The 57,311-nt window shown below is 68.1% G+C and carries 50 protein-coding genes (1 of these 50 running past the window's edge); 30 read left to right on the top strand and 20 right to left on the bottom strand.

What is annotated here, in order from left to right; all coding sequences use genetic code 11:
* The 3 genes from QLH51_RS11340 to infC all read left to right on the top strand — a co-directional run.
* Positions 1–39, top strand: partial view of a hypothetical protein gene (locus tag QLH51_RS11340; protein ID WP_206429086.1) — the end only. It extends 762 nt beyond the left edge of the window; the window shows 39 of its 801 coding nt (coding positions 763–801); its start codon lies beyond the left edge, outside the window; the stop codon is at positions 37–39.
* Between the two features lie 81 nt (positions 40–120).
* The gene (thrS, locus tag QLH51_RS11335; protein WP_125658910.1) at positions 121–2,133 is read left to right on the top strand and encodes a threonine--tRNA ligase; all 2,013 of its coding nucleotides are present in this window, start codon (positions 121–123) and stop codon (positions 2,131–2,133) included.
* 63 nt (positions 2,134–2,196) lie between these two features.
* Positions 2,197–2,730: a translation initiation factor IF-3 gene (gene infC / locus QLH51_RS11330; RefSeq protein WP_056455131.1), complete on the top strand. Its 534-nt coding sequence runs from the start codon at positions 2,197–2,199 to the stop codon at positions 2,728–2,730.
* Positions 2,731–3,000: 270 nt separating this feature from the next.
* On the opposite strand, the gene QLH51_RS11325 is transcribed toward infC, so the two are convergent.
* Together QLH51_RS11325 and QLH51_RS11320 are read right to left on the bottom strand one after the other, a co-directional pair.
* The gene (locus QLH51_RS11325; protein ID WP_125658913.1) at positions 3,001–3,477 is read right to left on the bottom strand and encodes a nuclear transport factor 2 family protein; all 477 of its coding nucleotides are present in this window, start codon (positions 3,475–3,477) and stop codon (positions 3,001–3,003) included.
* 13 nt (positions 3,478–3,490) lie between these two features.
* On the bottom strand, positions 3,491–4,468 hold the full coding sequence (locus QLH51_RS11320; protein ID WP_206429087.1) for a serine hydrolase domain-containing protein: 978 nt from the start codon (positions 4,466–4,468) through the stop codon (positions 3,491–3,493).
* Between QLH51_RS11320 and QLH51_RS11315 the strand changes: the two genes are divergently transcribed.
* Positions 4,467–4,589, top strand: a complete 123-nt coding sequence (locus QLH51_RS11315) for a hypothetical protein (protein WP_283514548.1) — start codon at positions 4,467–4,469, stop codon at positions 4,587–4,589. The genes QLH51_RS11320 and QLH51_RS11315 overlap by 2 nt on opposite strands.
* A 144-nt stretch (positions 4,590–4,733) precedes the next feature.
* Here QLH51_RS11315 and QLH51_RS11310 read toward each other — a convergent pair whose 3' ends face one another.
* The 4 genes from QLH51_RS11310 to QLH51_RS11295 form a co-directional block, all read right to left on the bottom strand.
* On the bottom strand, positions 4,734–7,466 hold the full coding sequence (locus QLH51_RS11310) for a [protein-PII] uridylyltransferase (protein WP_443018829.1): 2,733 nt from the start codon (positions 7,464–7,466) through the stop codon (positions 4,734–4,736).
* A gap of 47 nt (positions 7,467–7,513) precedes the next feature.
* Positions 7,514–8,071 (bottom strand): nucleotide exchange factor GrpE, encoded by a 558-nt coding sequence (locus QLH51_RS11305; RefSeq protein WP_125658919.1) that lies wholly within the window; start codon positions 8,069–8,071, stop codon positions 7,514–7,516.
* Between the two features lie 16 nt (positions 8,072–8,087).
* Positions 8,088–9,125, bottom strand: coding sequence for a heat-inducible transcriptional repressor HrcA (hrcA, locus tag QLH51_RS11300; RefSeq protein ID WP_125658922.1), 1,038 nt, complete (start codon positions 9,123–9,125; stop codon positions 8,088–8,090).
* A gap of 340 nt (positions 9,126–9,465) precedes the next feature.
* Positions 9,466–9,978, bottom strand: a complete 513-nt coding sequence (locus tag QLH51_RS11295; protein ID WP_125658925.1) for a DUF6438 domain-containing protein — start codon at positions 9,976–9,978, stop codon at positions 9,466–9,468.
* 115 nt (positions 9,979–10,093) lie between these two features.
* Here QLH51_RS11295 and rph point away from each other — a divergent pair, with 115 nt between their 5' ends.
* From rph to QLH51_RS11280, 3 genes are read left to right on the top strand one after another with little or no spacing between them, the layout of a single operon-like run.
* Positions 10,094–10,810, top strand: a complete 717-nt coding sequence (rph, locus tag QLH51_RS11290; protein WP_125658928.1) for a ribonuclease PH — start codon at positions 10,094–10,096, stop codon at positions 10,808–10,810.
* Complete coding sequence (gene rdgB / locus QLH51_RS11285; protein WP_125658931.1) at positions 10,807–11,436, top strand: RdgB/HAM1 family non-canonical purine NTP pyrophosphatase; 630 nt, start codon at positions 10,807–10,809, stop codon at positions 11,434–11,436. Before rph ends, rdgB begins: the two co-directional genes overlap by 4 nt.
* Before the next feature lie 53 nt (positions 11,437–11,489).
* Positions 11,490–11,705 carry a hypothetical protein gene (locus QLH51_RS11280; protein WP_206429088.1) on the top strand — a complete coding sequence of 72 codons (216 nt, stop codon included), beginning with the start codon at positions 11,490–11,492 and terminating at the stop codon, positions 11,703–11,705.
* A gap of 90 nt (positions 11,706–11,795) precedes the next feature.
* Here the strand turns inward: QLH51_RS11280 and QLH51_RS11275 are convergent, their stop codons facing one another.
* A complete protein-coding gene (locus tag QLH51_RS11275; protein ID WP_206429089.1) occupies positions 11,796–12,341 on the bottom strand; it encodes a CAP domain-containing protein in 546 nt (181 codons plus the stop codon).
* A 38-nt stretch (positions 12,342–12,379) separates the two neighbouring features.
* Here QLH51_RS11275 and hemW point away from each other — a divergent pair, with 38 nt between their 5' ends.
* Together hemW and QLH51_RS11265 are read left to right on the top strand one after the other, a co-directional pair.
* Entirely contained in the window at positions 12,380–13,540 is a 1,161-nt protein-coding gene (gene hemW, locus QLH51_RS11270; protein ID WP_125658937.1) for a radical SAM family heme chaperone HemW, read from the top strand.
* Between the two features lie 59 nt (positions 13,541–13,599).
* Positions 13,600–14,595 (top strand): N(4)-(beta-N-acetylglucosaminyl)-L-asparaginase, encoded by a 996-nt coding sequence (locus tag QLH51_RS11265; RefSeq protein ID WP_125658940.1) that lies wholly within the window; start codon positions 13,600–13,602, stop codon positions 14,593–14,595.
* Between the two features lie 381 nt (positions 14,596–14,976).
* On the opposite strand, the gene QLH51_RS11260 is transcribed toward QLH51_RS11265, so the two are convergent.
* Positions 14,977–17,136, bottom strand: a complete 2,160-nt coding sequence (locus tag QLH51_RS11260; protein ID WP_125658943.1) for a TonB-dependent receptor — start codon at positions 17,134–17,136, stop codon at positions 14,977–14,979.
* A gap of 154 nt (positions 17,137–17,290) precedes the next feature.
* Here QLH51_RS11260 and QLH51_RS11255 point away from each other — a divergent pair, with 154 nt between their 5' ends.
* Positions 17,291–17,446 (top strand): hypothetical protein, encoded by a 156-nt coding sequence (locus QLH51_RS11255; RefSeq protein ID WP_206429090.1) that lies wholly within the window; start codon positions 17,291–17,293, stop codon positions 17,444–17,446.
* A gap of 531 nt (positions 17,447–17,977) precedes the next feature.
* Here QLH51_RS11255 and nagE read toward each other — a convergent pair.
* The 5 genes from nagE to QLH51_RS11230 are packed head-to-tail and all read right to left on the bottom strand — an operon-like array spanning position 17,978 to position 25,240.
* Positions 17,978–19,672 (bottom strand): N-acetylglucosamine-specific PTS transporter subunit IIBC, encoded by a 1,695-nt coding sequence (gene nagE / locus QLH51_RS11250; protein ID WP_125658946.1) that lies wholly within the window; start codon positions 19,670–19,672, stop codon positions 17,978–17,980.
* Positions 19,669–22,176: a phosphoenolpyruvate--protein phosphotransferase gene (ptsP, locus tag QLH51_RS11245; RefSeq protein WP_125658948.1), complete on the bottom strand. Its 2,508-nt coding sequence runs from the start codon at positions 22,174–22,176 to the stop codon at positions 19,669–19,671. The genes nagE and ptsP overlap by 4 nt, the downstream gene beginning before the upstream one ends.
* A gap of 59 nt (positions 22,177–22,235) precedes the next feature.
* A complete protein-coding gene (nagA, locus tag QLH51_RS11240) occupies positions 22,236–23,363 on the bottom strand; it encodes an N-acetylglucosamine-6-phosphate deacetylase (RefSeq protein WP_125658951.1) in 1,128 nt (375 codons plus the stop codon).
* The gene (locus QLH51_RS11235; protein ID WP_206429091.1) at positions 23,360–24,418 is read right to left on the bottom strand and encodes an SIS domain-containing protein; all 1,059 of its coding nucleotides are present in this window, start codon (positions 24,416–24,418) and stop codon (positions 23,360–23,362) included. The genes nagA and QLH51_RS11235 overlap by 4 nt, the downstream gene beginning before the upstream one ends.
* A 33-nt stretch (positions 24,419–24,451) precedes the next feature.
* Positions 24,452–25,240, bottom strand: coding sequence for a GntR family transcriptional regulator (locus tag QLH51_RS11230; RefSeq protein WP_125658953.1), 789 nt, complete (start codon positions 25,238–25,240; stop codon positions 24,452–24,454).
* Between the two features lie 425 nt (positions 25,241–25,665).
* On the opposite strand from QLH51_RS11230, the gene QLH51_RS11225 reads away from it, so the two are divergent.
* The 7 genes from QLH51_RS11225 (at position 25,666) to QLH51_RS11195 (ending at position 42,917) form a co-directional block, all read left to right on the top strand.
* On the top strand, positions 25,666–28,455 hold the full coding sequence (locus tag QLH51_RS11225) for a TonB-dependent receptor (protein WP_125658956.1): 2,790 nt from the start codon (positions 25,666–25,668) through the stop codon (positions 28,453–28,455).
* 196 nt (positions 28,456–28,651) lie between these two features.
* Positions 28,652–30,940 carry a family 20 glycosylhydrolase gene (locus tag QLH51_RS11220; RefSeq protein WP_125658960.1) on the top strand — a complete coding sequence of 763 codons (2,289 nt, stop codon included), beginning with the start codon at positions 28,652–28,654 and terminating at the stop codon, positions 30,938–30,940.
* A complete protein-coding gene (locus QLH51_RS11215; RefSeq protein ID WP_125658963.1) occupies positions 30,937–33,549 on the top strand; it encodes a beta-mannosidase in 2,613 nt (870 codons plus the stop codon). Before QLH51_RS11220 ends, QLH51_RS11215 begins: the two co-directional genes overlap by 4 nt.
* The gene (locus tag QLH51_RS11210) at positions 33,546–36,131 is read left to right on the top strand and encodes a glycoside hydrolase family 3 C-terminal domain-containing protein (protein WP_125658966.1); all 2,586 of its coding nucleotides are present in this window, start codon (positions 33,546–33,548) and stop codon (positions 36,129–36,131) included. Before QLH51_RS11215 ends, QLH51_RS11210 begins: the two co-directional genes overlap by 4 nt.
* Positions 36,128–38,422, top strand: coding sequence for a GH92 family glycosyl hydrolase (locus QLH51_RS11205; RefSeq protein ID WP_125658969.1), 2,295 nt, complete (start codon positions 36,128–36,130; stop codon positions 38,420–38,422). The genes QLH51_RS11210 and QLH51_RS11205 overlap by 4 nt, the downstream gene beginning before the upstream one ends.
* Before the next feature lie 410 nt (positions 38,423–38,832).
* The gene (locus QLH51_RS11200; RefSeq protein WP_125658972.1) at positions 38,833–41,019 is read left to right on the top strand and encodes a hypothetical protein; all 2,187 of its coding nucleotides are present in this window, start codon (positions 38,833–38,835) and stop codon (positions 41,017–41,019) included.
* Positions 41,016–42,917, top strand: coding sequence for an alpha-L-fucosidase (locus QLH51_RS11195; protein ID WP_125658975.1), 1,902 nt, complete (start codon positions 41,016–41,018; stop codon positions 42,915–42,917). The genes QLH51_RS11200 and QLH51_RS11195 overlap by 4 nt, the downstream gene beginning before the upstream one ends.
* A gap of 105 nt (positions 42,918–43,022) precedes the next feature.
* Here the strand turns inward: QLH51_RS11195 and gmk are convergent, their stop codons facing one another.
* The 6 genes from gmk to QLH51_RS11165 all read right to left on the bottom strand — a co-directional run bounded on the left by gmk (position 43,023) and on the right by QLH51_RS11165 (position 46,748).
* Positions 43,023–43,685: a guanylate kinase gene (gmk, locus tag QLH51_RS11190; RefSeq protein ID WP_125658979.1), complete on the bottom strand. Its 663-nt coding sequence runs from the start codon at positions 43,683–43,685 to the stop codon at positions 43,023–43,025.
* A 156-nt stretch (positions 43,686–43,841) separates the two neighbouring features.
* Positions 43,842–44,048 (bottom strand): hypothetical protein, encoded by a 207-nt coding sequence (locus QLH51_RS11185; protein WP_125658981.1) that lies wholly within the window; start codon positions 44,046–44,048, stop codon positions 43,842–43,844.
* Positions 44,045–44,263, bottom strand: coding sequence for a hypothetical protein (locus QLH51_RS11180; RefSeq protein WP_125658983.1), 219 nt, complete (start codon positions 44,261–44,263; stop codon positions 44,045–44,047). The genes QLH51_RS11185 and QLH51_RS11180 overlap by 4 nt, the downstream gene beginning before the upstream one ends.
* A 180-nt stretch (positions 44,264–44,443) precedes the next feature.
* The gene (gene fumC, locus QLH51_RS11175; RefSeq protein WP_125658986.1) at positions 44,444–45,829 is read right to left on the bottom strand and encodes a class II fumarate hydratase; all 1,386 of its coding nucleotides are present in this window, start codon (positions 45,827–45,829) and stop codon (positions 44,444–44,446) included.
* A 23-nt stretch (positions 45,830–45,852) separates the two neighbouring features.
* Positions 45,853–46,269, bottom strand: a complete 417-nt coding sequence (locus QLH51_RS11170) for a GNAT family N-acetyltransferase (RefSeq protein ID WP_125658990.1) — start codon at positions 46,267–46,269, stop codon at positions 45,853–45,855.
* Entirely contained in the window at positions 46,266–46,748 is a 483-nt protein-coding gene (locus tag QLH51_RS11165; protein WP_125658993.1) for an SspB family protein, read from the bottom strand. Before QLH51_RS11165 ends, QLH51_RS11170 begins: the two co-directional genes overlap by 4 nt.
* 81 nt (positions 46,749–46,829) lie before the next feature.
* Here QLH51_RS11165 and hisB point away from each other — a divergent pair, with 81 nt between their 5' ends.
* The 9 genes from hisB (at position 46,830) to QLH51_RS11120 (ending at position 52,754) form a co-directional block, all read left to right on the top strand.
* Positions 46,830–47,417 carry an imidazoleglycerol-phosphate dehydratase HisB gene (hisB, locus tag QLH51_RS11160; protein WP_125658996.1) on the top strand — a complete coding sequence of 196 codons (588 nt, stop codon included), beginning with the start codon at positions 46,830–46,832 and terminating at the stop codon, positions 47,415–47,417.
* 1 nt (position 47,418) lies between these two features.
* Entirely contained in the window at positions 47,419–47,724 is a 306-nt protein-coding gene (locus QLH51_RS11155) for a YciI family protein (RefSeq protein WP_164516172.1), read from the top strand.
* Positions 47,721–48,320 carry an imidazole glycerol phosphate synthase subunit HisH gene (gene hisH, locus QLH51_RS11150; RefSeq protein ID WP_125659002.1) on the top strand — a complete coding sequence of 200 codons (600 nt, stop codon included), beginning with the start codon at positions 47,721–47,723 and terminating at the stop codon, positions 48,318–48,320. The genes QLH51_RS11155 and hisH overlap by 4 nt, the downstream gene beginning before the upstream one ends.
* A complete protein-coding gene (hisA, locus tag QLH51_RS11145) occupies positions 48,308–49,051 on the top strand; it encodes a 1-(5-phosphoribosyl)-5-[(5-phosphoribosylamino)methylideneamino]imidazole-4-carboxamide isomerase (protein WP_125659005.1) in 744 nt (247 codons plus the stop codon). Before hisH ends, hisA begins: the two co-directional genes overlap by 13 nt.
* Positions 49,048–49,809, top strand: a complete 762-nt coding sequence (hisF, locus tag QLH51_RS11140) for an imidazole glycerol phosphate synthase subunit HisF (RefSeq protein ID WP_125659009.1) — start codon at positions 49,048–49,050, stop codon at positions 49,807–49,809. Before hisA ends, hisF begins: the two co-directional genes overlap by 4 nt.
* Positions 49,810–50,252: 443 nt before the next feature.
* Entirely contained in the window at positions 50,253–50,399 is a 147-nt protein-coding gene (locus tag QLH51_RS11135) for a hypothetical protein (protein WP_164516173.1), read from the top strand.
* A gap of 1 nt (position 50,400) precedes the next feature.
* Positions 50,401–50,718, top strand: coding sequence for a phosphoribosyl-ATP diphosphatase (locus QLH51_RS11130; RefSeq protein WP_125659011.1), 318 nt, complete (start codon positions 50,401–50,403; stop codon positions 50,716–50,718).
* A gap of 5 nt (positions 50,719–50,723) precedes the next feature.
* On the top strand, positions 50,724–51,101 hold the full coding sequence (locus tag QLH51_RS11125; protein ID WP_125659014.1) for a histidine triad nucleotide-binding protein: 378 nt from the start codon (positions 50,724–50,726) through the stop codon (positions 51,099–51,101).
* A 108-nt stretch (positions 51,102–51,209) separates the two neighbouring features.
* Positions 51,210–52,754 (top strand): amino acid permease, encoded by a 1,545-nt coding sequence (locus QLH51_RS11120; RefSeq protein ID WP_125659017.1) that lies wholly within the window; start codon positions 51,210–51,212, stop codon positions 52,752–52,754.
* 77 nt (positions 52,755–52,831) lie between these two features.
* Here the strand turns inward: QLH51_RS11120 and QLH51_RS11115 are convergent, their stop codons facing one another.
* Positions 52,832–53,830: an adenosine kinase gene (locus QLH51_RS11115; protein WP_125659020.1), complete on the bottom strand. Its 999-nt coding sequence runs from the start codon at positions 53,828–53,830 to the stop codon at positions 52,832–52,834.
* A gap of 132 nt (positions 53,831–53,962) precedes the next feature.
* Between QLH51_RS11115 and QLH51_RS11110 the strand changes: the two genes are divergently transcribed.
* The 4 genes from QLH51_RS11110 (at position 53,963) to QLH51_RS11095 (ending at position 56,994) form a co-directional block, all read left to right on the top strand.
* Positions 53,963–54,661, top strand: coding sequence for an EI24 domain-containing protein (locus QLH51_RS11110; RefSeq protein WP_125659023.1), 699 nt, complete (start codon positions 53,963–53,965; stop codon positions 54,659–54,661).
* Positions 54,654–55,031 carry a hypothetical protein gene (locus QLH51_RS11105; RefSeq protein ID WP_125659026.1) on the top strand — a complete coding sequence of 126 codons (378 nt, stop codon included), beginning with the start codon at positions 54,654–54,656 and terminating at the stop codon, positions 55,029–55,031. The genes QLH51_RS11110 and QLH51_RS11105 overlap by 8 nt, the downstream gene beginning before the upstream one ends.
* 129 nt (positions 55,032–55,160) lie before the next feature.
* Positions 55,161–56,201, top strand: coding sequence for a mannose-1-phosphate guanylyltransferase/mannose-6-phosphate isomerase (locus QLH51_RS11100; RefSeq protein ID WP_125659029.1), 1,041 nt, complete (start codon positions 55,161–55,163; stop codon positions 56,199–56,201).
* A 46-nt stretch (positions 56,202–56,247) separates the two neighbouring features.
* A complete protein-coding gene (locus tag QLH51_RS11095; protein WP_125659032.1) occupies positions 56,248–56,994 on the top strand; it encodes an HAD-IIB family hydrolase in 747 nt (248 codons plus the stop codon).
* Positions 56,995–57,311: the final 317 nt, after the last annotated feature.

Below are 57,311 nucleotides of genomic sequence, written 5' to 3'. Positions count from 1 at the left end.
CGGATAACCTATACCGATGCCGGGGCGGCGGTGGACTAAAGCCCCCCGCGATCCTTGCCCTCCCCGCGCCCAGCCGCTAACCGGCAAGCGTTTATCCTCCGACATTCCAGGTGTTTCTTCATGTCCGCAATGTTCCGCATCACCCTTCCCGACGGTGCCGTCCGTGAGGTGATGCCGGGCACTACCCCGGCGGATATCGCCGCGGCGATCTCGCCGGGTCTGCGCAAGGCGGCGATCGCCGCGCGGGTCGACGGGCAGGTGCGCGACCTGAACCGCCCGTTCGAGGGCGACGCCAGCCTCGCGCTGGTGACGGCGAAGGACGAGGCCGACGCGCTCGAACTCCACCGCCATGACTTCGCGCACGTCATGGCCGAAGCGGTGCAGACGCTGTATCCGGGCACGCAGATCACCTTCGGTCCGGCGACCGAGGACGGCTTCTATTACGACTTCGCGCCTGCGCCGGGTCGCGGCATGTTCACCGACGAGGACCTACCGCTAATCGAAGCGGAAATGCGCAGGATCATCGCGAAGGGCGAGAAGTTCGAGCGCGAGGTGGTGACTCGCCAGCAACTGATCGACCGCTGGACCGAGCAGGGCGAGACGTTCAAGGCGGAGTGGGCCGCCGAACTGCCCGAGGGTGAGGAACTGACGATCTATCGTCAGGGCGCATGGGCGGACATGTGCCGCGGACCGCACCTCGAATCGACTGCCAAGCTCGATCCGGCGGCGTTCAGGCTGACGCGCGTATCGGGCGCCTATTGGCGCGGCGACCAGAAGAACGCGATGCTCAGCCGCATCTACGGCACCGGCTGGCTGTCGAAGAAGCAGCTCGACGCGCACCTCACCCGGCTGGAAGAGGCCGCCAAGCGCGACCACCGCAAGCTGGGCGCGGAGATGGACCTGTTCCACCTCCAGTCCGAGGCGCAAGGGTCGGTGTTCTGGCACCCCAAGGGCTATATGATGTGGCGGCAGCTCGAGGCGTATATGCGCCGCCGCCTCGACGCGCACGACTATCAGGAAGTGAAGACGCCGCAGCTGATGGACGCGCGGCAATGGGAACAGTCGGGCCATTGGGGCAAGTATCGCGAGAACATGTTCGTGGTGCCCGACGAAATTCCGAATACCGCGGACGAGGGTGCGATCGTCAGCGCCGATGCCGACATGATGGCATTGAAGCCGATGAACTGCCCGGCGCACGTCCTGATCTTTCGCCAGGGGATCAAGTCGTATCGCGACCTGCCGATCCGCATGGCCGAATTCGGCTGCTGCCACCGCAACGAACCGCACGGCGCGCTGCACGGCATCATGCGCGTGCGCCAGTTCACGCAGGACGATGCGCATATCTTCTGCCGCGAGGATCAACTGGTGCAGGAGGTCCGCGACTTCTGCGAGCTGCTCGACTCGGTCTATCGCGACCTCGGCTTCACCGACTATGCGGTGAAGCTGGCGCTGCGCCCGGAGAAGCGCTTCGGATCCGACGCGATGTGGGATACGGCGGAGGCGGAACTGCGCGAGGCGGTGCTGTCGTCGAACCTGTCCGACGCGATCAAGGCGAAGTTCGAGGAACTGCCGGGCGAAGGCGCCTTCTATGCCCCGAAGCTCGAATTCCACCTGACCGACGCGATCGGCCGGACGTGGCAGGTCGGGACGATCCAGTCGGACCGCGTGCTGCCCGAACGACTCGACGCGACCTATGTCGCCGAGGACGGCAACCGCCACCGCCCGGTGATGCTCCACCGCGCGATCCTCGGCACGTTCGAACGCTTCCTCGGCATCCTGATCGAACATCATGCCGGGCGGATGCCGATGTGGCTGTCGCCGGTACAGGCGGTGGTGGCGACGATCGTGTCCGACGCCGACGACTATGCGAACGAGGTCGCCGTCGCGCTGAAATCGGCGGGAATCCGCGTCGAAACCGACCTGCGCAACGAAAAGATCAACTACAAGGTGCGCGAACATTCGCTGGCGAAGGTTCCGGCACTGGTCGTCGTCGGCAAGCGCGAGGCGGAGGAACGCACCGTCGCGCTGCGTCGCCTCGGCAGCCAGGGGCAGGAGGTGATCGGCCTCGACGATCTCGTCGCGATGCTTCGGGCAGAGGCGCTGGCACCTGATCTTGCGCGGAACCTTTCGTAACCGGCCCGAATTGACTATATAGGCCTTTGGTCAACTACAGGAGCACCACCTATCCGTCCGCCCATGATGCGTCGCCCGAATGCGCCGCCGCCGATGAACGGCCCCCGATTCAACGAATTCATCCAGAGCCCCAAGGTCCGCGTGATCGACCATGAGGGGGAGAATCTGGGTGTGATGTTCACGCGCGAAGCGATCGCGCAGGCGGCCGAGGTCGGGCTCGATCTGGTCGAGGTGTCGCCGAACGCCGATCCGCCCGTCGCCAAGTTCCTCGACGTGGGCAAGTTCAAGTACGAGGCGCAGAAGAAGGCGAACCTCGCCCGCAAGACCCAAAAGACGCAGGAGATCAAGGAGATCAAGATGCGTCCGAACATCGACGATCATGACTATGATACGAAGATGAAGAAGGTCGAGCAGTTCATCACCGAGGGCGACAAGGTGAAGGTCACGATGCGCTTCCGCGGTCGCGAGCTGAGCCACGGCCAGCTCGGTATGGCGGTGTTGCAGCGGGTCGCCGAAGCGACGCAGGAAATCGCCAAGGTCGAAGCCTATCCGCGCATGGAAGGCCGCCAGATGCTGATGGTGCTGTCGCCGAAGTAAGCATCCGCCCGTTCGTCGGGAAAAACGACCGCCATGGCCCGGCCGGCTATGGCGGTCTTTTCACGTCACTGCCTGGCAGAGGATACTGCCCGTGATCCGGTCGGGGAACGCTGTCGCCCCGATCGCGGTTTCAGCTTCGCCGCAGCCCATGACGACGGCACTTTCCCGTTTCCCCATGTCCGGTGGGACGTTCCGGGCCGAAGCAATCGGGAAAGCGGGAGCCGCTGCATCTTCCCGCAACCGGTTCCCAATCGGCAAGCAGCCCACCAGCTATCTGTCAGTGGCGCTTCGCTGCTCCGTAGGCGTCGCGGCGCGGTGTCCGTAACTGAGGACGCTGGTGATCCGCCAGGCACCATCCTGCTTCGCCCAGACCATCACGAATTTGGCGATCCCCTCGCATCGTCCCGTCGCCCGTTCGCAAAAGCGGTGTTCGCCCTCCTCGATCGCACCATAATCCTTGATCGGATAGACGCGGAACGTCGCGGGGATCAGTTCGCGCTTCGCCTTTCCGCAAATGTATTTGCGCACGCCATCGACCATCGCGTCACGCTCGAACGTCGCACCGCCGGTGTCGTGGTAGAAGGCGACCTTCGGATCGAAATAGCCCGAGAAGGTCGGCAGGTCGCAGCGGTTGTAGGCGTCGAACACCTTGGCATCGAGCGCGCCGATCTCGGTCGTCAAAGGATCGGCCGGGGGCGGCACGGACGCCGCCAGCAAGGCTGCGGCAACTGCGATCGCGGTCATCATGGCTTTGGTCCCGTCAGTTCATCTGGCCGCGGAGGAAGGCGATCAGTTTCGGATCACTGCCGGTGCGTTCGAGGATGGGCAGGATGACCCGCCACCCGTTGTCGCTGTTGGTCAGGATGACGATGCCGTCGCCGCTCGCGCGATCGATCGCGGCGAAGGTGAACGCCCCGGCATCCTTGCCGGTGTGGAGCATCGTCGTGCGATCGGGAAAGCCGAGCAGCTGCCAGCCGAGGCCGAAGCCGGTCCAGGGCGGACAGCTGGCCGCCTTCGTTCCGATACATAATTCGGGCGTCAGGTTGGCCTGCGATCTGCTGCGCTCCGCCGCGACAGACGCGACCAGGCCCCGGTCGTTGCGGGCATCGATGAGGAAGCGCGCATAATCACGCGCGGTTGCGTGCGCCAGATCGGCGGCGTTGTATCTTGTCACCCGCTCGACCGGCAGCGGCTTGCCTGCGTCGTCGTAGGGCACGGCGATCGGCACCGTCTCGCCTTGCGCCGACACATAGCCCGAGGCGGGCATGTGGGCGGGGGCGAACAGCCAGCGGTGGCCAAGCGTCTCGAACGATTGCCCGGTGCGGCGCTCGGCGTAGCGGGCCGCATATTGATACCCCTCGCCCGAATAGCCGGTGGTCGTGCCGGGATCATGATCGAACGCCAGCCCCTTCGCATCGCGCCAGTTCGGCAATCCGGTGCGATGGCTCAGCGCCATGCGGACCGTCAGCTTCATCCGCCGGGGATCGCGCGACAGGTCGGGGTCGCTCCAGTAGCGATCCATCGGCTCATCAAGCGACAGCTGGCCGGCCGAAACCAGTCGCAGGATGACCTCCGCCGTCAGCGGCTTCGTCAGCGAAGCGAGATTGTAGGGTGTGGCAACGGTCGCCGCGCGGTCCGGCCCCGCCATGCCCCAGGCCCCGGTCAAGACGACCCGTCCGTTGCGGATCACGGCGATCGACGCGCTCTCCACGCGCTGTTCGCGCAGGGTTGCAGTCATGTCCGGCAGCGCGGAGTTCGTGCTGGCGTCCGCCATCGAGGCGCAAGCCGTCAACGCGACCATGCCGAAGCGAATTCCTCGTTTCAACGTGGTGGCTGTATTACTCATGTGCAACAGTTAGCGGCACAGAAGTCTGGCCGCAACCTCGCTCGCATTTGCCGTCGACACGGCGGACGTGAGAACCGCACTGAGATTCCCGAACCACGATCCTTTCCGGGTAGCAACCACTCTCCCCCTCCCGTTCGACGCCCGCGACCGGACCGGATCACACGAACCCGGCAAAGTCCTTGCCCGCCGCGGCATCGAGCATCCGCCGTTCGAGCGATTTCAGCCGCAGCTGCCCGGTGATGCGGTCGCCGGTCAGGTCGGTGACGTAGAAGGTGTCGACCGCGCGCTCGCCATAGGTGGCGATGTGCGCAGAATGCAGCGTCACCTTCGACTGGAACAGCGCCTGCGCCAGATGGTGGAGCAACGCAGGGCGGTCGCGGGCGTTGACCTCGATCACGGTGAAGCGGTTCGACGCGGCATTGTCGATCAGCACGTTGGGCTCGATCGGAAACGCTTCGGCACGCGGCCGCGACAGCGGTTTCGCGGCAAGGCGGTCGTTCAGCTTCATCCGGTTGGCGAGCGCGTCGCCGATCGCGGTCTTCAGCCGCTGCAACTGCCCCGCTTCGTCGAACGGCCCGCCCAGCGGGTTCTGGACGAGGAAATTGTCGAGCGCCATGCCGGTGCGCGTCGTGTGGATGCGCGCGTCGATGATGTTGCCGCCCGCGGCGTGGATCGCGCCGGCGATGCGGTAGAACAGCCCGGGATGGTCGGCGGCATGGACCGTGACCAGCGTGGCCCCGCGGTCCTCGTCGACGCTGGTCTCGATCGTCAGGCGGGTGTCGCCCGACTGGTCGACGACGCGGGCGTTGGCGGCGATCACGTCGTCGGGTTCGGCGATCCAGTAGGCCGGCGGCAAGTGGCGGACATAGGCGGCCAGCGTCTCCTTGTCCCAGCCCAGCGTCGCGCGCAACGTCGCCTGCTTCTCGGCGATGCGTTCGTCGCGGCCGCGCTGCTTGTGGCCCAGACGCAGCACCTCCTCGGCGGTCTCGAACAGCGTGGTGAGCAGCTGGCGCTTCCACCCGTTCCACGTTCCCGGCCCCACCGCGCGGATATCGACGACGGTCAGCACCAGCAGCATGCGCAGCCGCTGCGGCGACTGCACCACGCCGGTGAAGTCGAGGATCGTCTTGAAGTCCGACAGGTCGCGCTTGAACGCGGTCGCCGACATCAAAAGGTGATAGCGCACCAGCCACGCCACCGTCTCGGTCTCGGCCGGGGTGAGGCCGAGGCGCGGGCACAGCCGCTCGGCGACCTCCGCCCCCAGGATCGAATGGTCGCCGCCGCGCCCCTTGGCGATGTCATGGCACAGCACCGCGACGAACAGCGCGCGCCGCTGGACGATGCCACCGAACAGCGCGGTGGCCAGCGGATGCTCCTCGCGACAGATGCCGCGCTCGACCTGCGACAACAGCCCGATCATGCGGATCGTATGCTCATCCACCGTATAATGGTGGTACATGTCGAACTGCATCTGCGCGACGATGCGGCCGAAATCGGGAATGAAGCGGCCGAACACCCCGGCCTCGTTCATCCAGCGCAGCACCAGCTCGGGATCGCGCGGGGACGTCAGCACGTCGAGGAACAGCTGGTTGGCGCGCGGGTGCGATCGGACCTGCCCGGCCAGCCGCGCATCGCGCGACGCCGCGCGCATCGCCAGCGGATGGATTTCGAGGCCGTGCAGGTCGGCGAGCGCAAAGATCTCGATCAGCCGCACCGGGTCTTCGGCGAAGAAATTGTCCTTGGGCAGCGCCAGCCGCCCGCGATCGAGCACGAAGCCGTGCAGCCGCCGCGGCCGCCGGCGCAGGCGCGGAAAGCCGAAGCGGCTGCCGCGCGCGGCATAGGTTTCGTCGAGGTGGCTGAGGAACATGCCGGTCAGGTCGCCGACCCGCTTGGCCTGCAGGAAATAGAATTGCATGAAGCGTTCGACGCGCGACTTGCCGACCCGGTCGCTGTAGCGCATCCGCGTCGCGATCTCGGTCTGCACGTCGAAGGTCAGCCGCTCCTCGGCCCGCCCGGTGATGAGGTGTAGATGACAGCGCACCGCCCACAGGAAATCCTCGGCCCGGTTGAACTTGCGCAGTTCGGGCGCGCTGAGCAGCCCGACCGGCACCAGATCGGCGGCGCGGCGGACGTTATAGGCGTATTTCCCGATCCAGAAGAGCGCGTGCAGGTCGCGCAGGCCGCCCTTCCCCTCCTTCACATTCGGTTCGACGACATAGCGGGTGTCGCCCATCCGCTTGTGCCGCGCATCGCGTTCGGCCAGCTTTTCGGCGATGAAGGTCCGGGCGGTCCCCTCCTGCACCTCGCTCTTGAAGCGCTGCGCCGCCTCCGCATAGAGCGTGGTATCGCCCCAGACATAGCGCGCCTCGACCAGCGCGGTGCGCACCGTCACGTCGGCCTTCGCCTGCCGCACCATCTCGTCGAGCGAGCGCGACGAATGGCCGACCTTCAGCCCCAGGTCCCACAGCGCATAGAGCGTCGATTCGATGACCTGTTCGGACCATGGCGTCTGCTTCCACGGGGTCAGCACGCCGATATCGACGTCCGAATGCGGCGCCATCTCGCCCCGGCCATAACCGCCGACCGCGATCAGCGTCATGCGTTCGGCCGCGGTCGGATTGTGGTTGGGGTGGACGCGCTCGACAATGAATCCGGCCAGCGCGACGAGGATCGCGTCGGTCAGATAGGCATAGGCCGCCGCCGTCTCCAGCCCGTGGCCGGGCCGCACCGACAGCCGGCGTTCGATCTCGGCCCGCCCGCGTGCTAGCGCGTCGCGCAGCACGGCGGTCGCGGCGCGGCGCAGCGCCACGCCGTCGCGGGTTTCCGCCGAAAGGCCGCGAAGCGCCTGCGCCAGCGCCGCCGGATCGACGATCGCCTGCGGATCGACGATGCGCTCGAACCGCGGCGGCGTGGCGAGGTCGGGCTGGACCGCGTCGTTCAGGCGCCGCCCTCCGGCGCCTTCGCCACGCCGACCAGCGCGGGCCGCAGCAGCCGATCACGGATCATGTAGCCGGTCTGGATTTCCTGCACGACCGTTCCCGGCGCGGCATCGGCCGACGGCACCTCGAACATCGCCTGATGCTTGTTGGGGTCCAGCGCCTCTCCGACCGACACCATCTTCGTGATGCCGTGTCGGCTGAACACGCTGTCCAGCTCACGACCGGTCGCCTCCAGCCCGGTGATGAGGCCCTTCAGCCGGTCGTCGCCGCGCAGGTCGTCGGGGATCGCCGACAGCGCGCGCGACAGGTTGTCGGCGACCGACAGGACGTCGCGCGAAAACGCGGTCGCGGCATAGGCGCGGGCGTCGGCCACTTCCTTCTCGGCGCGGCGGCGGACGTTCTGCAGGTCGGCGCGGGCATACAGCACCTCGGCCTGTGCATCGGCCAGCTTCGCCTCCAGTTCGGCGCTGCGATCCGCTTCGGCGACTTCGGGGGCGGCCTCTGCGGTGGCTTCGCGCAGGTCGTTCGTATCGTCGTTGGCGGGGATGTCGTTCATTCCAGTCTCTTCTTCATCAGCCCAGCAATCGGGCCAGCGTTGCGGCGGTGAAATCCACCATGGGCACGACGCGCGCATAGTTCAACCGGACAGGCCCGATCACGCCGACGACGCCGACGACGCGCCCGTCCAGCGCGCGGACCGGCTTGGCGATGACCGACGATCCGGTCAATGCGAACAATTTGTTTTCCGACCCGATGAAGATGCGCGCGGCATCGCCGTCCTGCGCAGATTCGAGCAACCGTGCGATCTCTTCCTTGCCCTCCAGCTCGTCGAGCAGCTGGCGCACGCGGTCGAGGTCGTGGCTGGCGGCCTCGTCGATCAGCCGCGCCTGTCCCCGCACGATCAGCACCGGGCGGTGGCCGCCATCCTCGCTCCACATCGCAAGGCCGCGTTCGACCAGCGCGCGCGCGGCGACGTCCAGTTCGGCACGCTCCTGCCCGATCTCGCGCAGGATGCAGGCGCGCGCCTCGCTCAGGGTCATGCCCGACAGGCGCGCGGTCAGGTAATTGCCCGCCTCGACCAGCGCGGCGGCACTGGCGCCGGGGGTGTCGAGCACGCGGTTCTCGACCGATCCGTCGGCCCCGACCAGCACGGCCAGCGCGCGGGTGCCCGACAGCGGCACGAACGACACCTGCCGCAGCACCGGTTCGTGCTTGGGGACCAGCACCACCCCGGCACTGGCCGACAGGCCCGACAGCGCGGCGGCGGTGCGGGCGAGCGCTTCCTCGACCGGTCCGGCGCTGTCGGCCTGCGCGGCGATGGTCGCGCGTTCCTGTGCCGACGGTTCCATCGCGTGCATCATGCCGTCGACGAACAGGCGCAGGCCGGTTTCGGTCGGCATCCGCCCGGCACTGACATGCGGCGCGGCGAGCAGCCCGGCTTCCTCCAGATCCTGCATCACCCCCCGGATCGAGGCGGGCGAAAGGTTCAGGCCCGACAGCTGCGCGATGGTGCGCGACCCGACCGGCGTGCCGGTGGCGAGGTAGGAATCGACCACGATCCGGAACACGTCGCGCGCGCGGTCGGTCAGTTCGTGGATCGGTGCGGTCATGGGTGGAATGTAGGACGACCAGGCGCCAAGCGGAACCCGGATCCTCCCCGCTCGCGGGGAGGGGGACCGTCCGCGTCAGCGGATGGTGGAGGGGGATCGCCACGCAACGCAACGGTTCCGCAAGCGGACACCCCCCTCCACCATGCTGCGCATGCCCCCCCGTGCCGGAGAGGATTAGGGCCGATCGACATTCAGGCCGTACCCCCGCGCAGGCGGGGGTCCAGAGTAACGGCAGGACGACATTCGTGGCTCTGGACCCCCGCCTGCGCGGGGGTACGTGAACCAGAAAGGCTCCTGATCCTGCTGGATGGCCCTCCAATTCGCTGAATGTCGATCGGCCCTAGTTCGGCGCGATGAACTGCTCGATCGGCAGTTCGTTCGGTGCGGACCGCAGCGCTTCGTTCATCGCCTGGTTCGCCATCGCGCAGCCATAATAGAAGGACAGGTGCTGCGACGCACCCGATGCCTCGTTCCAGCGGATATCGACCGAGGGCATGTCCGTCGGCGCATTCTGGCACCCCGGATGGCCGGGCTGGATCAGCTGCTCTCCCTGCCGCGGCCGATACCGCTCCAGCTTCGCGGCGAAGGCGCGATACTGGTCCGGCGATGCCCGGAACGCGCGGATGCCGCTGACCTTCGTGAAGCGCTTGCCCTCGAACACCCCCGACCCGTCGGGCTGCACCGTCACGCGATACACCGGGCATGTCCCGAAACATGGCGACGTCTCGTAGCTGATGGTCTCGCGCTCGATCGCGACCGGCCGGGTGTCGGTGCTCGTGTTGCCGACCGCCATCACGCAGCCGCCGGTCATGGCACCCGATATCGTCAACATGCCCAAGGCGATGAATTTCATAGGTAGCTCCCTGTTCGGGTCCGTCGTTACGGCCCCGTTCCCCCGACGTATCCCGCGGCGGCTGGCGCGCCGATGAACGGATCGCTAGGGCTAGGCGAAATTTCAGGAGATTCCCATGCGCCCATCCGGCCGCGCCCCCGACGACATGCGTGCCATCACGATCGAGACGAACTTCACCCGCCATGCGGAAGGATCGTGCCTGATCGGCTTCGGCGATACGAAGGTGCTGGTCACCGCCTCGCTCGAGGAGCGCCTGCCGCCATGGCTGCGCGGCAAGGGCGAAGGCTGGGTCACCGCCGAATACGGCATGCTGCCGCGCGCCACCCATACCCGCAGCAGCCGTGAAGCCGCCAAGGGCAAGCAGTCGGGCCGCACGCAGGAAATCCAGCGGCTGATCGGCCGTTCCCTTCGCGCGGTCGTCGACCTCAAGGCGCTGGGCGAACGCCAGATCACGCTCGATTGCGACGTGATCCAGGCCGATGGCGGCACCCGCACCGCATCGATCTCCGGCGCGTGGGTCGCGCTCCGCCTCGCCGTCGACGGGCTGATGCGCGAAGGCAAGCTGGAGGTCGATCCGATCAGCCGCCAGGTCGCGGCGGTCAGCTGCGGCATCCATCAGGGCACACCGGTGCTCGACCTCGACTATATCGAGGATTCGGCCGCCGATGCCGACGCCAATTTCGTGCTGACCAGCGACAACAACATCGCCGAGGTACAGGCCACCGCCGAGGGCGCGTGCTATGACGAGGAGGCGCTGCTGCGCCTGCTGCGCCTCGCCCGCATCGGCTGCGGCCGCATCTTCGCAGAACAGCTGCGGGCGACCGGGCGATGAGCGGCGAGGGCAAGGAGCCGCAGGCGATCCGCAAGCTGACGCCCGGCAAGCTGGTCATCGCCAGCCACAATCCCGGCAAGATCCGCGAGATCGCGGCGCTGCTCGGGCCGTACGGCGTCACGCCGATCTCGGCGGGCGAACTCGACCTGCCCGAGCCCGAGGAAACCGGCACGACCTTCGTCGCCAATGCCGAGCTGAAGGCGTTGCAGGCCGCCGACCTGTCGGGCCTGCCCGCGCTCGCCGACGACAGCGGGCTGTGCGTCGAGGCGCTGAACGGCGATCCGGGCATCTTTTCGGCACGCTGGGCCGGACCGTCGAAGGATTTTGCGCAAGCGATGCGACTGGTCGAGGAGCGGATGCAGGCGACCGGGCCGGACCACAGCCGCGCCGCACACTTCGTCTGCGCGCTGGCGCTCGCGTGGCCCGACGGCCATGTCGAATGGTTCGAGGGCCGCGTCGACGGGCAACTGGTCTGGCCGCCGCGGGGGGGAAATGGCTTCGGCTACGACCCCATGTTCGTGGCGGAAGGCATGGACCAGAGCTATGGCGAGATCGATCCCGACCACAAGCACGCGATCAGCCACCGCGCCGATGCGTTCGCGCAACTGGTGAAGGCGGTGTTCTGACACGGAACGCCGGTCTGCGTCCGGGCATTGGGCGTTCCGAAAGGAATTTGCCCATGTCCGATACGCTTGTCACCACCCGCCACCGCGAGATCGCCGTCGAGCATCTGCTGTTCTGGACGATGCGCTATGTCGAGGAACAGCATCCGGGGCTGCTCGATTCGCTCGAAGCCAGCCTCGACAAGCTGGGCGACCCCGGCCACGGCGCGGACAAGGACGACGACGCCGTCCGCCACATCGCCGCGAAGATGATCGCGGGCGCGCGGGAATAGGCGGTCGGCGGGGCAGGACCTCGTCCCGGCGACCCCTTCGGGACGGACCGTCGCCCATTTAAACCGGGTCGCAGCGCGTGCCCGTCCCGCTCAGAACGCCCGTTGCCCCGGATAATTGCCGGCGGGGACATAGCGGCAGACGACGTAGTCGTCCTTCGCGCTGCTCGCCTCGGCACAGCCGAAGCGCTGCGTCGTGCGCCACATGATCTGCGTATAGTGACCGACATCCTCGAACCGGCCGGTGCGCGACACGGCGGGCAGGATGCCGGGCGCATAGTCGCGCTTCTCCGCCACCCAGTGCCCGACCATCTCGGCATAGCGGTACGCGCCGCGCGTGCCGGTCCACAGATTCTCGCCCTGCTCCGGAAGCCCACGCGGCTGCGGCGAATGTTCGAAGCGGCCGGTGGTGGCGAGCGTGTCGGCATAGCGTTTGGCGTCGCGCGCCAGCGCCGGGTCCCAGCCGAGCGGCGGCAATCCCGCCTCCGCCCGCGCGGCGCGGTGGCCCGCCTCCATCGCCTGCCGCAACAGCGCAGGCCCCCGCGGCGCCGGCCCTTCGAACGCCCGCGGTTCGACGACGCGCTCGGGTCCCGGATCGATCCCGGACGAACAGGCCCCCAGCAGCAACAGGGGCGCCACTATTTGTATCGCTCGCATCGCGCCCATATGGGACGGCGATGCAGCCCGACCAAGCACCCGCCCACGCTCCCCTGGCACTCTATGTCCACTGGCCGTTCTGCGTGTCGAAATGCCCCTATTGTGACTTCAACAGCCATGTCCGCGAAGCGGTGGACCAGGCGGCGTGGCGGGACGCGCTGCTCGCCGACCTCGCGCACGAAGCCGCCGCGCTGCCCGACCGGCGGCTAGCGTCGATCTTCTTCGGCGGCGGCACCCCGTCGCTGATGCCGCCGGCCACCGTCGCCTCGATCATCGACGCGGCGTGCGCCCACTGGCCGCCGACCGGGAATATCGAGATCACGCTGGAGGCGAACCCCTCCTCGGTCGAGGCGGCGCGCTTCGCCGACATCGCCGCCGCCGGGGTCAACCGCGTATCGCTGGGCGTACAGGCGCTCGACGACGGCGCCCTCGCCTTCCTCGAACGCGCGCATGGCGTCGACGAGGCGCTGGCCGCACTCGACGTGGCGCAGCGCCATTTCGCGCGGGTCAGCTTCGACCTGATCTACGCCCGCCCCGGCCAGCCCTTGTCCGCCTGGGACGCCGAACTCGCCCGCGCGCTGTCGTTCGGCACCGAGCATCTCTCGCTCTACCAGCTCACGATCGAGCCCGGCACGCGCTTCGCCACGCTGGCGGCGAAGGGCGCGCTGACCCTGCCCGACAGCGATCTCGCCGCCGACCTGTTCGAACTCACGCAGGACCGCACCCGCGCCGCCGGCCTGCCACTGTACGAGGTGTCGAACCATGCCCGGCCCGGCGCGGAGAGCCGCCACAACCTGACCTACTGGCGCTACCGCGACTATGCCGGCATCGGGCCCGGCGCGCACGGCCGGCGCTCGGGGCTGGCGACGGTGCGCCGCAAGAAGCCCGAGAACTGGATCGCGGCGGTGACACGCAACGGCCACGGCATCGAGCGCGAGGACGCGCTGACCCCCGACGAACGCGTGACCGAGGCGCTGGTGATGGGCCTGCGCATGCGCGAGGGCGTCGACCTCGCGCGGATCGCGACGCTGGGCGAGCGGACCGTCGGACAGGTCGTGCGGCTCGACACGGTGGCGCTGCTCGCCCGGCAGGGGCTGGTGACGCACGAGGGCGACCGCCTCGCGCTGACCCCCGCCGGCTTGCCCGTGCTCGACGCGGTGCTGCGCGAAGTGGCGGTATAACTTGCCCTGTCGCGGGTGACTGCGCACAACCGCGCATCACCAGTTACGAAGGGGCCTCCATGCCGACCATCACCCGCCGCACCGCCATCGCCGGCCTCGCCGCCGCGACCGGCGCGGCCCGCCTGCCCGCACAGCCCCGCGCCGCCACCACGCTGCGCGTCGCCTCGACCTGGGATTTCGGCGCCGCCGCCAACGACGCCGCCGTCGCCCGCTTCCGCGCCGGCGGCAGCCTGATCGACGCGCTGGAGGCCGGCGCGAAGGTGCCCGAAGCCGACCTGTCGAACCATTCGGTCGGCAAGGGCGGCTATCCCGATCGCGACGGGCGGGTGACGCTCGACGCGGTCATCATGGACGACAAGGGGCATGTCGGCGCGGTCGCGGCGCTGGAGGACATCGCCCACCCGATCTCGGTCGCGCGCGCGGTAATGGAACGCACGCCGCACACCATGCTGGTCGGTGCCGGCGCGCGGCAGTTCGCGCTCGAATCCGGCTTCAAACCCGAAAAGCTGCTGACGCCGGAGGCCGAGGCCGAATGGCGCAAATGGCTCAGGACGTCGAAATACGCGCCGGTCGCCAATAGCGAGAACCGCCGCACGCCACTCGGCGGGCCGCTCGACCACGACACGATCGGCATGATCGCCCGCGCGCCCGACGGCGCACTGGCCGGCGCGTGCACCACGTCGGGCATGGCGTTCAAGCTGCACGGCCGGGTCGGCGATTCGCCGCAGGTCGGCAGCGGCCTGTTCGTCGAGGGCGGCGTCGGCGCCGCCACCGCCACCGGCCTCGGCGAGGAAGTCACTCGCATCGCCGGCACCGCCCGCGTCGTATCCTCGCTGCGCGCCGGCATGGCACCGCTGGCCGCCTGCCGCGAGGCGGTGGAGCATATCGCCCGGCTGCGCGGCTCCGCGCTCGACGGGGTGCAGGTCGGCTTCCTCGCGATGGACCGCAACGGCCAAGTCGGCGCCTTCGCGATCCTGCCGGGCTTCACCTATGCCGTGACCGGCGACGACGGGCGCAGCACCGTGCTGAAATCGGCGAGCCTGCGCAGCGCCTGACGCGAACAGGCCCGCCCCCTTTCGGGAGCGGGCCTGTCGTTAGAGCCTGATGACATCAGGTAGAACCGTTTGTGCTGAGTAGGGACTGAGCTTGTCGAAGGCCCGTATCGAAGCATCACCACAGTCCTTCGATACGCCGCTTCGACAAGCTCAGCGACTACTCAGGACGAACGGTTCCGTTCGAGGTCATCAGGCTCCTAGGGCCGATCGGCATTCAGCGAATTGGAGCGCCATCCAGCAGGATCAGGAGCCTTTCTGGTTCACGTACCCCCGCGCAGGCGGGGGTCCAGAGCCACCAATGTCGTCCTGCCGTTACTCTGGACCCCCGCCTGCGCGGGGGTACGGCCTGAATGTCGATCGGTCCTGGCGTACGGGACCGGATCAGAAGTTGACCGTCGCCCCGATCGCGATCTGCCGGCCCAGCGAATCGTACCGCGCCGGAATGGTGTTGTTGTAGGTCAGCGAGATGTCGCGCGATCCCGGCAGGATCGGCGGCGTCTTGTCGAACAGGTTGTTCGCGGAGAAGCGCAGCGTGAACTGCCGCCCGACCGCAAAGGTCGCCGCCAGATCGAAATAGCTGACCGGGTCGATGCGGTAGAAGGTCCGGCGTGCCCGCTCCGGGGTGCCGCCGACCGCCGGATCGCCCGAATTGTTGGCGTTGGTCAGCGACCCGACATAGCGCCAGTTGAACGACAGCGACGCGACCTTGTCGGGCGTGACATAGGTGGTGCGCAGCCCATGCGTCCATTCCGGGATCAGCTGGCCGCAGCCATTGGCATACAGCCCGGTGCAGTCGCGCTCGTCGCGGATCGGCGATTCCTGGTTGCCGGCCAGCGTCGTCCACGACCCGTTGAAGATCCAGTCGAGCGTCCCGTACCGGTCGAGCGGCAGGACATACTGCCCCTGGAAGTCCCAGCCATGCGCCTTGGTCTTGTAGGTGTTGGTCGTGCCCTGCTGGATATAGCCCGAGGTCGGGTTGCCACCCGGCGCGCTGTAGAGGATGCCGGTGGTCGGCGCGCGCACGATCTTGTCGCAGAAATACGCGTCGCCACCCGAATCCAGACAGCCATTCTGCCAATAGTCATAGGGCTGATACCCGATCGAATCGTCGATATCGATCAGGAACCGGTCGACCGAGAAGGTGAAGCCCGGCAGGAACCGCGGCTTCAGCACCACGCCGAACGTCTTGGTATAGGCGGTTTCCGGGTCGACGGTGAAACCGCCGGTGAACACCGTGCACTCGTCGTTCGGACAGTTCAGCGTCGGGCTGCCGTACAGCGAATCGGCGAGGCCGGTGGCACGGCACACCTCGATCGGCGCGCGCGGCGCGACGGTCCGGGTGATCGTCCGCGTCGGATCGGCGGGATCGGGCACCTGCACGGTGGTGGTGGCGCAGAAATCCTGCGACTGCGTCGCCCGGCCGTATTGGCGCTGCGTCGCCTGCCGGATCTCGATCACGGTCGGCGCGCGCTGCGCCTTGTTGAACGCACCGCGGAAGGTGATGTCGGCGATCGGCGCCCACAGCGCCTCGACCTTGTAGGTGCTGAACGTGTCGGGATTGGTGTCGTACTTCGACAGGCGATAGCCGGCGTTGACCTGCAACAGGTGGGTCCACGACTGCTTCTCGACGATCGGAACCTGGACCTCGACGTTCGCTTCCTTGACGCTCTGGCGCAGCTGGAAATTCTCGCCGCCATTCTGTTCGCGGAAGATCGCATCGGCGGTGCTGAGGAACCGGTCCTTGCGATATTCGGCACCGATGGCCAGCGCGATGCCCTGTTCGGCCCATGGCGCGGTGATGCCATATTCGCCCAGATCGCCCGACAGGCTGGCGACCACGTCGAACAGCTGGGTGATGTTGCCCTGCGTGCCGTCGCGGCCGCTGAACAGATAGTTGTAGAGCGCGGTATTGTTGTTGTTGGCGGTGAAGGCGTCGAAGGGCACGCACGACGGGTCGGTGCCGTTGACCACCGACTGGCAGGTCGGGGTGCCATTGACGTTCACCACGTTCAGCGCGCGGTTGACCTTCGCATATTCCGGGAACGGCCCGAACGTCACGTCCTGCTGGCTGCGCGAATAGACGCCGGCGACGTCATAGCTCCACGCCTGCGCGAACGTGCCGCGCACCCCGCCCACCGCACGGAAACCGCGATTGTCATAGGTGTCGGGCGAATAGGGCAGCGCGTTGAAGCGATAGCGCACCTCGACCGGCAGCAGCGTCGCCGTACCCGCCGCGGTGCCGCAGACCTGCGCCTGCTGGGCGGCCGACATCAGCGGGTTGTTGCAGTTCACGCTGAACGGCGGCTGGCCGTACGCGGTGTAGCTGAGCACGCGCGAGGGATAGCGGTTGTACGACTTGTCCTTGAACCACAGGCCGTTGGCATACAGCTCGACCGCGTCCGACAGCTTCAGCGTGACGAAGCCGCCCGCGTTGATCCGGTTGCTTTCGCGCTGGTACGAATATCCGTCATACGGATTGGCCTGGATGCCGACGCCGAACGGCACGAAGGTCCGGCTGCCATCGGCGTTGTTGGCATACACGTTGCCGTTGTTGGTGCCGCCGCGCGGGCTGATATAGCCGAACTGCGTATAGGTCGACGTCGCGCAGCTCAGCGGGCCGTCCTGCGACGCTTCCTGCAGATAGCAGGCCGAGGTCGAGCGCGAGTCATAGGGGACGAGGTCCGACTGGCGATAGTTGACGAAGCCGGTGACGTTCAGCCGGTCGTCGAAGAACGACTTGCCCGCGGTCAGCGTCAGGTCGACGCGGCCGCCATCGTTCGTCAGCCCGCGCGGCGACTGGAACCCGGCGCGGGTCGCGATCGGGGTCAGCAGGTTGTCGGTGTTCTGGTGACTTGAAGGCTCGCTTGACTACCCACAAACCGTATGCGAAATTAATTTCGTGTTGTTTCATAGATTCAGCACATCAGTTCGTTTTCGTAATAAATGAATTTTTACTTCACTATGGAGAGAAACGAGATGATGAGCTTCACTAAATTATTCATTTCGAGCGCCCTACTTAGCCTAACTCTAGCGCAGTCCTTTGCGCAGACGCCGGTTCAAAGTTGCAGAAATGAATGTCTTAACAGACACTATCGTGTAAGACAGGCATGCAACGGATCGTCAAATCCCGGTCGCTGTTATGAACTTGCTCAAGTTGAACTTCAGAATTGCAATCTGGAATGCCTGGATTTTCCTGCTCCGCAGCAGGCCACAAAGAAGGAATAACACTTTCAATTCTAGCAGGCATTCAATTCTTACCAAGTTCTAATCTGCACATTGCCTTCCGCGATAAGCATATAAAATCTGTAAGTGCTGGCGAATTTGGCAGGCATGGCACGGTCTGCAGGGCGCGCGCAAAGGAAAAGCGCGCGTCCAACCACTATTAAATTAGCAAATGCAGCACGTTGGGACCAACCTGCGCAAAGGCGCGGACACCGGGCAGCGTGACGCCTTCCAGCATCCGCGGCTCGCGCAGCTCGACGCGGATGCGGCCGGCGAGCGGCCGGACGCCGACGATGCCCCCGGCCCCGCCCAGCGCCGCGACCAGATCGGGCGATAGCTCGACCGAAGCCGGAGCCTGCGGCCCGGGCGCGGGCGCGGGCGCGGCGACGACACCGGCGGCGGTGGCGGGTGCGCCGATGCCGGCTTCGCGGATTTCCTCGGCGACCTGATCGGCGATCGGGCCGACGATGACCTGCACCGCACGGTCCGACGGCCGCAGCACGCCCATCGCGCCCAGTGCCTTCAGAGCCGCTTCGTCGACCAGCGCCTGGTCGGCGACGACCAGCCGCAGCCGGGTGGTGCACGCGCCGATGCTGGTCAGGTTGGCGCTGCCGCCCAGCGCCGCCAGATAGGCGCGACCGCGCTCGCCCGCCACCACCGGACCGCCGGCGGCCATCGGTGCGACACTGGCGTCGCGACCCGGGGTCTTCAGGTCGAACCGGACGATGAAGAAGCGGAACACGCCGTAATAGACCGTGAAATACACCGCGCCGACCGGCAGCAGCATCAGCGGCCTGGTGGCCTTGCCATAGTTCAGGACATAGTCGAACAGCCCGGCCGAAAAGCCGAAGCCCAGCCGCACGCCCAGCGCGTCCATCACCGCCATCGACAGGCCGGTCAGCACCGCGTGGATCGCGTAGAGGATGGGGGCGAGGAACATGAACGAGAATTCGATCGGCTCGGTCACGCCGGTCAGGAAGCTGGTGAGCGCGAGGCTCAGCAACATGCCGCCCACCGCCTTCTTCCGGTCGGGCAGGGCCGACCGGTACATGGCGAGGCACGCGGCGGGCAGGCCGAACATCATGACCGGGAAATACCCGGCCATGAACGCGCCCGCGCCCGGATCACCGGCGAAGAAGCGCCGCAGGTCGCCGGTGGTGCCGTTGAAATCGCCCAGCACGAACCACGCGACGTTGTTCAGGATATGGTGCAGCCCGGTCACCAGCAGCAACCGGTTGAACAACCCGAATCCAAACAACCCAAAACTCCCCGACGCCACCAGACCGCGGCTGGTCAGGTCCAGCGCGGTGCTGATGCCGGAGAAGCTCAGCCCCACAACCACCGCGATGGCGATCCCCGCCAGCCCGCTGACGATCGGCACGAACCGCCGCCCGCCGAAGAAGGCGAGATATTCAGGCACCTTGATCGTCGCGAACCGGTTGTAGAAGCTGCCGCCGATCAGGCCGGAGACGATGCCGATCGGCACGTCGAGCTTGGCGAACGCCTTGGCCTTCCACGCTGCCGACAGCGTCGCCGCGGTCGCTTCGTTGAACCCTCCCGTGACGTCGGCCGGCACCGTCAGGAACACCGGCCCGCCATTCTTGACGACCAGATAGCACACGACCCCGGCAAGGCAGGCCGCGCCATTGCCGTCACGCGCGATGCCGCAGGCGACGCCGATCGCGAACAGCAGGCCCAGATTGTTGAACAGCGCGTCGCCCGCCGCCGCGAGAAGCGCGATGTCGAGCAGGTCGGGCTGGCCGAGGCGCAGCAACAGCCCCGCCACCGGCAGGACCGCGATCGGCAGCATCAACGCCCGCCCGATCGGCTGTAGCATTTCGACGATCGACCTCATGCGGCAACCTCCAGCAGAAATTCGCGGACAATCGTCCGCACCTCGCGCGGCGACGCCGCCGCCAGCGCGCGGGTCGCCAGCGCGTGGCAGGCGCGGGTGTCGAGCGTGCGCACCAGCGCCTTTAGTTCGGGTACGAACCGCGGCGACGCCGACAATTCGGTCACGCCCAGCCCGATCAGCAGCGGCACCGCCAGCCGGTCGGACGCCAGCCCGCCGCACACCCCGACCCAGCGCCCGCGTCGCTTCGCCCCTTCGGTGGTATGCGCTATCAGTTGCAGGACGGCCGGATGCAGCCCGTCGATGCCGCTGGCCACCGCCGGATTGCCGCGATCCATCGCCAGCGCATATTGGGTCAGGTCGTTGGTCCCGATCGACAGGAAATCGGCATGCGCCGCCAGCGTCGCGGACGTGACCGCCGCCGCCGGGGTCTCGACCATGATGCCGACCTCGATCCGCTCCGCGATACCCAGTTCGCCGCGCAGCCGGTCGACCACCGCCCGGACGGCGGTGATCTCGTCGACGCTGGCGACCATCGGGATCATGATGCGGCATTGCCCGACCGGACGGACCGACAGGATCGCGCGCAGCTGGGTTTCGAGGATCTCGGGCATGGCCAGCGCCACGCGGATGCCGCGCAGGCCCAGCGCCGGATTCTCCTCCGCCGCGATCGGCAGATAGGATGCCGGCTTGTCGCCGCCGATATCGAGCAGGCGGACGATCAGCGGCCGCCCCTGCAACGTCGCGGCGATCGTGCCGTACAGCGCCGACTGTTCGTCCGCATCGGGCGCGTGCTCGCGGCCTAGGAACAGGAATTCGGTGCGCAACAGCCCCGACCCCTCCGCTCCGTTCGCCATCGCGACCACCGCATCCTCGGCCGAGCCGAGGTTCGCGAACGCCTCGATCCGGACGCCGTCGGCGGTGACGCAGGTCGCTTCGGCCTGTTCGAGCGCGGCAGCACGCGCGGCGGCGCGCGCCCCGGTCTGCACGCGCGCCTGCGTCAGCGTGGCGTCGTCAGGGTCTACATGCACGACGCCGCCATCGGCATCGAGGATCAGCGTTGCGCCATCCGCGATCGCACCGGCCGCGGCCCCGACCGCGACCAGCGCGGGCAGCCCCATCGTCGCCGCAAGGATCGCGACATGTGAGGTCGGCCCGCCGCGTTCGACGACAAGGCCGACGACGCACGCCGGGTCGAGCGCCATCACCTGCGACGGCAACAGGTCGTCGGCGATCAGGATCGTGCCCGGCGGAAAGCTGCTCTCCTCCTCCGCCGCTCCGGTAAGTTCGCGCAGCACCTGCCGTTCGAGGTCGAGCAGGTCGTCGGCACGCTCGGCCAGCCGGGCATCGCCCAGCCCGCGCAGCGTCGCCGCCTGCGCCCGCGTCGCGCCGCGCCACGCATGGCCGGCATCGCGCCCGGCCGCGACGTCACGCCCGGCAGCCTCGCGCAGATCGGGATCGTCGAGGAACGCGATATGCGCCGCGCGGATCGCCGCACCCGCACCCGCGCCGTCCTGCGCCCCCAGCCGCTCGCGCACCGCCGACAGCGCGCTGTCGAGCCGTGCCGCCTCGACCACCGCCCCCTGCCCATCGACCGGCACCGCGATATCGGCGACGCGCAGCCAGCGCGCGGACCCGATCGCATAGCCGGGGGCCGCCAGCGTACCCGCCAGTTGCCCGGCCGGCAGGTCGGCGAGCGGCGGCGGCGGCGGCGCGACGACCGGGACGACGGGTGCGGCGGTCGCGCCCTCGCCCATGCCGCCCTCGATCAGTTCCACCAACGCGGCGACGGCGGCCTCGGCGTCCACACCGCTCGCGATCACGGCTACCGTGTCCCCGCAGCCGACGCCGAGCCCGAGCAGCCCGACCGCGCCGGTGGTGCGCGCCTCGGTCCCGTTCCTCGCCAGCCAGCTGGTCGCCGAAAAGCCGCGCGCGACCTCGCCGATCCGCGCCGCCGGGCGGGCGTGGATGCCGTGCGCCAGCGGCACGCGCACCTCTCGCACCACGCGGTCGCCGGTGTCGCCCGCCGGTGCCGCCGCGCTACCCGCCAGCGGTTCGAGCGTCAGCAGCGCATCGCCGACCGCAACGATCCGACCGCCGATCCGGTCGGCAATCCGAAACCGGTCGCCATTGGTGACGATCATCGGCGTCATCAGCGACGGCGCGGCCTGCACCAGCGCGTCGAGATCAAAGCCGATCAGCGGCTGGCCGCGCGTCACCCGGTCGCCGACCGCGACCTTCGCCACGAAACCATCGCCGCCCAGCTGCACCGTGTCGATGCCGATATGGATCAGCAGCTCGACCCCGCCCTCGCCGCGCAACGTGATCGCATGGCCGCCGGCGTGCAGCGTCAGCACCGTCGCGTCGCACGGCGCGTGCAGCATCGTCCCCAGCGGATCGATCGCCGCCCCGTCGCCCAGCATCCGCCCCGCGAACACCGCGTCCGGCACATCGTCGAGCGCCGTCGCCCAACCGTGGAGCGGCGCGGTGAGCTGGATGGCAGTCATGAAGGCCCCTTCAAACGCAAATGGCTCGGACATCCCTGGGGTGCCGGGCCGGAAAAGTTTCAGACGATGCGGTTGCCCGCGATCCACGTGCCACGCACGCCCAGGTCGCGGTCCAGCCACACGAAATCGGCGCTGTGGCCGACATCGATCCGGCCGATGCGGTGCGACAGCCGCAGGAACGCGGCCGGGTTGGCCGACGCCATCGCCACCGCATCCTCGAACGCCACGCCCAGCTGGTGGGTGTTCGCCACCGCGGTCGCCATGTCGAGGTCGCAGCCGGCCAGCGTGCCGTTGGCATCGACGCACACGCCGTTCTCGACATGGATCGGCTGGCCGTTCAGGACGAAGGTCTTAGTTGCAGCGCCCACCGTCGGCATCGCGTCGGTCACCAGCATGAACCGGTCGATCGGCCGCGCCGCCAGCGCCACGCGGATCGCGGCCGGGTGCAGGTGTGCGCCGTCGACGATCAGCCCGGCATAGACCGACCGATCCTCCAGCACCGCACCGACCACGCCCGGATCGCGGTGCCGGAGCGGCGACATCGCGTTGTAGAGATGCGTCACGCCGCGCGCGCCCGCATCGATCGCCGCGCGCGCCTGTTCATAGGTCGCGTCGCTGTGACCGATGCTGACGATCACCCCCGCCGCGACCAGCCGCTCGATCGCCGCCACGTCGTTGCGTTCGGGCGCCAGTGTCACCATCACCACGCCCTTGCGCGGGCGGGTCAGCAGCTCGATCGCGACATCGTCCAGCGCACGGAAATGGTTCGCGTCGTGGATGCCCTTGCGCGCCGGGTTCAGGAACGGCCCCTCGACATGGATGCCGACCACGCCGGGCACGCCCTGTTCGATCGCGGCATCGACCGCGTCCAGCCCGGCGGCGACCACGTCCAGCCGGTCGCTGATGAGCGTCGGCAGGAACGCCGTCGTGCCGTATCGCGCATGGGCCGCGCCGATCGCGGCGATGCCCGCGACGGTCGGTTCGTCGTTGAACAACACCCCGCCGCCGCCATTGACCTGCGTATCGACGAAGCCCGGCACCAGCCAGCCGCCGTCCAGCTCGACGACCTGCGCATCGTCGCCGGCATGGAAGTCGGCGATGACGCCGTCCACGACCCGGATCGCGCAGCTGTCCTGCATGCACTGGTCGGCAAGCACGCGCCCACCGCGAAAGACGAAGCTGCTCATCGGGTTTCCGTGACCTTGCGCAGGTGCGGCGGCTGATCGGGGTTGAGGCCTCGGCGCAGCGACACCGTATTGACCATGCGATAGAAGCTCTGGATCATCAGGATGGGTTCGATTGCGGGATGGGTGCGGATCGCCGGCGGATGACTGTCGCCGTTCGCCGCGTCGGCCAGATGCACCGTCGCACCGCGTGCCGCGAACTCCGCCGCCGCTGCGCGGACGTCGTCGCCGGCATCGTCCGACGTGGCAAAACCCAACAGCGGAAAGCCGTCGTTGATGATCGCCATCGGCCCGTGGCGGACCTCGGCGCTGCTGAACGCCTCGGCATGGAGTGCCGAGGTCTCCTTCATCTTGAGCGCCGCTTCCTGCGCCACGCCGAAGCTGTAGCCGCGCCCGATCACGAACAGGTTGCGGGCATCCACCAGCGTGTCGGCGACCGGCGTCCAGTCGAGGTCGAACGCCGCCTCCAGCTGCGCCGGCAACCCGTCGAGCGCGGCGAGCAGTTTGCCATCCTCGCTCCAGTGCGCGGCGATTGCGGCGAGGCCGGCGAGCGAGGCGATGAACGACTTGGTCGCCGCGACCGACGTCTCGGGCCCGGCCGACAGCGGCAGCACCGTGTCGGCCAGCGCGGCCAGCGGCGAATCCTCGACATTGACCAGCGCCACGACGCGCGCGCCCGCCGCCTTGTAGCTTTCGACGGTGCGCAGCAGGTCGGGGCTGCGGCCCGATTGCGACACCGCGATCACCAGCGCGTTCATCCGCTCCATCCGCGTCGCATAGACCGACGCGACCGACGGCGCGGCGCTGGCGACCGGCACGCCGCACAGCGTCTCGACCAGATACTTGCCATAGGTCGCGGCATGGTCCGACGACCCGCGCGCGCAGGTGACGACCAATGCGGGCGGATCGGCGCGCAGCGCGGCGCCCAGCGCCGCCAGCGCCTGCCGGTTGCGCGACAGGAAGCGCGCGACCGACGCACCGCCCTCCCCGGCTTCGCGGTGCATCGCGGTGGAATCGGCGGCGACCGGCATCGGCGCGGCCTGAACGGTGGACGTCATGAACCTCCTCTTGGTCCCGGCCTCAGCGCCGGATCAGCTTGCGTTCAGTTCGGCGACGACGTCGTACGCATCGCCGCGATAATAGGATTGGGTGAATTCGACCGTGTCGCCATCGGCCAGGAAGCCGCGGCGCTCGATGAACAGCCCGGCATGGCCGGTCTCGACGCCCAGCCGCTTCGCCTGTTCGGCGGGAAACGCCATGGCCCGCAACCGCTGCAACGCCCGCACCGGACGACATCCGGCCGCTTCCAGCGCGGCATAGAGCGAGTCGCCGACCGCATCGACACCGGGCAGGCAGTGTCCGGCGATCGTCGCATATTCGACCGCCATCGGCACGTCGTCGGCAAAGCGCATCCGCTGGAACCGATAGACCGGCCGACCCGGCGACAGCCCCAGCGACATCGATTCCTCGGGCGTCACCAGCCCGGCCGATTTCGACACCCATGCGCTGCTCGGCACCCGCCCGCGCGCGACCATGTCCTCGGAAAAGGACGACAGCTTCGAAAAGCTCTTGTCGACGCGCGCCGCGACGAACGTGCCGGCACCGCGGCGACGCACCACCAGCCCCTCGTTCGCCAGCCCCTCGATCGCCTTGCGCACGGTGATGCGCGACACGCCATATTCGGCGGCCAGATCGCGCTCGGGCGGAATGGCGTCGTCCTGTTGCAGGATGCGTCGCTCGATCGCGGCCCGGACCAGCTGCTGCAACTGGACATAGAGCGGCGCATGCGCGTCGTCGCGGAAGCCCCCGACCCGGTCCGAAAACGCCTCGCCCACCGGCGACGGCACGGGGACGGCAGCAAGGGCGGACGGGCTCGGCATGACGCTGTGGATAGGTAGCTTTTTGGTATTAATCAACGAGGATTTTCGTACCATCGGACGGCAAGATTCGATGCCGTTCCTGCCCGACGATGGCGGATTGGACCGCTCCGCTGCGGCGGAACGCGAACCAACGACGGAACCAGATGATCCGACGAGATATCGTAGACGGCGCATTTATATTATAATTGACCCCGCCCAAACTATATACTTCCTTCGTTTTGCGTTCGATTTCGCATTAATTTCTCACCAGTGCATTCTCTTTTCATTTTTATGTAGATTTTATGATGAGGATTGGTCACATTGTATTCGACCAGAACGAGCCTGCATGGTGCCTATATGGCACCAATGCTGGACGCATGTCGTCTCGCCCGTCGCGGCAACATTGGGGAGGCGCATTTCGCGCCCGAGAGTAAGGGGTAGGGTCCATGGCATTTCCGCGTTTCGCTTATCTAGCCTCCACCGCGCTGGTCGCGATCGCCGCGCCGGCGTTCGCGCAGGAAGCGCCCACCGCCACGCCGCCGTCCTCGGCCAATGCCGAGAATGCCGACCAGGCCGAACCTGCCGGATCGGATGACAGCATCGTCGTGACCGGCATCCGCGGTTCGCTGCGCAACGCCATCAACGTGAAGCGGCAGGCGAACGCCGTCGTCGACGTCATCTCGGCCGAAGACATCGGCAAATTCCCCGACCGCAACGTCGCCGAATCGCTCTCGCATATCCCCGGCGTCTCGATCGACCGCCGCTTCGGCGAAGGTGAGAAGGTCGCGATCCTCGGCACCGACCCGGCGCTCAACCGCATGCTGCTCGACGGCCACGCGCTCGCCTCGGCCGACTGGGGCGGCAACGACAACGATCCGTCCAGCCGTACCTTCAACTATTCGCTGCTGGCGCCCGAGCTGGTCGACCGCCTCGAAGTGTACAAGTCGCCCGAACCCCGCATCGAGGAAGGCAGCCTCGGCGGCACCGTGATCGTGCGCACCCGCCGTCCGCTCGACCTCGCCGCCCATTCGGTGTTCGCCTCGGGCGGCTATTCGTACAACGACCGCGCCGACAAGGGGAATATCCGCGGATCGGGCCTGTACAGCTGGAAGAACGATGCCGAGACGTTCGGCGTCCTCGTCGCCGCGACCTACGACAAGCAGAACCTGACCCGTGCGGGCGTCGAGTTCTTCGGCTATCAGAGCGGTGCCGACTTCTTCCAGAAGAACGACGACGGCAGCGTCCGTCGCGATGCGTCGGGTCAGGGCATTCTGCTGAACCAGGCGGCGACGATCACCGGCGGCACGAAGAACGACCTGATCAACGCGGTCGCGCCGTTCGGCATCAACTACGCCTATTTCCAGCAGACCCGCGAGCGCGCCAGCGTGTCGGGCACGGTGCAGTTCCGCCCGGTCGAGAATCTGACCTTCTCGCTCAACGGCCTGCACATCGACGGCCAGTACAACAACTACAGCCAGTCGATGTACACCATCCCCGTCGCCTGGACCGGCAGCGTGCTGCAATCGGCGACGCTCAACAACGGCGTCGTCACCGCCGCCAGCTTCGGCGCAGCGCCGAACCAGAGCGCACAGCTCGACACGCTGGTCCGCCGCACCTCGCTCAAGACCGACAACATCAACCTGTTCGCCGACTGGGAAGGCGATGGCGGCGCCAAGGTGTCGTTCGCCGGCGGCTGGTCGAAGGCGACCGGTGGTCGCAACCCCGAATATCTGTTCAACGTGCAGACCCGCCTGCCCTTCAGCTATTCCTTCACCCCGACCTCGGCCGAGGTGAACTTCGTCGGCGACCTGACCAACCCGGCCAATTACTTCACCAACCCGAACAACAACCCCGCCCAGATCGAAGGCCGCCCGGTCCTGACCGCCAGCGGTGCGCAACTCGTCGCTGCGCAGATCGGCGGGCTCGACTACAGCGTGACCACCGACCGCGACGTGTTCGGCGGTTTCGATGCGACGATCCCGGTCTCGTTCGGCGGCTTTACCGAGATCATGCTCGGCGCCCGCGTGACCGAACACGTCAACCGGGTCGATGCCCGCGGCATCAACACCTATCTGACCAGCTCGCGTCTCGGATCGCAGCTGGGCGTCGACACGACCTCGACCCCCGACGGCACCTTCTCGGGCAGCGGCGGCAGCGGCAACGCGACCAAGTATCTGAACCTGTCCGAACAGGCGGTGATCGACATTCTGGCGGGCGCGATCAACAGCCCGCTGGTCAACAAGATCGGCGCCTCGACACGGGTGAAGGAAACCGTCTCGGCGTCGTACATCCAAGCGAATTTCGACCAGGACGGCTGGCGCGGGAACATCGGCGGTCGCCTCGTCTACACGCAGGACGTGTCCAACTACGCCACGACGCTGAGCAATACGGTCAATCCGCAGCCGGTGCCGACCACGACCGCCACGGACTATCTGAAGTTCCTGCCGAGCGTGAACATCGCCTATTCCTTCTCGCCGCAGTTCATCGTGCGCGGCGCGGTGGCCAAGGTGATCTCGCGTCCGCGCTATCAGGATCTCGCGGCGGCGACCTCGCTGAACGACATCACGCTCGACGGCGGCGGCGGCAACCCGAACCTGAAGCCGTATGAATCGACCAACTACGAACTGACCGCCGAATGGTATCCGCGCCCCGGATCGCTGGTCGCGGGCGAACTGTTCCGTCGCGAAATCAGCAACTACATCATCAACACCCGCACCAACCAGGTGTTCTTCAATTCGCTGCAGAACCGGCTGACGACCTACAACGTCAACCAGCCGATCAACGGCGGCAAGGCGACGGTGAACGGTGCGCTGATCTCGGCCCAGAGCGAAATCTGGGGCGGCTTCGGTATCCAGGCGAACTATTCGTACCAAGAAAGCTCGACCTCGTCGGTCGACACGACCGGTGCCGAACTGAACCTGCCGTACCTGTCGAAGCACACCGTCAACGTCATCCCGTATTTCGAAAGCGGGATTTTCCAGACGCGGCTCAGCTACAACTACCGCTCGAGCTATTTCCGCACGATCGGCCGCCTGAATTCGCGCGAGATGGTGGCACCGTACAGCCAGCTCGATCTGTCGGCGTCGGTCAACGTGACGCCCAAGATCGCGCTGACGGTCAACGCGCAGAATCTGCTCGACGAGACCTACTACCAGTATAACGCGACCCGCGATCGCCCGACCGCCTTCTACAAGAACGGTCGTACCTTCGCGGCCAGCGTCGCCTTCCGGCTCTGATGCCGACAGGGGAAGCCACGGGCGCGGGGGCCATCCGGACGGATGGTCGCCGCACGCGCGGGCTTCCCCGACACGGCGTACCGGCGGCCCGTGGCTGCGCCGTGTCCGGCCCCGGCATTGCCGGGGCCGTTTTTCGTTCGGGCCAGTAAACGTATACGACACGGTCGCACCGGCCGGTCGAACAGGGGAGTATCGCGTGAAGCATCGTCTGACCTGGGCAGCACTGGCTGCCGCTACGGCCATCGTCGCACCGGCCGCCGCACAGACCGCACCGCTCCTGCCCCTGCCCGCGCAGATGACGCCGGCGGCGGGATCGATCACCATCGCCGATGGTGCGGGGATCGTCGCCGCCACGGGAGACGCAGGCGCCACCGCCGCCGCGCGCCTGCTGGCCGAGCGGGTGAAGACCGATCGCGGGCTGACGCTGACCACCGCGCCGACGGGCCCGATCGCCTTCATGCGCGACGCCGCCATCGCCGGCGACGAAGCCTATCGCCTGACCGTCACGCCGACAGGCATCGTCATCGCCGCCAGCGGCGACCGCGGGCTGGTGTGGGGGGCGATGACGCTGGCGCAGCTGCTCAGCCCCGACGCGAAGTTCGGCCGGCCGGTGCGCGTCGCCGCGACGACGATCGACGACGCGCCGCGCTTCCGCTGGCGCGGGCTGATGGTCGACGTCACGCGCTCGTTCCAGCCGATCGACACGCTCTACCCGGTCATCGACACGATGGCCGCGCAGAAGCTGAACACGCTGCACCTCCACCTGACCGACGATCAGGGATGGCGCGTCGAGATCAAGCGCTACCCGAAGCTGACCGAGATCGGCGGTTTCCGCGAACAGGCGGTGGCCGGCGGCGGACCGGGGCCGAAGGCCGGCGGCTTCTACACGCAGGACGAGTTGCGCAAGCTCGTCGCCTATGCCGCCCAGCGCGGCATCACCATCGTCCCCGAAATCGACATGCCCGGCCACGCGCAGGCAGCGGTCGCGGCCTATCCGGAGGAAGTCGGCGTGCTGGGCGACCGCCCGCCGGTCGGCCATGACTGGGGGGTCAATCCGTGGCTCTTCTCCCCTAGCCCACGCAGCATGACCTTCATCAAGAACGTGCTGGACGAGCTGATCGACATCTTCCCGTCACAGTTCATCCATGTCGGCGGCGACGAGGCGGTGAAGGACCAGTGGCAGCGCTCTCCGCAAGTCCAGGCGCAGATGAAGGCGCTGGGCCTCAAGACCGAGAACCAGTTGCAGGGCTGGATGATCTCCGAACTGGGCAAGCATCTGGCATCGCGGAACCGCCGCCTGATCGGCTGGGACGAAATCCTCGAGGGCGACGTCCCGACCAGCGCGACCGTCATGTCGTGGCGCGGCGAGGCGGGCGCGGTGGAAGCGGCGAACAAGGGGCATGACGTGGTCATGTCACCCGCGCCGAACCTGTATCTCGACAGCCTGCAGTCGTCGGCGCCCGACGAGCCGCCGGGGCGCATCACCTTCCAGACGCTGGAAATGGTCTATGGCTATGAACCCGTCCGCCCCGGCGTGACGGCGGAGGCCGCGGCGCATGTGCTGGGCGCGCAGGGCAATGGCTGGTCCGAATATCTGGCGACGGCGAAGCAGAAGGAACACGCCACCTTCCCGCGCCTGTCGGCCATCGCGGAGTTCACATGGAGCCCGCGCGACAAGCGCGACTGGAAGGGGTTCGTCGAACGCCTCCAGCCGCAGATGCTGCGCTATCAGCGACAGGGGATCGCCGCGGCAGACAGCGCCTTCGCCGTCACCTATGCGCTTTCGGGCACGAAGGGCGACGTGCTGCGGGGCAAGTCGTCGAAGCTCACGCTGACGACGCAGACCGGCGCAGGCACGATCCGCTACACCACCGACGGCAGCCGGCCGACGCCCCGTTCGCGCGCCTATGCCGCGCCGATCGCGCTCAAGCCGGGGCAGGTCGTGACCGCCGCCGCCTTCGCGAAGGACGGCCACGCCCTTGCCACCCCGCGCGCGTTCGACGCGACGCGGCCGGCGCTGCTGCGCGCCACCGGATCGGCGGATGTCGTGGCGTGTCCCAAGGGGGCGCTCGGCCTGCGCGTGCCGCTGGTGTCGGGACAGGTCGGCGACGCGCCGGCGTACAACGTCAACACCTTCGACACCTGTACCCAGGCGCCCAGGATGCCGCTCGACGTGGCGCAGGCGTTCACGGTCACCGTCGCCCGGCTGCCGCGCCATTACGGTCTGGCGCATGACTTCCGCGCGCTGCGCGGGCATTTCGCGGTGACCCAGCATGGCGAGCTGGTGATGCGCACCGGCGGATGCACCGGCACGATCGCCGCGACCTTCCCGCTGCCCGACCCGGACACCGCGCCCAACCGGTTCACCTTCACCGGCACCTTCGCCCGGCAACCGGGCGACAGCGACGTCTGCCTGCAATTCACCTCCCCGCTATCCGACCCCTATTACACGGTCGATACGCTGCAACTGGAAGACGCGAAGTGAAGCCTGCCCTGTTCCTGCTGCTCGCCGCCGCCCCCGCCGCCCTGTGGGCCGCCCCGCGCGAGACCGTGACGCTCGACAAGGGGTGGCAGGTGCGCCTCGCCCCCGGTGACGCCGCCGCGAAGGACCATCCCAGGGCCGCCCGCTGGCTGCCCGCCAGCGTGCCCGGCTATGTCCAGACCGACCTGATCGCGGCAAAGGTGACGCCCGATCCGTTCCTCCGCCTGAACGAAGCCACGATCCAGTGGGTCGGGCGCAGCGACTGGGAATATAAGGGCACGCTCAACGCCAGCCCCGCGCTGCTGGCGCGCGGCCATGTCGACCTCGTGTTCGACGGGCTCGACACCTTTGCAGAGGTGTTCGTCAACGGCACGAAGCTGCTCGCCGCCGACAATGCCCATCGCCGCTGGCGTGCCGATGCGAAACCGCTGCTGAAGGCCGGCGCGAACGACATCCGCATCGCGTTCAAATCGCCGCTGGGCGTGCTGAAGCCGATGGTCGCCGGGCTCGAGAACCCGCTGCCCGGCGAATATGATTCGACCGCGGGCGACGAGCCCGAGGCGCGCCAGACCTCGCCCTATATCCGCAAGCCCAAATACCATTACGGCTGGGACTGGGGTCCCCGCATCCTGAACGTCGGCCCCAATGGCGCGGTGAAGGTCGATGCGTGGGACGATGTCCGCATCGAGATCCTGCGCGTGCAGCAGGAGGCGGTGACCCCCGCCGAGGCGCGGCTGTCCGCCGACGTCACCATCGTCGCCGATCGCGCCGCGACGGTACAGGTCGATGCGATCGTCACCGGTCCCGACGGCACCGCCGTCCGCGCCAGCCGCAGCGTCGCGGTGGTCCCGGGTGAGAACCGGGTCAGCGTCCCCGTCGCCATCGCCAGTCCGAAGCTGTGGTATCCCGCCGGCTATGGCGCGCAGCCGCTCTACACCGTCGCCACCGAAACCCGGCTGGACGGGGAAGTGGTCGATCGGCAGCAGCGCTCGACCGGCATCCGCACCGTCGAACTGGTCCGCGAAAAGGACGCGATCGGCCGCGGCATGCTGTTCCGCATCAACGGCATTCCGGTGTTCGCCAAGGGCGCGAACCTGATCCCGTTCGACAGCTTCGGCCCGCGCGTCACCGACACGTACATGGCGAAGATCCTGTCCGACGCCAGGCGCGCGAACATGAACATGCTGCGCATCTGGGGCGGCGGCATGTATCTGCCCGACAGCTTCTTCGACACTGCCGACCGGCTGGGGCTGATGATCTGGTCGGACTTCATGTTCGGCGGCGCGATCACCCCCTACGATCCCGATTATCGCGAGACGGTGAGGATCGAGGCGGAGGAACAGGTCGACCGGGTGCAGGCGCATCCCTCGATCGTGCTGTGGTCGGGCAACAACGAAGTGCTGTCGGGCTGGGAAGGCTGGAGCGACCGCACCGCGTTCAAGAAGCGGGTCGGCGCCGACGAACAGGAACGCATCGGCGTCGGCATGGCGATCCTGTTCGACCGCGTGCTGCGCGACGCCGCCGAACGCCGCGACGCCGACGTGCCTTACTGGCCGGGCAGCCCTAGCGCCAATTACGAGGGCAAGCCCGATCAGGACGCCAATGGCGACCGCCATTACTGGGACGTATGGGGCGGCAAGAAGCCCGCTACCGCCTATCTCGACAGTTGCCCGCGCTTCATGTCCGAATATGGATTGCAGGCGATGCCCGACATGGCGACCATCGCGAAGTTCGCCGATGCGAAGGATCTGGCGATCGATTCGCCGGTGATGACCGCGCACCAGAAATTCCTGAAGGGCGCCGGGCAACAGCGGCTGCTCGACTATATCCGCATGCGCTACCGGGAGCCGCGCGACTTCGCCGACTTCGTGTACCTGTCGCAAGTGATGCAGGCCGACGGCATCCAGCTCGGTGCGCTCCACCATCGCGCCTGCCGCCCGGTGACCAGCGGCACGCTCTACTGGCAGTTGAACGACGTGTGGCCCGGCGCGTCATGGTCCAGCATCGACTATTATGGCCGGTGGAAGGCGCTGCACTTCGCCGCGCGGCGGTTCTTCGCGACGCTGGCGGTATCGGCGGGCCGCCGCGAGAACGGCACGACCGAGGTGTCGCTGATCTCCGATCGCACCGTGCCGGTGGCGGCGCGCTGGCGGGTGCGGACGGTCGATGTCGACGGCCGCGCGACGATGGCGCACGACGCAGCGGTGCAGTTGCCCGCGCTGTCGGCGACCAGGGTCGCGACGCTGACCGACGCCGATCTGTTCAAGGGCGCCGACCCGGCACGCAGCGTCGCGGTGGTCGAGCTGCTGGTCGACGGGCAGGTCGCGTCGCGCGCGCTGGTATCGGCGCTGCCCGAAAAGGCGATGGCGCTGCCCGATCCGGAGCTGACGACCCGCTGGTCTGTGGTCGACGGCAAGCCGGCGCTGACCGTCACCGCCAAACGCCTCGCCCGCGCGCTGTGGATCGGCTTCGGTACGCTCGACGTGCAGGCATCCGACAATTTCCTCGACCTGCTGCCCGGCGAAAGCGTGACGGTGACGATCGAGGGCAAGGCGTCGGCCGGGGCATTAAAAAAGGCGCTGCGGCTACAAACGCTGGGGGCCGGCAAATGAGCATCCTCCTCGCGCTGCTCGCCGGTGCCACCGAGCCCGATCCGCAGATCGCCGCGACCATCGCGGCGATGACCCCGGCGGAAAAGGCGGCCCAGTTGCAGAGCACCGCCCCGGCGCAGGGCGACGTGCTGCCGGCCTACGACTATTGGAACGAGGCGCTGCACGGCCTCGCGCGCAACGGGGTCGCCACCGTGTTTCCGCAAGCGATCGGGCTGGCGGCGACGTGGGACGCACCGCTGATGGAGCGGATCGGCACCGTCGTGTCGACCGAGGCGCGCGCCAAATACAACGCGCTGCCGGGCAAGGACCGGCGGCGCTACGAGGGGCTGACGATCTGGTCGCCCAACATCAACATCTTCCGCGATCCGCGCTGGGGCCGCGGCATGGAAACCTATGGCGAGGACCCGGTGCTGACCGGCGCGATGGCGGTCGGCTATGTCCGCGGGCTGCAAGGTCCCGACCCGCTGCAACCGCGCGTCATCGCCACGCCGAAACATCTGGTCGCGCATAGCGGGCCGGAGGCGGGCCGCGACGCGTTCAGCGTGCAGACCGCACCCTATGACATGGAGGCGACCTACCTCCCCGCCTTCCGCCGCGCGCTGACCGAGGGCAAGGCGCAGTCGGTAATGTGCGCCTATAACAGCGTCCACGGCGTGCCGGTCTGTGCCGCCGGCTGGCTGTACAACGAACGGCTGCGCCGCGACTGGGGCTGGAACGGGCTGGTCGTGTCGGACTGCGACGCGATCGGCAACATCGCGCATTACCAGCGCTACGCCCTCGACAACGCGGCCGGCTCCGCCGCCGCGATCAATGCCGGCATGGACCTCAATTGCGGCTCGGCTTACGCGGCGCTGCCGCGTGCGCTGGCGCGCGGGCTGACGACGCAGGCGGTGATCGACCGCGCGCTCACCCGCACCTTCGAGGCCCGCAAGCGGCTGGGCGATGCGTTCGGCGCGAAGAGCCGCTGGGACGCGATTCCCGCCGGCGCGCTCCACACCCCCGCCAACCGCGCGCTGGCGCTGGAGGCGGCGCGCAAGTCGCTGGTACTGCTCCAGAACAATGGCGTCCTGCCGCTGAAGCGCGGTGCGAAAATCGCGGTCGTCGGCCCCAATGCCGACAGCCTCGACGTGCTGGAGGCCAATTACAACGGCACCTCCGCCGATCCGGTGACACCGCTCAAGGGGCTGAGCGACCGGTTCGCGGTATCCTATGCGCAGGGGTCGACGCTGGCCGACGGCGTGCCGCTGGTCGTGCCGCAAACCGCGTTCGGCGCGGGGCTGAAGGCCGAGTTCTTCGCCGATCCGGCGATGACCGGCACCCCGGTCCTGACCCGCACCGACCGCACGATCGATTTCAACTGGGCGCGCACCAGCCCTGCCGCCAACCTGCCGGTCGACCGCTACGGCGTGCGCTGGTCGGGCACGCTGACCCCGCCGGGGCCAGGCCGCTACACGCTGCGCATCGACATCAACCGCTGCTGGGACAAATGTTCGGGCCGCGACAGCGTGAAGCTGTGGGTCGACGGGCGTGACGTACTGACCGCCACCGGCACCACTGCCGCCGTCGAAGGCGCCGCCAACGACAGCAAGTCCGAACGGATGGAGGCGGTGTTCGACTTCACCGACGCGACGCCCAAACCCTTCCGCCTCGACCTGACCCATGCCAGCACCGACGACAGCATCCGCCTGACATGGATCGCGCCCGCCGATCCGCAGCGCGCACAGGCCGTCGCCGCCGCGCAACAGGCAGACGCCGTCATAGCGTTCGTCGGCCTCTCCCCCGCCGTCGAGGGCGAGGCGCTGCGCCTCGAAGTCGCCGGCTTCTCGGGCGGCGACCGCACCGACATCGCGCTCCCCGCCGTGCAGCAGCAACTGCTCGAAGCGGTCAAGGCATCGGGCAAGCCGCTGGTCGTCGTCCTCCTGTCGGGCAGCGCCGTCGCGATGGAATGGGCCACGCGAAACGCCGACGCGATCGTCGCCGGCTGGTATCCGGGCGAGGTCGGCGGCACCGCGATCGCCGATGTGCTCGACGGCACCGCCAACCCCTCGGGCCGCCTGCCCGTCACCTTCTATGCGAAGACGAGCGACCTGCCCGCCTTCGTCGATTACAACATGAAGGGCCGCACCTATCGCTATTTCGACGGCACCCCGCTGTGGGGCTTCGGCCATGGCCTGAGCTACACCAGCTACGCCTATGCGCAAGCGAAGGCCCCCGCGACGCTGACCGCCGGCCAGCCGCTCACCGTCACCGCGCGCATCACCAACACCGGCAGGCGCGCCGGCGAGGAAGTCGCGCAGGCCTATCTGATCGGACCGCCCGCGCTCAACAGGATCGGCGCGTGGAACGACCCCGTCCTGCGCCACAGCCTCGCCGGTTTCCAGCGGGTGGCGCTGAAACACGGACAGGCCAGGACGGTGACCTTCACCCTCGACCCGCGGATGCTCAGCACCGTCTCGCTCGACGGCACGCGGGCGGTGCGCCCCGGTGCCTATCGCCTGTTCGTCGGCGGCGGCCAGCCGGGCAGCGTCCCCGGACAGGAAATCGCCTTCACTATCACCGGCACGCAGGAGTTGCCGAAATGACCATCCTTTCCCGCCGCGCGCTGCTGGGCGGCACCGCCGCGCTCGCCTTCATCGACGCGCTGCCGGTCGGCGCGGCGACCACCGCGCCCGCCCGCCCCGACCTGTTCATCGGCACCGGCGGCGACGGCCACACCTTTCCCGGCGCGACGATGCCGTTCGGGATGGTGCAGCTGTCGCCCGACACCGACACCGCGCGGTGGGCGACCTGTTCGGGCTATCACAAGGACGACACGTCGATCCTGGGGTTCAGCCACACGCACCTGTCGGGCACCGGCATCGGCGACATGCTCGACGTGCTGGTCGTGCCGACACGCGGGCCGGTGCTGCTCGACGGCGGCCCGCTCGACGATCCGGACAAGGGCTATCGCCAGCGCTTCAGCCAAGAGGTCGCCGAACCCGGCTATTACGCCGTCACCCTCGAAAGCGGGGTCCGGTCCGAACTGACCGTCACCGACCGCACCGGCATCCACCGCCACCGCTTTCCCGCCGGCACCGGCCATATCCTGATCGACCTGTCGCACCTCGTGCTCGAAGGGCCGAACCAGCGCCCCTATATCGACGAGGCCGCGCTGACCCTCGAACCCGATGGCAGCATCACCGGCACGCGCCGGGTGTTCCGCTGGGCCAAGGGGCGCCGCATCTTCTTCGCGATGCAGTTGTCGCGCAAACCCGACCGGGTCGAGTTCTTCGGCGACGCCGACACACCCGCCGGCAACAGCGGCGTCACCGGCAAGCGGCTGAAGGCCGTCCTGCATTACGACGACGCCGGTGCCGCACCGATCGTCATCCGCACCGGCATCTCGGCGGTCGACCTGCCCGGCGCGAAGGCGAACCTCGCCGCCGAGGCGAGGCACTGGGATTTCGACCGCTATGCCCGCGCCGCACGCACGGCATGGGCGCGCGAGATGGACCTGATGCGCTTCGAAGGGGGCACGCCGCAGCAGCGCACCGTCGCCGCCTCCGCGCTCTATCATGCCTCGATCGGCCCGACGCTCTTCTCCGACGTCGACGGCCGCTATGTCGGGCTGGACCGCAAGGTCCACACCGTGCCGAAGGGCGAGACCGCCTACAGCGCCTATTCGCTGTGGGACACCTATCGCGCCTTCCACCCGCTCCAGACACTGATCCGCCCCGACCTGACCCGCCGGTTCGTCGGCGACCTGATCCGCCAGACGCAGCAGAGCCCGTTCGGCCCGCCGGTCTGGCCGTTGCAGGGGGTGGAAACCGGGACGATGATCGGCTGGCACGCGGTCCCCGTCCTCGCCGAAGCCCGCGCCAAGGGGGTGCCCGGCGACTATGCCGCGGCATGGCCCGGCGTGCGCAAGCGCTCGTTCGACTGGACAACCCCCAATCTCGACAACAGCATCGGGGTGCAGGTCTATGACGAACTGGGCTATGCGCCCGCCGACCGCATCTTCGAAAGCGTGTCGAAGACGCTCGAATATGCCTATGACGACTATGCCGGCACGTTCATCGCCGATGCGGCGGGCGATGCTGCCGGCGCGGCGCGGCTGCGCAGGCGTTCGGGCAACTGGCGCAACGTGTTCGACGCGAAGCTGGGCTTCGCCCGCGCGCGGCTGGCCGATGGCAGCTGGGCCGAACCCTTCGCGCCCAACGGCATCGGCCATATGAAGAAATGGCGCGACTATACCGAGAGCAACAGCTGGCAGGCGACCTTCCTCAACCAGCATGACATTTACGGGCTGATCGCGGCGATGGGCGGCGATGCCGCGTTCGAGGCGAAGCTGGACGGGCTGTTCAACGCCTCGTCCGAACTGCCCGCCGACGCGCCGCCCGATATCTCGGGGCTGGTCGGGCAGTACGCGCACGGCAACGAACCGAGCCACCACGTCGCATACATGTATGCGTACTGCGGTGCCCCGTGGAAGACGCAGGCGATGGTCCGCCGGCTGCTGACCGAAATGTACCACGACCGTCCCGACGGCATCATCGGCAACGACGATTGCGGCCAGATGAGCGCATGGTATCTGCTCTCGGCGCTCGGCTTCTATCCGGTCGATCCGGTCAGCGCGACCTATGTGCTCGGCTCCCCGCTGTTCGACCGCGCGACGATAGCGGTCGGCGGCGGCCGCAAGCTGGTGGTGGAGGCGCGCGGCAACGCCCCCGACCGCCCCTATGTCCGGTCGGTGACGTGGAACGGACGGCCATGGACCAGAAGCTGGATCGCGCATGCCGATCTGGCGAAGGGCGGGCGGCTGGTGTTCGAAATGTCGGCGACCCCGAACAAGGCGTTCGGCCGCGCGCCAGAGGATCGCCCCGGCCGCGCATGATCGTCGTCGCGCTCCTCGCCACCGCCGCGCCGCTGACGGTGTCACTCGACGCGGCGTGTGTCGTCGGCACCGACCCGGCAGCGCAGGTGCTGCGCGAACGGTTGCAGGAGCGCGGCGCGGCGTGCCCGTCCGCCGCGTCGTTCCGGCGAAAGCCGGAATCCACGGATGGGGAAACGGCCGCGAAGGATTCGGGAGCCCCCGACACGATGGATTCCGGCCTGCGCCGGAATGACGAAGGGGCGGGACGGGCGACGACCCAACCGCAATCGTACCCCCGCGCAGGCGGGGGTCCAGAGCCCAGCAGACCAGACGGTTGCGCCAGTGGCACTGGATCCCCGCCTGCGCGGGGATACGCAGGATGCAACTCCGCCGTACCCCGGCGAAGGCCGGGGTCCAGTTGGGGGACGCCAGTGGAAGATTGCGGCCGTGCCGTAACTGGACCCCGGCCTTCGCCGGGGTACGACCGGGTTGCGACTTCGCTCGACGCCACACGATGCGCCCCTCCGGTCACCATCCGCTTCCTGCCGGCGAGGCTCGCCCCCGAAGCCTTCGCCATCACTACCACCGCGCGCACCATCACCATCCGCGCCGCCACCACCCGCGCGCGCCTCTACGCCGCAGGCTGGCTCCTGCGCCATCTCGACGACCTGACCCTGACCGCCCCCACGCACGTCACCGAAGCCCCGGCGACGGCGATCCGCGGCACCCAGATCGGCTATCGCGCGAAGAACAACAGCTACGACGCATGGACCGTCGCCATGCTGACCCGCCGGATCGAGGATTTCGCGCTGCTGGGCGCCAACCGCATCCAGTTCGTCGCGCCGGTGTCCGACGATGCCGCAAGCTCGCCCCTGTTCCCGCTGCCCGCCACCGAAATGCTGGTCGCGGTCGCCGCCGCCACCCACCGCCTCGGCCTCGATGTCGCACTCTTCTACCCTCTGCTGCGCGATTACGCGAAGCTCGGCAGCACCGACGCCGAGGTCGCCGACATCGCGACGCTCGCCGCGAAACTTCCCGCGCTCGACGCGCTCTACATTCCCGGCGGCGATCCCGGCCATACCGCGCCCGACCGGCTGTTTCCGCTGGCGCAGCGGATCGCCGGCACCCTCCGCCGGCGCTTCGCGAAGGCCGAAGTCCTGCTGTCGACCCAGGGGTTCGACGCCGCCGGCCTCGACGCCTTCCACGCGCAGCTCGCACGGAACCCGCGCTGGCTCAGCGCGATCTTCGTCGGCCCGCAGACCCGCGACGGCATCGCCGCGCATCGCCGCCGCACGCCCGCGCGATACCCGATCGAAACCTATCCCGACACCGCGCACACGATGCACGCGCAATTCCCGATCCCCGACTGGCACCCCGCCTTCGCGCTGACGCAGGGGCGCGAACCGGTGAACCCCCGCCCCATGGCGACCGACCGCATCTTCGCCCATCTCGCGCCCGGCACGCGCGGCTTCGTGACCTATAGCGAAGGCGTCAACGACGACTGGAACGTGACCCAGTGGTTCCGCCTCGGCTGGAACCCCACGACCCCGGCAAGCGACGTCGCACGGGACTATGCGCGGATGTTCGTCGGCGACATGGCGTTCGCCGCGGTGCCGCTGGCGCTGGAGAGCAACTGGCGCGGCGATCCGTCGGCCAATGCCGGGATCGACGCCACGCTGCGGCTGGTCGACGGCATCCGCCCGGCACGCTGGGCCGACTGGCGCATCGACCTGTATCGCTACCGCGCCACCTATGACGCGCTGGTCCGCCACCGCCTGATCGCCGCCGGGGCGACGCAGGGCGAGGCGTTCTGGACGCTGCGCCAGGCGCCGGCGACCGGTGCCGAACCCGCCGCCGTCGCCGCGCGTTTCGCCTATGCCCGCCCCGAACCGGCTATCGTCGCCCCCTTGCGCGCCGACCTGACCGTCATCGCCGACCGGCTGTGGCAGCGCGCGCGGATGCAGCTGTCGGTGCCGCGCCACGGCGCGTCGCATTGGGAACGCGGCGCCAACCTCGACCGCGCCGACATCCAGCTCAACGACCGCACCGTCGTCGAGGCGGAGATCGCCGACGCGCTGACGAAGCCCGACGCCGCCGCCCGCCTCTATGCGATCGGCGATCCATGGCGTACCCGCGACATGGCGCTGTACGACGATCTCGGCGACCCGGCCAACGAACCGCATCTGGTGCGTGGGCCGGGCTTCGACGCCGATCCGCAGTCGATGGCCAGTGCGATCGACGGCGTCGCCGACCATGTTCCCGATCAGGGCTGGCGCATCGCCGATCTCAGCTATGCCGAGGGGCTGTACGAAACCCCCGTCCGGCTGCGCTATACCGGTCTGGAGCGCAACCGCCGCTACCGCCTGATCGCGCGCTGGGCGGGGGAGGATTATGCGCTGCCGATGCGGCTCACCGGCAACGGCGTCGAACTCCACCCCTTCCGTCCGCGCACAGGCGATCGCGAAACCGTCGAAACCGCCATTCCGCAAGGCCTCACCGCCGATGGTACGCTCACCCTCGAATGGCACCGCCCCGCCGGGATCGGCGGTGGCGGACGTGGCCATCAGGTTGCGCAGACCTGGCTGATTCCCGAACCCCTTACCGGAGCATCGCAATGACCCCGATCCTGACCCGCCGCACGCTGATGGGCAGTAGCCTGATCGCCGGTGCCGCCGCCTGCTCGCCGGTCCGTCCGAACGGCGGGGCCGGCCCGCTGCCCGCACCGTGGGGCGCGACGCCCTCGCCGCGCCAGCTGAAATGGCACGACCATCGCCAGTACGGCTTCATCCATTTCTCGATCAACACCTATACCGACAAGGAATGGGGCTATGGCGATGAAGACCCCAAACTGTTCAACCCGACCGACTTCGACCCGGACCAGATCGTCGCGGCGGCAAAGGCGGGCGAACTCACCGGCCTGATCCTGACCGCCAAGCATCATGACGGCTTCTGCCTGTGGCCGACGATGTTGACGGAGCACTGCATCCGCAATTCGCCCTATAAACAGGGAAAAGGTGACATCGTCGGCGAGCTGGAACAGGCATGCCGGCGCGGCGGGATCAACTTCGGCTTGTACCTGTCACCATGGGACCGCAACCGCGCCGATTACGGCACGCCCGGCTACATCGCCTATTACCGCGCGCAGCTGACCGAATTGTGCACCCGCTACGGCAAGCTGTTCGAGGTATGGTTCGACGGCGCGAACGGTGGCGACGGCTATTATGGCGGCGCGCGCGAGACGCGGAAAATCAATGCGGTTCAATATTATGACTGGCCCTCGATCGTCGCGCTGGTCCATCGGCTGCAACCCGATGCCTGCACCTTCGATCCGCTCGGCGCCGACATCCGCTGGGTCGGCAACGAGGACGGCCATGCCGCCGACCCGTGCTGGCCGACCATGCCGAACGAGCCCTACGATCAGGTCAAGGGCAACACCGGCGTACGCGGCGCCGAATTATGGTGGCCGGCGGAAACAAATGTATCGATCCGTCCGGGCTGGTTCTACCATGCCGATGAGGATGCACAGGTAAAATTACCCGGCAAGATCATGGAGATGTACGACCAGTCGGTCGGCCATGGCACCACCTTCCACCTCAACCTGCCCCCCGACCGCCGCGGCCGCATCCACGACCGCGACGTCGCCAGCCTGACCGCCTTCGGCAACGCGTTGCGCGCAACCTTCGCCAACAATCTGGCCGACGGCGCGATCGCCACCGCCAGTGCCGACACCGGCAGCACCGCCCGCAACGTCAACGACGGCAATCTCGATACCTTCTGGCTCGCCCCGGCGGATGCGAAGGATGCGAGCATCATCCTCGACCTGCCGCCCGGCCGCAGCTTCGACACGGTGCGGTTGCAGGAATGGCTGCCGCTGGGTCTGCGCGTCACCCGCTTCGCGATCGACGTGTCCGACGGCGGCGACGCGTGGACGACGGTCGCCGAAAAGGACATGGTCGGCCCGCAGCGCCTCGTCCGCCTGCCCGCGCCCATCAGCCCGCGCCGCGTCCGGTTCCGCACCGTCGCCGCCGAAGCCGGTCCGGCAATCCGCGAATTCGCGCTGTTCCGCTCGGTCGCGCCGGTCGACCTTCCGCCGCTGAAGGTCACCGACGCCAGCATCGTCGACCGCACGACATGGAAGGTGACCGCCGCCAGCGCGCCCGGCGGCGAAGCGCTGCTCGACGCCTCCCCGCGCACCGCGTGGACCAGCAAGGCCCCGGCGACGCTGACCATCGACATGGGCCGCAGCGAGACGCTGGCCGGCTTCACCCTGACGCCGACGCGCCACGTCGACCCGCAGGCGGCCCCGCCGATGAAGTATGTCGTCGAAACCAGCGTCGACGGGCGCAGCTGGACGCCGGGCGGCACCGGCGAATTCCAGAACATCAACTACGCGCGCGCGACCCAGCGGCTGCCTTTCACCACCCCCCGCGCCGCCCGCTATCTGCGCTTCGCCTTCCCGCAACCTGCGGTCCCGGCACCGGCCATCGCGGTCGCGGAGATCGGCGCGTTCCGGTAACGACACGTCGCCCCGGCGACGGCCGGGGCCTCGTGCGGCGAAGCGTCCGGTTCGAACACAGACAGCACCGAACCGGATCGTCCCACCGACGATCCGGCCGGGGCATCATTCGCCCGGCGCGCGCATCAGCTTGCGGATGAAGCCGATCAGCCCGGTCTGACGCGAACGGCGGAGGCGTTCGGCTGCGAGAATCGTCTGCACCTTGCGGAAACAGTCCTCGACATCGTCGTTGACCAGCACATAGTCATAGCCGTCCCAGTGGCTGACTTCCGCCGCGGCGCGCGCCATGCGGCGATCGATCACCTCGGTGCTGTCGGTATTGCGCGACACCAGCCGCTGGCGCAGCTCGGCCATCGACGGCGGCAGGATGAAGACGCGGACGACGTCGCCGCCCGCGATCTGGAACAGCTGTTGCGCGCCCTGCCAGTCGATGTCGAACAGCACGTCCTTGCCCGCGCTCAGCATCGCCTCGACCGGGGCACGCGGCGTACCGTAGCGATTGTCGAACACATGCGCCCATTCGAGGAACTCGTGCTCCGCCGCCATGCGCCGAAATTCCTCGAGGTCGACGAAATGATAATCCTTGCCGTCGACCTCGCCCGGCCGCGGACCACGGGTCGTCGCCGATACCGACATCGACAGATCGTCCTCCGCCGCCAGCAATTTGCGGGCGATGGTCGACTTGCCCGCGCCGGATGGGGACGACAGGACGAACAACACGCCCCGGCGCTTGAAGCCGTGGAGGTCGGGGTCTGGCAGATGGCTCATGGACCGGCCTCTTCGCGCGGGCAGGCGCGCGGCGTCAAGGGGCGACGGCACAAAGCCATCGCCCCTTGCTCGAGTCCACGGCAAGTGGAGTTCCCTCCGGCCGGTCGCGGGTCATCCCGTCCGGCACCAGTCCGCGCCCGGCGGACCGGGCACGCGTCACCAGTCGCGTCGGATCTTGTCCAGCTTGCGCCGGTCATAGGCCTTCTTGGCCACATACCCGCCGCCCAGAATCATGCCGAGCGGTCCCATGCGGCGCATCGCGCTGCCGGCGAACCAGCCCATCGCAGCACCCTTCGCACCACCGCGACCGTCGCGGCGATCCATCTCGCGCCCGACGAGCGCACCGATAATCCGTCCGATCATGCTGCATCCTCCGTTTCGAACAGTTGTTCCTTCAGCTCGGCCGCGCCGCGCAACACGGCCCAGCCGACCGCGTAGGTAACGGCCAGGGGAACGACGACTTTCAGGACGTTGGCAAAGATGGCACCCTTGATCGCGCCATCCACGCTCGAATCGTCGTCGCCGCTCATCTTGTCGATCGCCGCTCCGACCAGTGCCCCTATCGTCGTCGCACCCATTGTCACCTCGCTGAAGTTATGCGGATACAGCGCGGGACGGGCACGGAGGTTCCCTGTGACCGGACATACCGACATGAACGTCGCCGGAGGGCAGGCAGGGCCTTCCGTAGCTCCTACGCCGCGCTGTCAACGAAGATTCCGGCCTCCGCCGGAATGACGTTCGGGGTCGACCGGGTTGCGCTACCCGACCATCGTCTCGGGCCGCACCAGCCGATCGAACGTCGCTTCATCGACCAGCGCCAGCGCCAGCCCCGCCTCGCGCAGCGTCAACCCCTCGGCATGGGCATGCTTGGCGATCCTGGCGGCATTGTCGTACCCGATCTCAGGCGCCAGCGCGGTGACCAGCATCAGCGACCGCTCGACCAGCTCCCCGATCCGCGCGCGGTTCGGCTCGATCCCGTCGACGCAGCGCTGGGCAAAACTCGTCATGCCGATCGCCAGCAGACCGATCGACCGCAGCACCGCCGCGCCGATCAGCGGCTTGAACACGTTGAGTTCCAGATGTCCCTGCATCCCGCCGACGGTGACCGACAGGTGATTGCCCATCACCTGCGCCGCGACCATCGTGAGCATCTCGCACTGGGTCGGGTTGACCTTGCCCGGCATGATCGAGCTGCCCGGCTCGTTGGCGGGAAGGTCGATCTCGCCCAGCCCCGAGCGCGGGCCGGAGCCGAGCAGTCGAATGTCGTTCGCGATCTTGGTCAGCGCCACCGCCAGCGTGTTGAGCGTGCCCGACAGCTGGACCAGCGGGTCGTTCGACGCCAGCGCCTCGAACTTGTTGGGTGCGGTGACGAAGGCGTGGCCGGTGATCGTGGCGATCTCCGCCGCCACCGCTTCGGCAAAGCCCAGCGCGGCGTTCAGTCCGGTGCCAACCGCCGTCCCGCCCTGCGCAAGCCGCAGCAAGTCGCCCTCCGCCCCCTGCAACCGCCGCCTCGCATCGCGCAACTGCGCGACATAGCCGGAAAACTCCTGCCCCAGCGTCAGCGGCGTCGCGTCCTGCAAATGGGTGCGGCCGATCTTGACGATATCGGTCCACGCCTGCGCCTTCGCCTCCAGCGATTCGGCCAGCCGGTCGAGCGCCGGGATCAGATCGCGATTGAGCGCGACGACCGCTGCAACGTGCAGCGCGGTCGGGAAGCTGTCGTTGGACGACTGCCCCTTGTTCACATGATCGTTGGGATGCACCGGCGCCTTGCCGCCGCGCGTACCGGTCAGCGCTTCGTTGGCGCGGCCGGCGATCACCTCGTTGGCGTTCATGTTCGACTGGGTGCCGCTGCCGGTCTGCCAGATGACCAGCGGGAACTGGTCGTCGAGCTTGCCCGCGATCACCTCGCCCGCCGCACGGTCGATCGCGTCGGCGATGTTGCCGTCGAGACCATGGGCACGGTTCACCCGCGCCGCCGCCTGCTTCACGATGGCCAGCGCATGCACGATGCCGATCGGCATTCGCTCGGACGGTGGAAACGGAAAATTCTCGATCGATCGTTCGGTCTGCGCACCCCAATAGGCGGCGGCGGGAACCTCGATCGCGCCGATCGAGTCGGTTTCGGTACGGGTATCGGTCATGCGCGATGAAACCCGCCGGGCGCTCAGTCGATCCGTTTCGACAGGAAGAAGCGGGCATGGCCCGGCGGGAAATCGTCGATCGTGCCGAACTGCGCGAAGCCCAGCTTCTCGTAGAACCCCCGCGCCTGAAAACTGAACGTGTCGAGCCAGATGCCGATGCACCCCGCCTCACCCGCCAATGCCTCGGCCCGCTGCATCAGGTCGCGTCCGATCCCCTGCCCCTTCCGTGCCGGGGAGACGGCGAGGAACTCGACGAACAGCCAGCGATAGCCGATCTTGCCCCACAGCCCGGCAGTGACCGCCCCCGCATCGTCGCGTACGACGATCGCGACCTGCCGCCGCTCGGTCGGACCCGCCGCCGCGTCGTTATGCGCCGACAGGATGCGCAGGATCGCCTCGCGCTCGGCCTCGCCGGGCGTCGCGACGACCTCCACGCTCACTTCTTGCGCTTGAAATCCACCGCGACGACGTTCGACCCGTCCTCGCTGGTTGCGATCGGCGCGTCGTTTTCGGCCGGGTCGTGCGGCTCGGGTTCGTCGCCCGGCTCGTCGTTCGCCTGGAAGCGCAACTCGAAATTGACCGCCGGATCGTGGAATCCGGTGATCGCCGCATAGGGGATGACCAGCGTCGACGGGATGCCGCCGAAGCTCAATCCCACCGAAAAGCGTTCGGCATCGACCGTCAGGTCCCAGAAGCGGTGCTGGATGACGATCGTCATCTCGTCCGGGAAGCGTTCGATCAGCCGCTTGGGGATGTCGACGCCGGGGGCCTGGGTCTTGAAGGTGATGTAGAAGTGATGCTCGCCGGGCAGCGCGCCGGTGGCGGATACCTGTCCCAGCACGCGGCCGACGACGGCGCGCAGGGCTTCCTGGACGATCTCGTCATACGGGATCAGGCTGTCGGCGACGGTCTGGTTCATGGCGCCTTGGGTAACGGCGTTTGCCGGTCCGTCAAGATTCGTTGCGTTGCATGGGGCGAGCCACACGCTATGGGCATTTGCATGCGCACCGCCACCATCGCCCGCACGACCAGCGAGACTCGAATCGACGTCACGCTCAATCTCGACGGCACCGGCACCTATGACGTGTCGACAGGCGTCGGCTTCTTCGATCACATGCTCGAACAGCTGTCGCGGCACTCGCTGATCGACCTGACCGTGCGGACGGTCGGCGACCTGCATATCGACGCGCACCACACCGTCGAGGATACCGGCATTGCCATCGGTGAAGCCTTCGCCAGGGCGCTGGGCGACAAGCGCGGTATCCGCCGCTATGGCGATGCGCTGTCGCCGATGGACGAGACGCTGACCCGCGTCGCGCTCGACATTTCGGGCCGGCCGTGGCTGGTGTGGAAGGTGGACTTCACGCAGGCACAGCTCGGCACGATGGATACCGAGATGTTCGGCCATTTCTGCCACAGCTTCGCGCAGGCGGCCGGCATCACGCTGCATGTCGAGACGCTGTACGGCACCAACAATCATCATATTGCCGAAAGCATCTTCAAGGGGCTGGCGCGCGCGCTGCGCACCGCGACCGAGATCGACCCGCGCAAGGGCGATGCCATCCCCTCGACCAAGGGAGTGTTGTGACATGGTAGCACGTCCGATGCAGCCGATGAGCCTCGCGATGCTCACCTATGTGAAGCCGCTCGACGAGGTCGACGTCCACCGCGACGCGCATGTCGCGTGGATCAAGGCGGCGATGGAAGAAAGCGTCATGCTGCTCGCCGGCCGCCGCACCCCGCCGACCGGCGGCGTGCTGCTGTTCCGGGGAGAAGCCGACGTCGTCGAGGAATTCGCCAGAACCGACCCGTTCGTGGTCAACGGCGTCGCCACGGTCGAGGTCGTCGCCTTCACCATGACGCTGGCGATGGACGCGATCGGCGACCTGTTTTGATCGCACTGATCGATTACGGCGCAGGCAATCTCCATTCGGTCGCCAACGCGCTGAAGGCGGCTGGCGCGCGGGACCTGTCGATCACCGCCGATCCGCAAGCGGTGGCAAAGGCCGACCGCATCGTCCTGCCCGGCGTCGGTGCGTTCGCGGCGTGCATGAACGGGCTGACCGCGATTCCCGGCATGGTCGAGGCGATGCGCGAACGGGCGTTGGACGGCGGCGTGCCGTTCCTGGGTGTTTGCGTCGGCATGCAGTTGCTCGCGACCACCGGCGAGGAGTTCGGCAGCCATGCGGGCCTCGGCTGGATCGACGGCACCGTCCGCCGCCTGGCCCCTGCGGCGGGCGTCACCGTGCCGCATATGGGCTGGAACGATGTCGTACCTTGCCGCAAGCATCCGCTGCTGGTGCCTGGCGAGGCCTATTTCCTGCACAGCTATGCGTTCGACGGCGAACAGGTGCTCGCCACTACCGACCATGGCGGCCCGGTGACCGCGGCGATCGGCCGCGACAACCTGCTCGGCGTGCAGTTCCACCCCGAAAAGAGCCAGCGCTACGGATTGGCGCTGCTGGAGAGGTTCCTCGAATGGCGTCCCTGACTTCCGCTGGCCTGACGGTTTTTCCCGCGATCGACCTGAAGGGCGGACAGGTCGTGCGTCTGGCGGAGGGCGATATGGACCGCGCCACCGTTTACGGCGACGATCCCGCGCATCAGGCGACACTGTTCGCTGCAGCCGGCGCGGATCACCTGCATGTCGTCGACCTCGACGGTGCCTTTGCCGGACAGTCGGTCAACGGCGCTGCGGTCGCGGGTATACTGAAGGCGTTTCCGGGCCGGGTGCAGCTGGGCGGCGGCATCCGCAATCGGGCGAACGTCGACCGCTGGCTCGACCTCGGCGTCGCGCGGGTCGTCATCGGCACGGCGGCGTTGGAAGACCCCGACTTCGTCCGCGAAGCCGCCGCCGCCTGTCCGGACCGCATCGTCGTCGCGGTCGATGCGTGGGACGGCATGGTCGCGACGCGCGGCTGGGCGGACGTGTCGACCGTTTCGGTCACCGACCTCGCCCGCCGGTTCGAGGATGCCGGAGTCGCTGCCGTCCTGTTCACCGATGTCGGGCGCGACGGGATGCTGAAAGGCTGTAATGTCAAGGCGACCGCCGCACTCGCCGCTGCCGTGTCGATCCCGGTCATCGCCAGCGGCGGCGTGGCGGGGATCGAGGATATCCATGCGCTGAAGGGCAAGGCCGGCATCGAGGGAGTCATCACCGGCCGCGCGCTGTACGATGGTCGGCTCGACCTTGCGCAAGCCATTCGGGTCGCCGCGGCATGACCGTGCGGGCGCGCGTCATCCCCTGTCTCGACGTCCATGCCGGGCGGGTGGTGAAGGGCGTGAACTTCGTCGATCTGCGCGATGCGGGCGATCCAGTGGAACAGGCGCGCGCCTATGACGCCGCCGGGGCGGACGAACTGACCTTCCTCGACATCGGCGCCAGCCATGAAGGGCGCGACACGATCATCGACGTGGTACGCCGTACCGCGGAAGTGTGTTTCATGCCGCTGACCGTCGGCGGCGGCGTGCGATCGCCCGACGATGCGCGCGCGCTGCTGCTCGCCGGGGCGGACAAGGTCGCGGTCAATTCCGCCGCCGTGGCGCGCCCCGAACTGGTTGCCGACATCGCCGACCGCTTCGGCAGCCAGTGCGTCACCGCCTCGGTCGATGCGCGGCGGGTCGAGGGCCGGTGGGAGGTGTTCACCCATGGCGGCCGGCGGGCGACCGGCATCGATGCGGTCGAACATGCGCTGCGGCTGGCCGAACTGGGGGCTGGCGAGTTGCTGGTGACGTCGATGGATCGCGACGGGACGCGCGACGGGTACGACCTCGACCTGATCCGGACAATTGCGGACGCGGTGTCGGTGCCGGTGGTGGCGTCGGGCGGCGTCGGGACGCTCGACCATCTGGTGGCGGGCGTGACTCAGGGTCATGCGAGCGCGGTGCTGGCGGCGTCGATCTTCCACTTCGGCGAGGCCTCGGTGGCCGACGCTCATGCCGCGCTGGCGGCGGCGGGGGTTCCGGTGCGGTCGCATTAGAGCCTGATGACATGGTTTTGACCCGTCGGGACGGAGCCGATGCAGGTCTGTGGACAGGAGAGAGGACGGAACGGGGCTTTGCCCCCGTGACGGACGAACGACGCCGCCACGGACCTGCATCGGCCCGCCGCTTCGCGGTTGCCCTGCGCCGCCCGCCGGACATCGTCGCACCGCTTGCCCGGGCGATGCGCCCGCGCTGCGCGGCACTCCTTGCCAGCGAACGGCGCAGGGCAATCACGATGGGTCAAAACCATGTCATCAGGCTCTAAGATCCTCCCCGGCACGGGGAGGGGGACCATGCGCAGCATGGTGGAGGGGGGTGTCCGCATACGGCACGGTTGCGTTGCGGGGCGATCCCCCTCCACCATCGCCTTCGGCGACGGTCCCCCTCCCCATGAATGGGGAGGATTTTCACGTCTCGCAAAACCCCCTACAGCCCCTCCATGGTCACCACCGCCCTCGCCGCCCATTCGGGTATCGCGCCACCCCGCGAAGGCTTCGCCTTCTCCGACGTGGCGACGTTCGTCGCGTTTGTCTTCATGGTGGTGCTGGCACGGCGGGCGATCCGCAACCGCAAGCGCAGGGACTGACATGGACGCCTTCGACCGGCTCGAATCGGTGATCGCCAGCCGGATGGGCAGCGATCCGGCCCAATCCTATGTCGCCAGGCTGCACGCGCGCGGCACGGCGAAGATCGCGCAGAAGGTCGGGGAGGAGGCGGTCGAGTGCGTGATCGCGGCGATGGCCGACGACCGCGCCGGGCTGATCGGCGAGGCCGCCGACCTGCTGTTCCACCTGACGCTGTTGCTGCGGGCGCAGGGCATCACGCTCGACGACGTCCGCGCCGAACTGACGCGGCGCGACGGCGTCTCGGGCATCGCCGAAAAAGCCGCTCGCCCCAAGGAGTGACCGCCATGCCGATCGACGCGACCCAGCCCTATGACGACGCCAACATCTTCGCCCGCATCCTGCGCGGGGAGATACCGGCAAAGCGCGTGTACGAGGACGAATTCGCCCTAGCCTTCCACGACATCGCCCCGCAGGCGCCGGTGCATGTGCTGGTGATTCCCAAGGGCGCCTATGTGTCGTGGGACGATTTCTCAGGCCGGGCGAGCGATGCCGAGATCGCCGGGTTCGTCCGTGCAGTAGGGCAGGTCGCCCGCGCGAACGGGCTGGTCGAACCGGGCTATCGCCTGCTCGCCAATGTCGGCGGCGACGGGGGGCAGGAGGTGCCGCATCTGCACGTCCACCTGTTCGGTGGCGTACCGCTGGGGCCGATGCTGGCACGATAGGTCAGCTTTATTGCACGAAAGGAATTGCGCAGGCCGGATTTGCGGGTAGGTTCACGCCTTTGCAAATCCGCGGTGTCCGACAGAAGGCGCCGCGTTTGGGGGGCCTGCATGATTTTCGGCCGTATCAAGCCACTCGACGCGATCCTTGCGACCGCGGAAAAGAAATCGCTGACCCGCACCCTCGGTGCGTTCCAGCTGACCATGCTGGGCGTCGGTGCCATCATCGGCACCGGCATCTTCGTTCTCACCTCCGAAGCGGCGCAAAAGGCCGGACCGGGCATGATGTTCTCGTTCATCATCGCCGGCGCGGTCTGCGCGGTCGCGGCGCTGTGCTACTCCGAATTCGCGTCGATGGTGCCGGTGTCGGGTTCGGCCTACACCTACACCTATGCCGTGCTGGGCGAATTGCTGGCGTGGATGGTCGGCTGGGCGCTGGTGCTCGAATATGCCGTCGCCGCCTCGGCGGTATCGGTCGGGTGGTCGGGCTATTTCGTCGGACAGTTGCAGGGGTGGTTCGGGATCACCCTGCCGACCGCGCTGATCTCCGGCCCCTATGTGCCGGGCGGGCTCATCAACCTGCCCGCGGTCGTCATCGCGCTGCTCATCACCGGGCTGCTGATGCTCGGCACCAGCGAAAGCGCGAAGGTGAACGCGGTGCTGGTCGCGATCAAGGTGACGGCGCTGACCGCGTTCATCGTCCTCGCACTGCCGGTGATGCGGATGGAGAATTTCGAACCCTTCACGCCGAACGGCTGGTTCGGGTCGGGCGGCGCGGGCGTCGTCGGCGCCGCGGCGTCGATCTTCTTCGCCTATGTCGGGTTCGACGCGGTATCGACCGCCGCCGAGGAGACGAAAAACCCGCAGCGCAACGTGCCGCTGGGGCTGATCGGCAGCCTCGGCATCTGCACCGTCTTCTACATGCTGGTCGCCGCCGGGGCGATCGGATCGCCTCTGGGTTCGCAGCCGGTGACCTCGGCGCTGGGCGAATGGCTGGCGCCCGGGTCGGCGGCGCTGGGTGCGCGCTGCACCGAGCTGGCCGGCATGGGCACCGAACCGCTGGCCTGTTCGAAGGAAGCGCTGGCGCACGTCCTGCGCGAGATCGGCTACTTGAACATCGGCAACCTGATCGGCCTCGCCGCCTTCCTCGCCCTGCCCTCGGTCATCCTCGTGATGCTGTTCGGCCAGACGCGCATCTTCTTCACAATGTCGCGCGACGGCCTGCTGCCCGAAAAGCTGTCGACCATCCACCCGAAGTGGAAGACGCCGCACGTCATCACCGCGATCACCGGCGTCGGCGTGACCTTCGCCGCCGCGTTCCTGCCGGTCGGCAAGCTGGCGGACATCGCCAATGCCGGGACGCTGTTCGCGTTCTTCATGGTCGCGGTCGGCGTGCTGGTGCTGCGCAGGCGCGATCCGGGTCGCCATCGCCCGTTCCGCACCCCCGCCGTATGGCTGGTGGCGCCGGCGACCATGATCGGCTGCGTCGGCCTGTACGTGGCCCTTCCGCCCGATGCGATGCTGGTGCTGCCGGTCTGGGGCGCGGTCGGGCTCGTGATCTATTTCCTCTACGGCTATCGCCGCAGCCATCTGGGCCGAGGAATCGTCGAGGTGCCGGAGATGGACGACGGCCGGAACACGCCCGGCGCGCACTGATCCGCCGGAGCAGACACAAAAAAGGGGGGAGGCCGAACCGATCGGCCTCCCCCCTTTTCGTTCGTGCGGAACGTCGCTCAGCCGAGCCGTTCGTGCATCAGCCTGGTCAGGTCGACCTCGGGCCGGGCGCCATAGTGCGAGATGATCTCGGCGGCGCACAGCGCACCCAGCGTCAGCGAACGTTCGATGTCGTAGCCATGCGACTGGCCGTGCAGGAAGCCGGCGGCGAACAGGTCGCCTGCGCCGGTGGTGTCGACGACGCGTGCGACCGGCTGGGCCGGCACGCTGGTCCGCTCGCCGCCGGTCACCGCGATCGCGCCATGTTCGCCGCGGGTGACGACCAGCACCGGAACCTGCGCTGCGACCTTGTCGACCGCAGCGTCGAAATCATCGACCTGCGCCAGGGCCAGCAGCTCGGTTTCGTTGGCGAACAGGATGTCGATCTGCCCTTCGGCGATCAGGTCACGGAAGTCGTCGCCGTGACGCGAGATGCAGAAGGTGTCCGACAGGGTGAAGGCGACCTTGCGCCCCGCGTCGCGTGCGATGCGGATGCCGGCGCGCATCGCCGCGCGCGGCTCTTCGGGGTCCCACAGATAGCCTTCGAGATACAGGATCGCACCGCTGGCGATCAGGTCGGCGTCGAGCGCGGCTTCGGGCAGGAACTGCGACGCGCCGAGGAAGGTGTTCATCGTGCGCTGCCCGTCGGGCGTCACGAAGATCAGGCAGCGCGCAGTGGTCGGCTCGCCGGCACGGACCGCGGTGTCGAAGCGGACGCCCGCGGCGCGGATGTCGTGCGCGAACACCGCGCCGAGCTGGTCGTCGGCGACCTGACCGATGAACCCGGTCTTCCCCCCCAGCGCGGCGATGCCGGCGACGGTGTTGGCGGCCGACCCACCCGATACTTCGCGCCCCGGCCCCATCTTTGCATAGAGCGCGTCGGCGTCGGCGGGCGAGAAGACGAGTTGCATCGACCCCTTGGTCATGCCCTGTTCGGCAAGGAAGGCGTCGTCGGACTGCGCCAGGATATCGACGATGGCATTGCCGATCGCGACGACGTCGAGCGTGGGTTGGGTCAAGCAAGGTCTCCGGAAAGTCGGTCCGCCGCGCCGATGCGCCCGGACATTGCCTTGCGCGTTAGCCAGCCGTGCGGCCCCTAGCAAGCGGGCGCGGGCGTTGACGTCGCCCCCGCACCCCCGCATCGTCGCGCCATGATCGAAAGCCTTTTCCTGTCCGTCGCGCAGCTTGGCGACCGCATTTTCCTGCGCGTACTCGCCAAGTCGCTGGCGGTGACGTTGCTACTGCTCGCGGCGGTCGGCGCGGGGCTGGCATGGGGCGCGCGGTGGATCACGACCGACCTGTTCGTCCTGGGTGATGACGCCGGCACGCTTGCCGCGATCGCCGCGGTGATCGTCGCGGTCGGGCTGGCATGGCTGCTGTTCCGCATCGTCGCGATCGCGATGATCGGGCTGTTCGCCGACGAGGTGGTCGAGGCGGTCGAAGCGAAACACTATCCCGCCGCCCTCGCCACCGCCCGCCCGGTGCCACTCGGCCGGTCGCTGGGCATGAGCGGCAAGTCGGTGCTGAGGGCGCTGGCGGTCAATGCGTTCTTCCTGCCGCTCTACCTGCTGCTGCTGGCCACGGGGATCGGGACGGCGGCGGTATTCTTCGTCGTCAATGGCTGGCTGCTCGGCCGCGACCTGTCGGACATGGTCGCCGCCCGCCACCTGCCGCCCGCGGCGATGCCCGCCGAGCGGTCGGCGAGCGGCGGGCGGCGGTTTCTTCTGGGCTTGATGGGAACCGGACTGCTGATGATACCGTTTGTGAATTTCGTTGCGCCGCTCGTCGGCGCGGCGATGGCGACGCATGCCTTTCATCGTCGCCGCAGCAAGGGGGTCGGGAATGCGTAGCGCGTGGATCAGCGTGGGTTTGGGGCTGGCCGTGTCGGCCTGCGCCGCCACCGGTCCGGTCGTACGCCAGAACGCCCTGCCTGCGCCCCCCGCCCCGACCTATGGCACGATCGGCCTCGAACGCGTCATGGGACAGAACGCCAGTGCAGTTACCCAGCTGTTCGGCCAGCCGCAGCTCGACCTGACCGAAGGGGCCGGGCGCAAGCTGCAGTTCGGATCGAACATCTGCGTCCTCGACGCCTATCTCTACGCACCCGCGCAGGGCGGCGTGCCGGTCGTCCGCCATGTCGATGCACGCCAGCGCAGCGGCGCGCCGATCGATCGCGCCAGCTGCGTCGCGGCGCTGACGCGGCGCGACGGGGGCCGCTGATCCAGAAATGCTGCGATTACGAAACGATGCCCGGCACGACATGAAATCGCCAGCCGTCCGGTGGCGGCACTTCCCGACAGTTTCATTGCGACCCACCACTTCCTTGCCAGAACAGGAACCTGCCTGACCATGCCGACGATCGTCCCTGTGATCCTTTCCGGCGGCTCGGGCACGCGCCTGTGGCCGATGTCCACGCCGGAGACGCCCAAGCAGATGCTGGCGCTGACCGCGGAATCGACCATGTTGCAGCTGACCGCGACCCGCGCGGTGGGTGACGGCTTCGCCGCACCGATCATCGTCGCCAATGCGCGGCACGCCGACATGATCGACCGCCAGCTGGGCGCGATCGACGCCGTTCCCAGCGCGCTGATCCTCGAACCCGCCGGACGCAACACCGCACCGGCGATCGCGCTCGCCGCGCTCGCCGCAGAACGGCCCGACGCGATCCTGCTGGTGATGCCGTCGGACCATGTCATCGCCGATGTCGCCGCGTTCCACGTCGCGGTCCAGCGTGCGCTGCCCAAGGTGCAGGATGGCTGGCTGGCGACGTTCGGCATCACCCCCGATGCGCCCGAGACCGGCTATGGCTGGATCCAGGCCGGCGAACAGGTCGCCGACGGCGTCCACCGCGTCGCCCGCTTCGTCGAGAAGCCGCCGCTGGATGCCGCGCAGGCAATGCTGGCAGGAGGCGACCATGTGTGGAACGGCGGCATCTTCCTGTTCCGTGCCGACCGCTATCTCGCCGAGCTGGGCCAGCATGAGCCGGCGATGCTGGCGGCGTGCCAGCGCGCGATGACGGAGGCCGAGCGCAACGGCAACCGCATCGCGCCCGATGCCGCCGCCTTTGCCGAGGCGCCGTCGCAGTCGATCGACTATGCGGTGATGGAAAAGGCCGACCGCGTCGTCGTCGTGCCGGTCGCGATGGGCTGGAACGACCTCGGCAGCTGGGACGCGCTGCATGCGATCAGCGCGCGCGACGATACCGGCAACGCCCATCGCGGCGAGGTGCTGGCGATCGACACCCGTGACTGCCTCGTCCGCACCGATGGCATCCGCATCCGGATGGTCGGCGTGTCCGACCTGATCGTCGTGGCGAGCGGCAACGACCTGCTGATCCTGCCGCGCGGGCGCAGCCAGGACGTCAAGAAGCTCGTCGAGGCGATGAAATAACCCCTTGTCCCGGCGGGCCACAGCGCCGCGCCAATCGGAGTATCCCATGAAGCAACTGATCGCCTTCGACCTCGACGGGACGCTGGCCGAGAGCAAGCAGCAGCTGACCGAGCCGATGGGCGAGGCGCTGGCCGACCTGCTGGGCGTCGCGCATGTTGCGATCATCTCGGGCGGCGACTGGCCGCAGTTCGAAAAGCAGGTCGCGACCCGCCTGCCCGAACGTGCCGACCTGTCGCGGCTGTGGATGATGCCGACCAGCGGCACCAAGCTGTACACCCATGGCGACGGGCGCTGGAACGCGGTCTATGCCGACCTGTTCGACGACGCGACCAGGGCGAACATCCTCGAAGCGTTCGACGCCGCGCTGGAAGCGACCGGCTTCGCCCCCGAACAGACCTGGGGCGAACGGATCGAGGACCGCGGCAGCCAGATCACCTTCTCGGCGCTGGGCCAGCAGGCCCCGATCGACGCCAAGGAACATTGGGACCCCGGGTTCGAGAAGCGCAAGATCATCCAGGCCGACCTGAAGCAGCGCCTGCCGGGCCTGTCGATCAACATGGGCGGCGCGACCTCGATCGACATTACAAAGGAAGGCGTCGACAAGGCGACCGGCCTTGCCAAGCTGGCCGATATCAGCGGAATCGCCACCGACGACATGCTGTTCATCGGCGACGCGATCTTCCCCGGCGGCAACGATTATGCGCCCAAGGCAGCGGGCATGGACACGGTGAAAATCCGCGACCCGCAGGAAACGCTGGCCGTGATCGAGGCCATCGTCGCCTGCCAGAAGTGACCGGCACGCCCCCCTGCCCCGCCGGTGTGCGCGGGGCAGGGGGGCGGCCCAAAGGTCACGAAAGTCACACTCGCGCAGTATTGCGCGGCACCTTGATTTTGCCGGTACGCGTTCGCATGGTTCGACGGTGTGAAAGAGCCGGTCGGACCATGCCATGCGCGTGCAGCTGTAGGAAAGCTCCCGCTTCTAACTAGAGCATCGAGCGTTTAATCAAGCGCATAGCCGGCGGCGGTGAAGTAGTTGCGACACTCGCCGGGGTCATACAGATTGCAGATAGAGCCAACGGTTTTCCAGAGGTCGTCGATGGTCCTGGCGCC

The sequence above is a fragment of the Sphingomonas sp. 2R-10 genome, assembly GCF_030062225.1.
Lineage (GTDB): Bacteria > Pseudomonadota > Alphaproteobacteria > Sphingomonadales > Sphingomonadaceae > Sphingomonas.
Note: the sequence above shows the minus strand (reverse complement) of the source record. Positions and strands in the feature narration are given on the sequence as shown.

What these genes read in the sequence shown, in the direction of transcription:
- QLH51_RS11125 (WP_125659014.1), top strand. Translation starts at nt 50,724, where the DNA reads ATGCCGATCGACGCGACCCAGCCCTATGACGACGCCAACATCTTCGCC.
- rdgB (WP_125658931.1), top strand. Translation starts at nt 10,807, where the DNA reads ATGAGCGGCGAGGGCAAGGAGCCGCAGGCGATCCGCAAGCTGACGCCC.
- QLH51_RS11195 (WP_125658975.1), top strand. Translation starts at nt 41,016, where the DNA reads ATGACCCCGATCCTGACCCGCCGCACGCTGATGGGCAGTAGCCTGATC.
- QLH51_RS11135 (WP_164516173.1), top strand. Translation starts at nt 50,253, where the DNA reads ATGGTCACCACCGCCCTCGCCGCCCATTCGGGTATCGCGCCACCCCGC.
- thrS (WP_125658910.1), top strand. Translation starts at nt 121, where the DNA reads ATGTCCGCAATGTTCCGCATCACCCTTCCCGACGGTGCCGTCCGTGAG.
- QLH51_RS11295 (WP_125658925.1), bottom strand. Translation starts at nt 9,978, where the DNA reads ATGAAATTCATCGCCTTGGGCATGTTGACGATATCGGGTGCCATGACC.
- QLH51_RS11185 (WP_125658981.1), bottom strand. Translation starts at nt 44,048, where the DNA reads ATGATCGGACGGATTATCGGTGCGCTCGTCGGGCGCGAGATGGATCGC.
- QLH51_RS11120 (WP_125659017.1), top strand. Translation starts at nt 51,210, where the DNA reads ATGATTTTCGGCCGTATCAAGCCACTCGACGCGATCCTTGCGACCGCG.
- ptsP (WP_125658948.1), bottom strand. Translation starts at nt 22,176, where the DNA reads ATGACTGCCATCCAGCTCACCGCGCCGCTCCACGGTTGGGCGACGGCG.
- QLH51_RS11100 (WP_125659029.1), top strand. Translation starts at nt 55,161, where the DNA reads ATGCCGACGATCGTCCCTGTGATCCTTTCCGGCGGCTCGGGCACGCGC.
- hrcA (WP_125658922.1), bottom strand. Translation starts at nt 9,125, where the DNA reads ATGACCGCACCGATCCACGAACTGACCGACCGCGCGCGCGACGTGTTC.
- QLH51_RS11155 (WP_164516172.1), top strand. Translation starts at nt 47,419, where the DNA reads ATGGTAGCACGTCCGATGCAGCCGATGAGCCTCGCGATGCTCACCTAT.
- QLH51_RS11110 (WP_125659023.1), top strand. Translation starts at nt 53,963, where the DNA reads ATGATCGAAAGCCTTTTCCTGTCCGTCGCGCAGCTTGGCGACCGCATT.
- QLH51_RS11325 (WP_125658913.1), bottom strand. Translation starts at nt 3,477, where the DNA reads ATGATGACCGCGATCGCAGTTGCCGCAGCCTTGCTGGCGGCGTCCGTG.
- QLH51_RS11320 (WP_206429087.1), bottom strand. Translation starts at nt 4,468, where the DNA reads ATGACTGCAACCCTGCGCGAACAGCGCGTGGAGAGCGCGTCGATCGCC.
- QLH51_RS11315 (WP_283514548.1), top strand. Translation starts at nt 4,467, where the DNA reads ATGTCCGGCAGCGCGGAGTTCGTGCTGGCGTCCGCCATCGAGGCGCAA.
- QLH51_RS11230 (WP_125658953.1), bottom strand. Translation starts at nt 25,240, where the DNA reads ATGCCGAGCCCGTCCGCCCTTGCTGCCGTCCCCGTGCCGTCGCCGGTG.
- QLH51_RS11130 (WP_125659011.1), top strand. Translation starts at nt 50,401, where the DNA reads ATGGACGCCTTCGACCGGCTCGAATCGGTGATCGCCAGCCGGATGGGC.
- nagE (WP_125658946.1), bottom strand. Translation starts at nt 19,672, where the DNA reads ATGAGGTCGATCGTCGAAATGCTACAGCCGATCGGGCGGGCGTTGATG.
- QLH51_RS11225 (WP_125658956.1), top strand. Translation starts at nt 25,666, where the DNA reads ATGGCATTTCCGCGTTTCGCTTATCTAGCCTCCACCGCGCTGGTCGCG.
- gmk (WP_125658979.1), bottom strand. Translation starts at nt 43,685, where the DNA reads ATGAGCCATCTGCCAGACCCCGACCTCCACGGCTTCAAGCGCCGGGGC.
- QLH51_RS11280 (WP_206429088.1), top strand. Translation starts at nt 11,490, where the DNA reads ATGTCCGATACGCTTGTCACCACCCGCCACCGCGAGATCGCCGTCGAG.
- nagA (WP_125658951.1), bottom strand. Translation starts at nt 23,363, where the DNA reads ATGAGCAGCTTCGTCTTTCGCGGTGGGCGCGTGCTTGCCGACCAGTGC.
- infC (WP_056455131.1), top strand. Translation starts at nt 2,197, where the DNA reads ATGATGCGTCGCCCGAATGCGCCGCCGCCGATGAACGGCCCCCGATTC.
- QLH51_RS11180 (WP_125658983.1), bottom strand. Translation starts at nt 44,263, where the DNA reads ATGGGTGCGACGACGATAGGGGCACTGGTCGGAGCGGCGATCGACAAG.
- hisB (WP_125658996.1), top strand. Translation starts at nt 46,830, where the DNA reads ATGCGCACCGCCACCATCGCCCGCACGACCAGCGAGACTCGAATCGAC.
- QLH51_RS11235 (WP_206429091.1), bottom strand. Translation starts at nt 24,418, where the DNA reads ATGACGTCCACCGTTCAGGCCGCGCCGATGCCGGTCGCCGCCGATTCC.
- hisA (WP_125659005.1), top strand. Translation starts at nt 48,308, where the DNA reads ATGGCGTCCCTGACTTCCGCTGGCCTGACGGTTTTTCCCGCGATCGAC.
- rph (WP_125658928.1), top strand. Translation starts at nt 10,094, where the DNA reads ATGCGCCCATCCGGCCGCGCCCCCGACGACATGCGTGCCATCACGATC.
- hemW (WP_125658937.1), top strand. Translation starts at nt 12,380, where the DNA reads ATGCAGCCCGACCAAGCACCCGCCCACGCTCCCCTGGCACTCTATGTC.
- hisF (WP_125659009.1), top strand. Translation starts at nt 49,048, where the DNA reads ATGACCGTGCGGGCGCGCGTCATCCCCTGTCTCGACGTCCATGCCGGG.
- QLH51_RS11205 (WP_125658969.1), top strand. Translation starts at nt 36,128, where the DNA reads ATGACCATCCTTTCCCGCCGCGCGCTGCTGGGCGGCACCGCCGCGCTC.
- QLH51_RS11095 (WP_125659032.1), top strand. Translation starts at nt 56,248, where the DNA reads ATGAAGCAACTGATCGCCTTCGACCTCGACGGGACGCTGGCCGAGAGC.
- fumC (WP_125658986.1), bottom strand. Translation starts at nt 45,829, where the DNA reads ATGACCGATACCCGTACCGAAACCGACTCGATCGGCGCGATCGAGGTT.
- QLH51_RS11210 (WP_125658966.1), top strand. Translation starts at nt 33,546, where the DNA reads ATGAGCATCCTCCTCGCGCTGCTCGCCGGTGCCACCGAGCCCGATCCG.
- QLH51_RS11105 (WP_125659026.1), top strand. Translation starts at nt 54,654, where the DNA reads ATGCGTAGCGCGTGGATCAGCGTGGGTTTGGGGCTGGCCGTGTCGGCC.
- QLH51_RS11265 (WP_125658940.1), top strand. Translation starts at nt 13,600, where the DNA reads ATGCCGACCATCACCCGCCGCACCGCCATCGCCGGCCTCGCCGCCGCG.
- QLH51_RS11165 (WP_125658993.1), bottom strand. Translation starts at nt 46,748, where the DNA reads ATGAACCAGACCGTCGCCGACAGCCTGATCCCGTATGACGAGATCGTC.
- QLH51_RS11305 (WP_125658919.1), bottom strand. Translation starts at nt 8,071, where the DNA reads ATGAACGACATCCCCGCCAACGACGATACGAACGACCTGCGCGAAGCC.